Annotated in this window: 54 protein-coding genes, 1 tRNA gene, 1 rRNA gene, 1 pseudogene and 1 riboswitch; of the genes and pseudogenes, 38 read left to right on the top strand and 19 right to left on the bottom strand. The window is 46.4% G+C overall.

Features of this window, described 5'->3' with window-relative positions; genetic code table 11:
• The first annotated feature begins 50 nt into the window (after positions 1-50).
• Positions 51-166, top strand: a 5S ribosomal RNA gene (gene rrf / locus ACF8OV_RS11450).
• Positions 167-235: 69 nt separating this feature from the next.
• Positions 236-326 (top strand) — tRNA-Ser (locus ACF8OV_RS11445).
• Between the two features lie 961 nt (positions 327-1,287).
• On the opposite strand, the gene ACF8OV_RS11440 is transcribed toward ACF8OV_RS11445, so the two are convergent.
• Genes ACF8OV_RS11440 through hemC form a run of 4 tightly spaced genes read right to left on the bottom strand, consistent with a single transcriptional unit; the run spans position 1,288 to position 5,367 of the window.
• Entirely contained in the window at positions 1,288-2,469 is a 1,182-nt protein-coding gene (locus tag ACF8OV_RS11440; protein WP_203505225.1) for a heme biosynthesis protein HemY, read from the bottom strand.
• Positions 2,469-3,680, bottom strand: a complete 1,212-nt coding sequence (locus tag ACF8OV_RS11435; protein WP_005496369.1) for a uroporphyrinogen-III C-methyltransferase — start codon at positions 3,678-3,680, stop codon at positions 2,469-2,471. The genes ACF8OV_RS11440 and ACF8OV_RS11435 overlap by 1 nt, the downstream gene beginning before the upstream one ends.
• Positions 3,681-3,697: 17 nt before the next feature.
• Entirely contained in the window at positions 3,698-4,426 is a 729-nt protein-coding gene (locus tag ACF8OV_RS11430; protein WP_025518357.1) for a uroporphyrinogen-III synthase, read from the bottom strand.
• Between the two features lie 2 nt (positions 4,427-4,428).
• Positions 4,429-5,367, bottom strand: coding sequence for a hydroxymethylbilane synthase (hemC, locus tag ACF8OV_RS11425; protein WP_025540979.1), 939 nt, complete (start codon positions 5,365-5,367; stop codon positions 4,429-4,431).
• 347 nt (positions 5,368-5,714) lie between these two features.
• On the opposite strand from hemC, the gene ACF8OV_RS11420 reads away from it, so the two are divergent.
• Positions 5,715-8,243, top strand: a complete 2,529-nt coding sequence (locus tag ACF8OV_RS11420) for a class I adenylate cyclase (protein WP_005496375.1) — start codon at positions 5,715-5,717, stop codon at positions 8,241-8,243.
• A 63-nt stretch (positions 8,244-8,306) separates the two neighbouring features.
• On the opposite strand, the gene cyaY is transcribed toward ACF8OV_RS11420, so the two are convergent.
• A complete protein-coding gene (gene cyaY / locus ACF8OV_RS11415; protein WP_005459084.1) occupies positions 8,307-8,621 on the bottom strand; it encodes an iron donor protein CyaY in 315 nt (104 codons plus the stop codon).
• Between cyaY and ACF8OV_RS11410 the strand changes: the two are divergent.
• From ACF8OV_RS11410 to ACF8OV_RS11380, 7 genes and pseudogenes are all read left to right on the top strand, one after another.
• A pseudogene (locus ACF8OV_RS11410) lies at positions 8,601-8,812 on the top strand (lipoprotein). The gene cyaY and the pseudogene ACF8OV_RS11410 sit on opposite strands and share 21 nt — an antisense overlap.
• Positions 8,813-8,873: 61 nt before the next feature.
• Positions 8,874-10,127: a diaminopimelate decarboxylase gene (gene lysA / locus ACF8OV_RS11405; RefSeq protein WP_005459130.1), complete on the top strand. Its 1,254-nt coding sequence runs from the start codon at positions 8,874-8,876 to the stop codon at positions 10,125-10,127.
• 10 nt (positions 10,128-10,137) lie between these two features.
• A complete protein-coding gene (gene dapF, locus ACF8OV_RS11400) occupies positions 10,138-10,968 on the top strand; it encodes a diaminopimelate epimerase (RefSeq protein ID WP_005459097.1) in 831 nt (276 codons plus the stop codon).
• Positions 10,962-11,693, top strand: coding sequence for a DUF484 family protein (locus ACF8OV_RS11395; RefSeq protein WP_025442364.1), 732 nt, complete (start codon positions 10,962-10,964; stop codon positions 11,691-11,693). Before dapF ends, ACF8OV_RS11395 begins: the two co-directional genes overlap by 7 nt.
• Positions 11,659-12,591, top strand: coding sequence for a tyrosine recombinase XerC (gene xerC, locus ACF8OV_RS11390; protein ID WP_005459099.1), 933 nt, complete (start codon positions 11,659-11,661; stop codon positions 12,589-12,591). The genes ACF8OV_RS11395 and xerC overlap by 35 nt, the downstream gene beginning before the upstream one ends.
• Before the next feature lie 8 nt (positions 12,592-12,599).
• On the top strand, positions 12,600-13,316 hold the full coding sequence (gene yigB / locus ACF8OV_RS11385; protein WP_021448426.1) for a 5-amino-6-(5-phospho-D-ribitylamino)uracil phosphatase YigB: 717 nt from the start codon (positions 12,600-12,602) through the stop codon (positions 13,314-13,316).
• A gap of 139 nt (positions 13,317-13,455) precedes the next feature.
• On the top strand, positions 13,456-15,942 hold the full coding sequence (locus ACF8OV_RS11380) for an EAL domain-containing protein (RefSeq protein ID WP_203505223.1): 2,487 nt from the start codon (positions 13,456-13,458) through the stop codon (positions 15,940-15,942).
• 72 nt (positions 15,943-16,014) lie between these two features.
• Here ACF8OV_RS11380 and ACF8OV_RS11375 read toward each other — a convergent pair whose 3' ends face one another.
• Together ACF8OV_RS11375 and ACF8OV_RS11370 are read right to left on the bottom strand one after the other, a co-directional pair.
• The gene (locus ACF8OV_RS11375; protein ID WP_203505221.1) at positions 16,015-16,629 is read right to left on the bottom strand and encodes a tRNA-uridine aminocarboxypropyltransferase; all 615 of its coding nucleotides are present in this window, start codon (positions 16,627-16,629) and stop codon (positions 16,015-16,017) included.
• Positions 16,629-18,179 carry a COG3650 family protein gene (locus ACF8OV_RS11370; protein ID WP_203505219.1) on the bottom strand — a complete coding sequence of 517 codons (1,551 nt, stop codon included), beginning with the start codon at positions 18,177-18,179 and terminating at the stop codon, positions 16,629-16,631. The genes ACF8OV_RS11375 and ACF8OV_RS11370 overlap by 1 nt, the downstream gene beginning before the upstream one ends.
• Before the next feature lie 47 nt (positions 18,180-18,226).
• Between ACF8OV_RS11370 and ACF8OV_RS11365 the strand changes: the two genes are divergently transcribed.
• Complete coding sequence (locus ACF8OV_RS11365; RefSeq protein WP_392404359.1) at positions 18,227-18,697, top strand: EVE domain-containing protein; 471 nt, start codon at positions 18,227-18,229, stop codon at positions 18,695-18,697.
• 50 nt (positions 18,698-18,747) lie between these two features.
• On the opposite strand, the gene ACF8OV_RS11360 is transcribed toward ACF8OV_RS11365, so the two are convergent.
• Together ACF8OV_RS11360 and ACF8OV_RS11355 are read right to left on the bottom strand one after the other, a co-directional pair.
• Complete coding sequence (locus ACF8OV_RS11360) at positions 18,748-19,572, bottom strand: Cof-type HAD-IIB family hydrolase (protein ID WP_005478981.1); 825 nt, start codon at positions 19,570-19,572, stop codon at positions 18,748-18,750.
• 245 nt (positions 19,573-19,817) lie between these two features.
• On the bottom strand, positions 19,818-20,828 hold the full coding sequence (locus tag ACF8OV_RS11355; protein WP_005459120.1) for an alpha/beta fold hydrolase: 1,011 nt from the start codon (positions 20,826-20,828) through the stop codon (positions 19,818-19,820).
• A gap of 65 nt (positions 20,829-20,893) precedes the next feature.
• Between ACF8OV_RS11355 and rhtB the strand changes: the two genes are divergently transcribed.
• The 6 genes from rhtB (at position 20,894) to arsJ (ending at position 26,226) form a co-directional block, all read left to right on the top strand.
• Complete coding sequence (rhtB, locus tag ACF8OV_RS11350) at positions 20,894-21,511, top strand: homoserine/homoserine lactone efflux protein (RefSeq protein WP_005459098.1); 618 nt, start codon at positions 20,894-20,896, stop codon at positions 21,509-21,511.
• A gap of 24 nt (positions 21,512-21,535) precedes the next feature.
• Positions 21,536-22,759 carry an EAL and HDOD domain-containing protein gene (locus ACF8OV_RS11345; RefSeq protein ID WP_005459079.1) on the top strand — a complete coding sequence of 408 codons (1,224 nt, stop codon included), beginning with the start codon at positions 21,536-21,538 and terminating at the stop codon, positions 22,757-22,759.
• Positions 22,760-22,865: 106 nt separating this feature from the next.
• Positions 22,866-23,201, top strand: a complete 336-nt coding sequence (locus ACF8OV_RS11340) for a metalloregulator ArsR/SmtB family transcription factor (RefSeq protein WP_005478993.1) — start codon at positions 22,866-22,868, stop codon at positions 23,199-23,201.
• Positions 23,202-23,243: 42 nt separating this feature from the next.
• Complete coding sequence (locus ACF8OV_RS11335; RefSeq protein WP_020839829.1) at positions 23,244-24,245, top strand: ArsJ-associated glyceraldehyde-3-phosphate dehydrogenase; 1,002 nt, start codon at positions 23,244-23,246, stop codon at positions 24,243-24,245.
• A gap of 12 nt (positions 24,246-24,257) precedes the next feature.
• Positions 24,258-24,752: a cyclin-dependent kinase inhibitor 3 family protein gene (locus ACF8OV_RS11330; protein ID WP_025541219.1), complete on the top strand. Its 495-nt coding sequence runs from the start codon at positions 24,258-24,260 to the stop codon at positions 24,750-24,752.
• A 256-nt stretch (positions 24,753-25,008) separates the two neighbouring features.
• The gene (gene arsJ / locus ACF8OV_RS11325) at positions 25,009-26,226 is read left to right on the top strand and encodes an organoarsenical effux MFS transporter ArsJ (protein WP_317676094.1); all 1,218 of its coding nucleotides are present in this window, start codon (positions 25,009-25,011) and stop codon (positions 26,224-26,226) included.
• Positions 26,227-26,306: 80 nt separating this feature from the next.
• Here the strand turns inward: arsJ and ACF8OV_RS11320 are convergent, their stop codons facing one another.
• Positions 26,307-26,687, bottom strand: coding sequence for a cystatin domain-containing protein (locus ACF8OV_RS11320; RefSeq protein WP_020839828.1), 381 nt, complete (start codon positions 26,685-26,687; stop codon positions 26,307-26,309).
• Positions 26,688-26,938: 251 nt separating this feature from the next.
• Between ACF8OV_RS11320 and ACF8OV_RS11315 the strand changes: the two genes are divergently transcribed.
• Complete coding sequence (locus ACF8OV_RS11315; RefSeq protein ID WP_021449828.1) at positions 26,939-27,952, top strand: acyltransferase; 1,014 nt, start codon at positions 26,939-26,941, stop codon at positions 27,950-27,952.
• A gap of 1 nt (position 27,953) precedes the next feature.
• On the opposite strand, the gene ACF8OV_RS11310 is transcribed toward ACF8OV_RS11315, so the two are convergent.
• Positions 27,954-28,283: a DUF2500 domain-containing protein gene (locus ACF8OV_RS11310; protein ID WP_015297474.1), complete on the bottom strand. Its 330-nt coding sequence runs from the start codon at positions 28,281-28,283 to the stop codon at positions 27,954-27,956.
• A 241-nt stretch (positions 28,284-28,524) separates the two neighbouring features.
• Here ACF8OV_RS11310 and ACF8OV_RS11305 point away from each other — a divergent pair, with 241 nt between their 5' ends.
• Positions 28,525-28,893, top strand: coding sequence for a hypothetical protein (locus ACF8OV_RS11305; RefSeq protein ID WP_005489749.1), 369 nt, complete (start codon positions 28,525-28,527; stop codon positions 28,891-28,893).
• 62 nt (positions 28,894-28,955) lie between these two features.
• Here ACF8OV_RS11305 and ACF8OV_RS11300 read toward each other — a convergent pair whose 3' ends face one another.
• Positions 28,956-29,135 (bottom strand): hypothetical protein, encoded by a 180-nt coding sequence (locus tag ACF8OV_RS11300; protein WP_005458791.1) that lies wholly within the window; start codon positions 29,133-29,135, stop codon positions 28,956-28,958.
• A 734-nt stretch (positions 29,136-29,869) separates the two neighbouring features.
• Here ACF8OV_RS11300 and ACF8OV_RS11295 point away from each other — a divergent pair.
• From ACF8OV_RS11295 to ACF8OV_RS11285, 3 genes are all read left to right on the top strand, one after another.
• Positions 29,870-30,490, top strand: a complete 621-nt coding sequence (locus ACF8OV_RS11295; RefSeq protein WP_005481960.1) for a lysoplasmalogenase — start codon at positions 29,870-29,872, stop codon at positions 30,488-30,490.
• A gap of 69 nt (positions 30,491-30,559) precedes the next feature.
• Positions 30,560-30,781: a YecH family metal-binding protein gene (locus ACF8OV_RS11290; RefSeq protein WP_015297472.1), complete on the top strand. Its 222-nt coding sequence runs from the start codon at positions 30,560-30,562 to the stop codon at positions 30,779-30,781.
• 119 nt (positions 30,782-30,900) lie between these two features.
• Positions 30,901-31,485 carry a YhgN family NAAT transporter gene (locus ACF8OV_RS11285; protein WP_005455144.1) on the top strand — a complete coding sequence of 195 codons (585 nt, stop codon included), beginning with the start codon at positions 30,901-30,903 and terminating at the stop codon, positions 31,483-31,485.
• A gap of 52 nt (positions 31,486-31,537) precedes the next feature.
• Here ACF8OV_RS11285 and ACF8OV_RS11280 read toward each other — a convergent pair whose 3' ends face one another.
• Together ACF8OV_RS11280 and rsmD are read right to left on the bottom strand one after the other, a co-directional pair.
• Positions 31,538-31,804 (bottom strand): DUF1145 domain-containing protein, encoded by a 267-nt coding sequence (locus ACF8OV_RS11280; protein WP_005496405.1) that lies wholly within the window; start codon positions 31,802-31,804, stop codon positions 31,538-31,540.
• A 25-nt stretch (positions 31,805-31,829) separates the two neighbouring features.
• On the bottom strand, positions 31,830-32,429 hold the full coding sequence (gene rsmD / locus ACF8OV_RS11275; protein WP_005455148.1) for a 16S rRNA (guanine(966)-N(2))-methyltransferase RsmD: 600 nt from the start codon (positions 32,427-32,429) through the stop codon (positions 31,830-31,832).
• A 223-nt stretch (positions 32,430-32,652) separates the two neighbouring features.
• Here rsmD and ftsY point away from each other — a divergent pair, with 223 nt between their 5' ends.
• The 6 genes from ftsY to glpG all read left to right on the top strand — a co-directional run bounded on the left by ftsY (position 32,653) and on the right by glpG (position 38,221).
• Positions 32,653-33,876, top strand: coding sequence for a signal recognition particle-docking protein FtsY (ftsY, locus tag ACF8OV_RS11270; protein WP_005491145.1), 1,224 nt, complete (start codon positions 32,653-32,655; stop codon positions 33,874-33,876).
• A 22-nt stretch (positions 33,877-33,898) separates the two neighbouring features.
• Complete coding sequence (gene ftsE / locus ACF8OV_RS11265; RefSeq protein ID WP_005481953.1) at positions 33,899-34,573, top strand: cell division ATP-binding protein FtsE; 675 nt, start codon at positions 33,899-33,901, stop codon at positions 34,571-34,573.
• Positions 34,563-35,531 carry a permease-like cell division protein FtsX gene (gene ftsX, locus ACF8OV_RS11260; protein ID WP_203505213.1) on the top strand — a complete coding sequence of 323 codons (969 nt, stop codon included), beginning with the start codon at positions 34,563-34,565 and terminating at the stop codon, positions 35,529-35,531. Before ftsE ends, ftsX begins: the two co-directional genes overlap by 11 nt.
• Positions 35,532-35,706: 175 nt before the next feature.
• Positions 35,707-36,567, top strand: a complete 861-nt coding sequence (rpoH, locus tag ACF8OV_RS11255) for an RNA polymerase sigma factor RpoH (RefSeq protein WP_005490420.1) — start codon at positions 35,707-35,709, stop codon at positions 36,565-36,567.
• 491 nt (positions 36,568-37,058) lie between these two features.
• Positions 37,059-37,379 (top strand): thiosulfate sulfurtransferase GlpE, encoded by a 321-nt coding sequence (glpE, locus tag ACF8OV_RS11250; protein ID WP_005460380.1) that lies wholly within the window; start codon positions 37,059-37,061, stop codon positions 37,377-37,379.
• The gene (glpG, locus tag ACF8OV_RS11245; protein WP_203505211.1) at positions 37,379-38,221 is read left to right on the top strand and encodes a rhomboid family intramembrane serine protease GlpG; all 843 of its coding nucleotides are present in this window, start codon (positions 37,379-37,381) and stop codon (positions 38,219-38,221) included. Before glpE ends, glpG begins: the two co-directional genes overlap by 1 nt.
• 59 nt (positions 38,222-38,280) lie before the next feature.
• On the opposite strand, the gene ACF8OV_RS11240 is transcribed toward glpG, so the two are convergent.
• Positions 38,281-38,691 carry a flagellar basal body-associated protein FliL gene (locus tag ACF8OV_RS11240; RefSeq protein ID WP_005460376.1) on the bottom strand — a complete coding sequence of 137 codons (411 nt, stop codon included), beginning with the start codon at positions 38,689-38,691 and terminating at the stop codon, positions 38,281-38,283.
• A 153-nt stretch (positions 38,692-38,844) separates the two neighbouring features.
• Here ACF8OV_RS11240 and ACF8OV_RS11235 point away from each other — a divergent pair, with 153 nt between their 5' ends.
• Both ACF8OV_RS11235 and ubiA read left to right on the top strand, forming a co-directional pair.
• Positions 38,845-39,384, top strand: a complete 540-nt coding sequence (locus ACF8OV_RS11235; protein ID WP_005460374.1) for a chorismate lyase — start codon at positions 38,845-38,847, stop codon at positions 39,382-39,384.
• On the top strand, positions 39,385-40,239 hold the full coding sequence (ubiA, locus tag ACF8OV_RS11230) for a 4-hydroxybenzoate octaprenyltransferase (RefSeq protein ID WP_031852953.1): 855 nt from the start codon (positions 39,385-39,387) through the stop codon (positions 40,237-40,239).
• A gap of 58 nt (positions 40,240-40,297) precedes the next feature.
• On the opposite strand, the gene plsB is transcribed toward ubiA, so the two are convergent.
• A complete protein-coding gene (gene plsB, locus ACF8OV_RS11225; RefSeq protein WP_392404358.1) occupies positions 40,298-42,724 on the bottom strand; it encodes a glycerol-3-phosphate 1-O-acyltransferase PlsB in 2,427 nt (808 codons plus the stop codon).
• A gap of 367 nt (positions 42,725-43,091) precedes the next feature.
• Between plsB and lexA the strand changes: the two genes are divergently transcribed.
• The 3 genes from lexA (at position 43,092) to dinF (ending at position 46,101) form a co-directional block, all read left to right on the top strand.
• Positions 43,092-43,712: a transcriptional repressor LexA gene (gene lexA / locus ACF8OV_RS11220; protein ID WP_005480871.1), complete on the top strand. Its 621-nt coding sequence runs from the start codon at positions 43,092-43,094 to the stop codon at positions 43,710-43,712.
• A 195-nt stretch (positions 43,713-43,907) separates the two neighbouring features.
• Positions 43,908-44,702 carry a class I SAM-dependent methyltransferase gene (locus tag ACF8OV_RS11215; RefSeq protein WP_025509589.1) on the top strand — a complete coding sequence of 265 codons (795 nt, stop codon included), beginning with the start codon at positions 43,908-43,910 and terminating at the stop codon, positions 44,700-44,702.
• Between the two features lie 55 nt (positions 44,703-44,757).
• Positions 44,758-46,101, top strand: a complete 1,344-nt coding sequence (gene dinF, locus ACF8OV_RS11210; RefSeq protein WP_025509591.1) for an MATE family efflux transporter DinF — start codon at positions 44,758-44,760, stop codon at positions 46,099-46,101.
• Positions 46,102-46,196: 95 nt separating this feature from the next.
• Here dinF and sthA read toward each other — a convergent pair whose 3' ends face one another.
• The gene (sthA, locus tag ACF8OV_RS11205) at positions 46,197-47,627 is read right to left on the bottom strand and encodes a Si-specific NAD(P)(+) transhydrogenase (protein ID WP_071652463.1); all 1,431 of its coding nucleotides are present in this window, start codon (positions 47,625-47,627) and stop codon (positions 46,197-46,199) included.
• Positions 47,628-47,889: 262 nt separating this feature from the next.
• Here sthA and fabR point away from each other — a divergent pair, with 262 nt between their 5' ends.
• Together fabR and ACF8OV_RS11195 are read left to right on the top strand one after the other, a co-directional pair.
• Positions 47,890-48,531: an HTH-type transcriptional repressor FabR gene (fabR, locus tag ACF8OV_RS11200; protein ID WP_005480868.1), complete on the top strand. Its 642-nt coding sequence runs from the start codon at positions 47,890-47,892 to the stop codon at positions 48,529-48,531.
• A complete protein-coding gene (locus tag ACF8OV_RS11195) occupies positions 48,531-48,896 on the top strand; it encodes a YijD family membrane protein (protein ID WP_005460363.1) in 366 nt (121 codons plus the stop codon). The genes fabR and ACF8OV_RS11195 overlap by 1 nt, the downstream gene beginning before the upstream one ends.
• Positions 48,897-48,961: 65 nt before the next feature.
• On the opposite strand, the gene trmA is transcribed toward ACF8OV_RS11195, so the two are convergent.
• Positions 48,962-50,071: a tRNA (uridine(54)-C5)-methyltransferase TrmA gene (gene trmA, locus ACF8OV_RS11190; RefSeq protein ID WP_203505207.1), complete on the bottom strand. Its 1,110-nt coding sequence runs from the start codon at positions 50,069-50,071 to the stop codon at positions 48,962-48,964.
• Between the two features lie 184 nt (positions 50,072-50,255).
• A riboswitch (cobalamin riboswitch) is annotated at positions 50,256-50,458 on the top strand.
• Positions 50,459-50,514: 56 nt separating this feature from the next.
• On the opposite strand from trmA, the gene ACF8OV_RS11185 reads away from it, so the two are divergent.
• The 3 genes from ACF8OV_RS11185 (at position 50,515) to murI (ending at position 54,004) form a co-directional block, all read left to right on the top strand.
• A complete protein-coding gene (locus tag ACF8OV_RS11185) occupies positions 50,515-52,389 on the top strand; it encodes a TonB-dependent receptor domain-containing protein (protein ID WP_203505205.1) in 1,875 nt (624 codons plus the stop codon).
• Positions 52,390-52,467: 78 nt separating this feature from the next.
• Complete coding sequence (locus ACF8OV_RS11180; protein WP_047506554.1) at positions 52,468-53,151, top strand: ATPase; 684 nt, start codon at positions 52,468-52,470, stop codon at positions 53,149-53,151.
• Between the two features lie 40 nt (positions 53,152-53,191).
• Complete coding sequence (murI, locus tag ACF8OV_RS11175) at positions 53,192-54,004, top strand: glutamate racemase (RefSeq protein WP_203505203.1); 813 nt, start codon at positions 53,192-53,194, stop codon at positions 54,002-54,004.
• Here murI and ACF8OV_RS11170 read toward each other — a convergent pair.
• Positions 53,958-54,413, bottom strand: a complete 456-nt coding sequence (locus ACF8OV_RS11170) for an RNA-binding protein (protein WP_005480876.1) — start codon at positions 54,411-54,413, stop codon at positions 53,958-53,960. The two genes, murI and ACF8OV_RS11170, sit on opposite strands and share 47 nt — an antisense overlap.
• Between the last annotated feature and the right edge of the window lie 388 nt (positions 54,414-54,801).

Here is a 54,801-nt window from a genome sequence, read left to right as displayed (position 1 = left end):
AATTGAATGTGTAGAGAACACAGAAACAGCTTTCCGAATTAAAGAATTTGCTTGGCGACCATAGCGTTTTGGACCCACCTGATCCCATTCCGAACTCAGAAGTGAAACGAAATAGCGCCGATGGTAGTGTGGGGTTTCCCCATGTGAGAGTAGGACATCGCCAGGCTTTAAATATCGTTACTCGTACTACGTGTAACAACATCTTCAGTGTACTAATCTGATGATGACAATTTGTGGAGAGATGGCTGAGTGGTTGAAAGCACCGGTCTTGAAAACCGGCATACGTTAATAGCGTATCTAGGGTTCAAATCCCTATCTCTCCGCCACTATACAGAAAGCCTGCAAAGAAATTTGCAGGCTTTCGTCATGTTTGACGTTTGAGAATTAGATGGGGTTTGTATTTAATCCCAAGTCGGTCGCGGCCCAGACTCTCTGTACAATTAAGAAGCCTCGCTAGAAATAGCGAGGCTTTTTTTATTTCAGCGCAAGCTGGAAATGAGAGGGGGTTGTCCCAATCTGGAAAACTAACTGGTCAGGACTATCCATCTTTTCGAAGACATTTTGGTGACTCTTTTGGAGCTATCCAAAAACCGATTCCATGCATCACAGACTTTGGAGATGATGTCGTCGTAACCCGTAAAAGATTGGTTGGCTAAATAGCGTTGCCTCAACCAAAGCCATACTTGCTCGCTAGGGTTTAGTTTTGGGAATAGGGTGGAAGTTTGATGACACTGACATTTTAAAGTCATTGGCTTTATCTTTTATGTATTGGCTCAATAGCTCTCTTTGCTCAGAAGTTAAGAATGGTGGTCTTCCTATTCTTGGCTTTTCTTACCGTCCTTCCAGCCCTTCTTCAAGAAAGGTTTAAACCTACTTATTGACACTGGTTCGGCTTACCTTGAGAAACTTGACGATTTGTGTGCGCTAGTGTCCATCTTTGAAATGAGCAAGGGTCAGTGGCCTCATTTTCATCTGAATGGATTTTTGCTGACTTGCGAGTTTTTAAAGTCGATATTATTGAGGCTGTCCATAGCGAATCAGTTCTGTTGTTGGACAGCCTCAATTGGATCATGTTTTTACTTAGATTGGTATTACTTGTCTGTTGAGTGGTGCTCATTGGCGTGGGTGGAGAAAAGCCAAAAAACGATAAGGGTCAAACTGTAGCGAGTGGTTTAAGAGAGAGGGGCTGGGTTTCTAGTTAATTGAATACGTGTTGATGGTTATGGATAAATGGCAGGCAATAAAAAAGCCGACAGTAAACTGTCGGCTTGATAATGTTGTTACTGGTTAGTCGTGCTGAACCAGCATCAGAGCTTTACGAGAGACTTCATGAGCTGCTTTGGTTAGATTTTGCTTCTCTAGTGTGTCTGCTAGGAAAGCATAATCAGATACGTCTGAGCGAAGTTTTAGAGCTATTTCAAAGTGCTCCTGAGCTTGTTGCCATTTCTCTTGGCGGAAGTAGAAGTGTGCTAGAGCGCTGTGTGCCACTGCGTTGTCAGCTTCTTTCTTTACTACGCCTTCTAGGAAGACTACTACAGGATGGATATCTGGTAGGTTTAAGTCTGGCAGTAGTTGGTAAAGTTCTGGTTCAGGCTGCTTTTTCAGTGCTTCTTTTAGTACGGTAAAGGCTTCGGTATCGGCTTTACGAGCGATAAGCTCACGTGCAAAACAAGCAATAAGATGCGTGTCTTGCTTCACTTTACGAGCCAGACTGTTCCAATGAGAAATTAGTCCTTCGCTACCTTGTTGTTGCGCGACTTCATGCAGTAAACCACATTGTGCTTTCTGAATCAGTTCTGCTTGCTCTTCTTCCGTTACTAGCTTTGCTTTTGCCAGTTGTGGCATTAGGTCAATCAATGGCTGCCACAATTTAAGCTGCATGTAAGTTGTTTTGAGTAAGTTCAAGACAATCGAGTTATTTGGGTATTGGCCTTTTAGCGATTGCAGGGTATCGAAAGCGGCTTCGAACTCATTATCACGAATAAATTGCTTGGCTCGAGTCAGTTCGACAGCGAGATGAGCATTCTCCTGTTGGCTAGCTAATGCAAGATAATGATCGCGTTTTGCTTTATCACCTTGACCTTGAGCAGCTTCAGAAGCAACGAGATAGCACAGTAGTGGCATATCATGGTGATTTGCCCAACGAGTGACTTTCTTCTCTGCACCTTTCCAATCACCTTCAAGGAGCTTGATAATGCCTTCATTGGTGTAGCGACGAGAACGACGCATTTTACGTACGCTGAAGTAGTTCCAAGTGCTTGAGCTTGCGTAAACCAACTTTTTAATCAGGTATTCAAGGAGGAAAAGACCAGCTAGCGCAGCGATAACGAAGATCACCAAAGTGGTCACGCTCATTTCGATGGTCTTGTTTGCTATTGAGATCAGTACATATCCTTGTTGACCAGAAAACTGAGTACCGGCAAATAGACCTGCACCTAGAACGACAAATAGGAAAATAAGGCGAATCATTATTTATCCCCCGTACCTGTCATTGTTGTGACTTCACGACGTAGTCGCTCACGAATCACATCCGATAGCTGAGATTGGCTTTCCAGTTTTGCAGGGTACTCAACTTGAATATTTTGTTGGCTTAATTGGTTGAGTGCTTTGTTGAATTCTTTCACCGCATTGTCGTCTTGATTGAAGAAAGCCATCGCCCACTTGTCAGCTGTCGTTAACGAAGTGGTGTAGATTTCGCCTTGTTCTTGGTAAACCGCTTTGATTGCTGTTTCAAGTTTGGCCTTGATGTTTTCTTTTAAATAGAAATGCTGCTCTGGAGACAATAATGGGATGACGTTGCCATCGCGAGTACGGAAAGTAATAAAGTTCTCAGAGAAGTCTTTCAGAGAGGTCATTAAATTATCTTGCCAGTTTGAAATGTCTTCTGATACTTCATGTTGAGCAACGACTTGGGCTTCCGGCAGTAGTGCATTTGCTAGAGGCAACTTATCTACTTGCTGCTGTAGAGCGGTTAAACGCAGAACAAGACCGTCACGGTCAATCAATGGGACAGTGCGCAGTTTGGTGATGTCGTTTGCCATCGCTTTACGCAGTTTAACTAAGCTTGGATCGTTTAGCGCGGCAATACGTTGGTCTGCGCTTTCCATTAGTTGAGTTGCGCTTTCTACGTCATGCTCTAAGAACAGTTTACGACCAGCCAACTTCACAAGGTAATCGGCCTCTGCCAATAGCCAGTCGTTTGGACGTCGGCCTTTCACATCTGCGACGGCGAGTTGTAAACTTTCAATGCTCTTTTGTTGTTGACCAAGCACCACTTCTGCTTTGTGCGTTACTGTGGTCGCTTTCTCGATGGTTTCTTCTTTAACTTGGTTTAGCTCTTGCTTCATCGAAGCTTGCGCTTTTTCTAGTTGGTTTTGTAGCTGAGCGATTTGAGTTTGGTAATCGGCTTGTTGCTCATGAAGTTTATAAGCGAGACCGCCACCGAAGATGATTGAAAGAATGATCGCTACGGTGCCGAGTTTGACACCACGTTTGCCTTGCTTCTCTTCAAATTCAACCTTTGTTGGTTCTGCTGGTTTTGCTGGCTCAACCGGTTTAGAGGCTTCCTTTTTAGATTCAGCATCCTTTTTCGGTGCGTCTTTTTCTGCTAGCGGTGCCGATGAGGTTTCTTCGGAAAGGTTTTTATCGTTATTTTTTTGGTCGTTATTTTTACTTGTCATGCCTATATCCTGTGTAGCTAGGGCTGGAGAGCAGCCAGTAATTCTTGGTTGGATGCGCTTCCTGTGCACCTCACCTGAGTGAACCCCCTTTGAATTGCAATGTCAGCGATGCGCTGGCTGGGGATATACAACTCTTGTTGATTAAGCCAAGTCAATTGCTCTGACGTCAATTGGCTGCACAAATAATCCAGTTGTTCACCACTGGTGACGACGATCTGGTCAATTTGTAGGGTTTTCCATAGTGAGACACAGCTTACTGGATCGAATGGGATGAATTCTCTCTTGTAAGTCTCACTATAGTGAACTTTTGCTCCGCGTCTCACCAATGCATCTTTGATCAGCTCTCTTCCTCCGTTACCACGAAGGATAAGAACCTGCTGCTGCTCTACATTCTGTAACGCTGGAAGTCGCAATAAGTGTTCACTATCACTGACTTCGGGATAGTGTACTTTCTGTTGGGTGCATTTGCTTAAATAGTGTGCTGTTTTTTGACCAACGGCAAGGTATACCGCTTGTTTCGGCCATGATGCGCCATTGCTGGTTAGGATTTGCTGGGCGCATTGCACGGCGTGTCGGCTAACGGCGATAACTATTTGAGCTTGATGGAGATGAGTCGTGAGGTGCGTGTCCGTGAGATCGGCAACAATGTCGATCAGCGGATGGTGGTGTGCGGAAATGCCGTGCCTTTCGAGCAGAGAGCAAAGCGCGCTGCCTTGCTCTCCCGGCCGAGTGACCAACACTGCCATGATTAATCGTGGGCTGCGTACAGCTTGGTTAGAATGTCGCGGGCACCGTTATCAAGTAGCTCGTTAGCCAACTGGATACCGAGCGCTTCTCCATCTTTACGGTGACCACGCACTTCGCCACGCACAATTTCGCTGCCATCTGGCTCACCGACTAGCGCGCGAAGCCAAATTTCATCACCTTCAAGTAGCGCGTAGCTACCGATTGGCACCTGACAGCCACCTTCAAGAGTTAGGTTCATGGCACGTTCGCACAACACGCGATCGGCGGTGTCTTTATGGTTGAGTGGCTCCAGAAGTTTGAGTAAGCGTTCGTCGTCTACGCGGCATTCAATACCTACTGCGCCTTGGCCAACCGCTGGCAGTGATTGTTCTGGTTCGATAAAGCTGCGAATTCGGTCTTCCAATTTCAAGCGCTTTAGACCTGCGGCTGCAAGAATGATAGCGTCGTACTCACCTGCATCCAGTTTGCCAAGTCGAGTCCCCACGTTGCCACGCAGTTCTTTGATAATGATGTCTGGGCGGTATTCTTTCAGTTGGCATTGGCGACGCAAACTGCAAGTACCGACGACCGCACCTTGAGGGAGTTCATCAATGCTGCTATAGGTATTAGAAACGAAGGCGTCGCGAGGGTCTTCGCGCTCGCAAATGGTCACGAGGCCAAGGCCTTCTGGGAAGTCGACAGGTACGTCTTTCATTGAGTGCACGGCTAGATCGGCGCGGCCTTCAAGCATGGCAACTTCAAGTTCTTTAACGAACAAGCCTTTGCCACCAACTTTAGCCAGCGGTGTATCCAAAATCACGTCACCTTTGGTCACCATGGTTACCAACTCGACTTCCAAGCCAGGATGAGCGGCTTGAAGAGCGTCTTTAACAAAATGAGCTTGCCATAGTGCAAGTGGGCTTTTTCGAGTTGCAATGCGAATTGGTGTGGATTGGGTCATGATCTTCTCAATGCTGTTTGGATTTGGCTTTATCCTACCATTCTCATAAAGAAATGCTTACTGTTAGTTAGTTATCTCGTGGGGCTAAGGAAGGATTTACATAAGGTTGTGAAAATAGTGTGACTGGATTCTCAATTAGACTAAGGACTATTATTAGTTAGAGGCGATTACAAGCGACACTACCGCGTCTTCATTTTTGTGACTAAAGTATGGTTTTACGTCCGGTGCGAATTACGGGTGGAAAACTTTACCAACTCCAATGAAAGTGTTAAATTGATCACGTTTTTAGGCCGTTTTGGTTTAAAACATCAGCAGATGTCCGTGATTGTTCAACCAAGGAATTACCCTTGCAGGCTTACACCTATACCATCATTCAGCGATTAGACAATTTGAACCAGCAGCGTATCGATCGCGCGCTGGCGCTTATGGATTCGCAAAGCCAGCAAGTTTTCCACTTGATTCCTGCCTTACTGAACTACAATCACCCAGTCATTCCGGGTTACTACGACGCTGACGTTCCGTACGGCGTACACGGGCTTGAACTCAATCCTATCCAACAGCAATTCATCGACGACATACAACTCGCTATTGGTCAGCCACTCAAGACGGCAGAAAAGCCAGCGATCTTGGGCTTATATACCATGGGTAGTACGTCATCGATTGGTCAAAGCACTTCCAGCGATTTAGACATTTGGGTATGTATTTCGCCAGAGATGGATTGCGACGAACGTGAACTGCTCACCAACAAATGTTTGCTGATCACCGATTGGGCGCAAAGCCAAGGGGTGGAAGCGAACTTTTTCTTGATGGATGAAGAGCGTTTTAGAAGTAACCATTCTGAAGAGATGACGGGTGACAACTGCGGCTCCTCACAGCATTTGCTTTTGCTTGATGAGTTCTATCGCAGTGCAGTGCGTATCGCTGGCCAGCGCCTGTTATGGCAAATTGTGCCACCAGAAATGGAAGAGTGTTACGACGAGTACGTTTCTCAATTGTGCAGCGATGGCTACATCGACTGTAGCGAGTGGATCGATTTTGGTAAGTTGAACCGCATTCCTGCCGAAGAATACTTTGGTTCGAACTTGTGGCAACTGTACAAAAGTATCGATTCGCCATACAAATCGGTATTAAAAGCCATTCTGCTAGAAGCTTACTCGTGGGAATACCCGCACACACAACTGTTAAGTATTGATACCAAGCGTCGATTCTTTGCCCATGAGCCAGATCTCTATGGCATGGACGCATACTACTTAATGTTGGAAAAAGTTACGCGCTATTTAGAGCGAATCCAAGACGATACACGTTTGGATTTGGTGCGTCGTTGTTTTTATCTCAAAACTCATGAAAAGCTGTCGCGTGAACCCGATGTCGGTTCGGTGGCTTGGCGTCGTGAAGCGCTGAGTGACATGATTGCGAAATGGAATTGGGATGACAGCGTGGTTGCCGAGCTCGATGATCGCCGCAACTGGAAAGTTGAACAGGTGAAAGTCGTGCATCATGCGTTGCTTGATGCGTTGATGCAGAGCTACCGTAACTTGATTCAGTTTGCGCGTCGCAACGACATCACATCCGCGATCAGCCCGCAAGACATCAGCATTCTTGCGCGTAAGTTGTACGCTGCGTTTGAAGTGTTGCCGGGTAAAGTGACGTTGCTGAACCCACAAATTTCCCCTGATTTACATGAACCAGATTTGAGCTTCATCGAAGTTAAAGAAGGCGGGGTGAACAAGTCGGGTTGGTATCTCTACAAGCAACCATTGATCGCACATCGCATTCTTGGTCAGCCATGTCTTGAGCATCACGAGTACTTGAGCAAACTGGTCTCGTGGGCTTTCTTTAATGGCCTAATCACCGAATCCACGCGTTTGCATGCCGTGGTGCGTGAAGCACAGCTAGATATCGATAAGTTCTACCAAATGGTGAGTGACTTACGAAATACCTTTGCACTGCGTAAACGTCGTCCGACGATGCAAGCGTTAGCGAGCCCGTGTGAAATCAGCCAGTTGGCGATGTTCATCAACTTCGAAAATGACCCTACGTCGGAGCTGTCGGGGCGTTCACTGAAAGTGGATGTGAAAAATACCGATATCTTCAGTTTTGGCCCTGAGCATAAGAACTTAGTCGGCAGTGTCGATTTGGTTTACCGCAACTCCTGGCATGAAGTGCGTACACTGCATTTCAAAGGTGAAACGGCGATGTTGGATGCGCTAAAAACCATTTTGGGCAAAATGCACCAAGATGCGTTGCCACCAGAATCGGTCGACGTGTTCTGCTACGCGAAAAACATGCGTGGTGTGATGCGTAATATGGTGTATCAGCTTCTTGCGGAATGCATCGACTTGCGTTTGAAGCCGGTGGAGCAAGAAAAACGCCGCCGCTTTAAAGCGATGCGTCTTGGTAACCAAACCTACGGATTGTTCTTTGAACGCCGCGGAGTGTCGGTGCAGAAGTTAGAAAACTCCATCGATTTCTACCGCAGCATTTCTACCAACAAGCTAAAAGGCTCGCCGTTGTTAATGCTCGACCGTGAGCAAGAATACCAATTACCAGAAGCGGTGGATGGTTTTGCCAGTGAAGGTTTGGTGCAATTCTTCTTTGAAGATAACGAAGACGGTTTCAACATCTATGTATTGGATGAGTCGAACCAAGTGGAAGTGTATCACCAGTTCAGTGGCTCAAAAGATGAGATGATCGCCTCGGTTAACAGCTTCTACACTTCGGTTAAAGACGACAGCCGCGTGGCGTCTAAGTTTATTAACTTCAACTTACCGCAGTACTATCAGATCATTCACCCTGAAGAGGGTAACGCTTACATCATTCCTTATCGCAATGATGGGTGCTCACCGCATCGTCCCACTAAAGCGGTAAACGCGTAACCATATCCATAAACAAAAAGAGCACCGAGGTGCTCTTTTTGTTTTGGTGTTCATCGAGAGGATTTACGCCCAATCAATCTCTTCGCCAGCGTGTTTTTCACACTCTTGCTTCACCATTTCAAACAGCTCCATGCCCGTTTTTGAGCAGGTCCATTTGTCTTCCACTAACTTGAAGTGGAAACCACCCGATTTTGAGGCCAACCAAATCTCATGCATTGGCTCTTGGCGGTTGATGATGATCTGGCTGCGGTCTTCAAACTCTAATGTCATTACGTTGCCAGACACCTCGTAATCAATGTCTGCGCCTGAATCATCGATGGATTCTTCGATGATTTGCATCTGCGCATCCACCAGTTGATGAAATTCAGTATCGTTCATCCGTCTATCCTATTGCTTTTCCTGAGTGTGGTGCGATTATAGGGGGCATTGATTCAATAATCACGATATGCCAAATGAAAAAATTAGTAACAGTGTTGTTTGTGATGGCTGCCGCGATGCTGGCAGGGTGTGGCCAATCTGGCTCGCTGTACATCCCAGATGACGCACAACAAAACGAGCAATCACAATAAATAACCGCACCTTAGGGTGAAATTAGGGTTCAGCAGTCGAATTAAATAAGGGAAGCGAATTTTGGATTACTTCAACTATCAGGATGATGGCCAACTTTGGGCCGAAGACGTCCCACTTCAAGCTCTTGCCGAGCAATATGGCACTCCTCTTTACGTATATTCTCGAGCCACGCTAGAGCGCCACTGGAAGGCGTTTGATAGTGCTGTGGGTCAACATCCTCATCTTGTGTGCTACGCAGTAAAAGCCAACTCAAACTTGGGCGTACTGAACGCGCTGGCTCGTTTGGGTTCGGGTTTTGATATCGTATCTGGTGGTGAACTAGAGCGTGTGATTGCAGCGGGCGGTGATGCGAAGAAAGTCGTGTTTTCTGGTGTGGGTAAAACGCCAGCAGAAATGAAGCGCGCACTAGAGCTTGGCATCAAGTGCTTCAACGTTGAATCAGAGCCGGAACTCGAACGCTTGAATAAGGTGGCGGGCGAGCTTGGTGTGATTGCGCCTATTTCGCTACGTATTAACCCAGATGTTGACGCGAAAACTCACCCTTATATTTCGACTGGTCTTCGTGACAACAAATTTGGCATTGCGTTTGACCGCGCGCCAGAAGTGTATCAATTCGCCCAGAGCCTACCTAATCTGAATGTGCAAGGTATCGACTGCCATATTGGTTCTCAGTTAACGAGCATTGACCCATTTATTGATGCAACCGACCGTTTGCTGGCTTTGATTGATGACCTGAAAGCACAAGGCATCAACATTCGTCACCTCGACGTTGGTGGTGGTTTAGGCGTGGTATATCGTGATGAATTACCGCCTCAACCTTCTGATTACGCGAAAGCGTTGTTGGGGCGTCTTGAAAATCATCAAGACCTAGAACTGATTTTTGAACCAGGCCGTGCGATTGCAGCAAACGCCGGTATTTTGCTCACCCGTGTGGAATTCCTAAAACACACCGAGCATAAAAACTTTGCCATCATTGATGCGGCGATGAATGACTTGATGCGTCCAGCACTGTACCAAGCTTGGCAAGATATTGTGCCTGTTTCCCCTCGTAATGGTGAGCCACAAACTTACGATTTGGTTGGCCCGATTTGTGAAACTGGTGACTTCTTGGGTAAAGATCGCGCGCTCGTTTTGCAAGAAGGTGATCTACTCGCGGTTCGTTCAGCAGGTGCCTATGGTTTTGTGATGTCTTCGAACTACAATACTCGTACCCGAGCGGCAGAAGTAATGGTGGATGGTAATCAAAGCCACCTTGTTCGCCAGCGTGAAGAGCTGACCAGTTTGTGGCAGCTGGAACAGATTCTACCGGAGTAACACACAACAAATGCATTTCCACTTTTCCAAAATGCACGGTTTGGGCAACGACTTCATGGTCGTCGACTGCATTACCCAGAACGTGTTTTTCTCGCAAGACTTGATCCGTCGTTTGGCGGATCGTCACACTGGCGTCGGTTTTGACCAATTGCTTGTGGTAGAAGCACCTTATGATCCTGAAACCGACTTCCACTATCGCATTTTTAATGCCGATGGCAGTGAAGTGGAGCAATGCGGCAACGGCGCGCGCTGTTTCGCGCGTTTTGTTCGTTTGAAAGGGTTGACCAATAAATACAGCATCAGCGTGAGCACCAAGAAAGGTAAGATGATTCTTGATGTGGAAGACGACGGTGAAGTGACGGTCAACATGGGTGTGCCAGAGTTTGAACCGAACAAAATTCCGTTCAAAGCGAAGCAGAAAGAAAAAACCTACATCATGCGCGCGGGTGACAAGACGCTGTTTTGTGGTGCCGTCAGCATGGGTAACCCGCATGTGGTGACAGTAGTGGATGACGTGGATACCGCAGATGTGGACACTCTAGGTCCGCTGCTTGAATCACACGAACGCTTCCCTGAACGTGTGAACGCTGGCTTTATGCAAGTGGTGAGTCGTGACCACATTCGTCTTCGAGTTTACGAGCGCGGCGCAGGTGAAACACAAGCTTGTGGTAGCGGTGCATGTGGCGCGGTGGCTGTGGGTATTTTGCAAGGACTTTTGGATGAGAGTGTGAAAGTATCGCTACCTGGTGGTGAGCTGCATATTTCTTGGCAAGGCCCGGGCAAACCACTCTTTATGACAGGCCCTGCTACTCACGTATTTGATGGTCAACTGTCGTGCTAGTCAAAGAAAAAGGAAACGGTTTGTCTCAAGTTGAAGCTGACGCATTAACTGCAGAAGTGGTGGCTGAATACCTAAAAGATCACCCTGATTTTTTTGTTGAGCGTCCTGAGCTGGTGGATCGTCTGTCTTTTCCACATTCGGATTTAGGTACGGTTTCGTTGGTGCATATTCAAATGAATCGCCAGCGTCAGCGTATTGAAGAGCTTGAAGAAGAGATCACCACGTTAATGTCGCTTGCGGCAAACAACGATCGTACCTTCTACGAGTTCATGGATTTGCAGGGCTCGATTCTAAAGTGCGGTGACTTCAAGCAAGTTATTAGCGCGATAGAGCTAAAAGCCAAAGATCTCGGACTGCGTGCGTATGTTCGCTTGTTTAGCCAATGCGATGCATCGACGCAACTTAGCAAAGAGCATTACCAGCGTTTTGCGACCAACCACCTAAATGGCAAAGAGGCTTATTTGGGCCGCTTGCGTAAAGTGGATCGTGAAGCGTTGTTTGGCAATATGGATGTGCCAGAAATGGGTTCCTATGTGGTACTGCCGCTGGTGAAGAAGCAGACGCTTGGCGTTCTTGCGTTTTCTAGCGAAGATGGCGGTCATTTCCAACCAGATATGGATACCTTGTTTTTGCGTCACCTATCCTTAGTAGTGGCACATCTTGCTCAAACATTGGTATGGCAAAGTTACGATGACGACAACACCCAACACTCCTCTGCCAAATAGTCTTCAAAAGCCTCTTGAACGCTTCTACGAATTCTTGCGAAGCGAAAAGGGGCTCAGCTTGCACACTCAACGCAATTACAAGCAACAGTTGGAAACCATGGCGCAGCATCTTGCCGAAATGGGACTGAAAGATTGGTCTCAAGTTGATGCTGGCTGGGTTCGACAACTTGCGGGTAAAGGCATGCGAGAAGGCATGAAGGCCAGCAGCTTAGCTACGCGCTTGTCTTCGCTGCGTAGCTTTTTCGATTTCTTGATTTTGCGTGGTGAGATGTCAGCCAACCCTGCCAAAGGGGTGTCTGCACCTCGTAAAAAGCGCCCGCTGCCAAAAAACCTCGATGTGGATGAAGTGAATCAACTGCTCGAAGTGAATGAAGATGACCCATTGGCGATCCGCGATCGCGCAATGATGGAGCTGATGTACGGTGCCGGCCTGCGTTTAGCCGAGTTGGTCAGTGTGGATGTGCGAGATGTGCAGCTTCGCAGTGGCGAGCTTCGTGTTATCGGTAAAGGTGACAAAGAGCGTAAAGTGCCTTTTTCGGGGATGGCAACGGAATGGGTAGGTAAGTGGCTGCGCGTTCGTGGTGACTTAGCAGCGCCAGGTGAACCTGCATTGTTTGTGTCTAAACTCGGAACCCGTATTTCGCACCGTAGCGTGCAAAAACGCATGGCCGAGTGGGGACAAAAACAGTCTGTAGCCAGTCACATTAGCCCACATAAGTTGCGCCACTCATTTGCCACGCACATGCTGGAGTCGAGCAACAACTTACGTGCGGTGCAAGAGCTTTTAGGTCACGAGAACATATCGACGACCCAAATCTACACACACTTGGATTTCCAGCATCTAGCGCAAGCGTATGACCAAGCCCACCCACGCGCCCGCAAAAAGAACGGGGAGTGAGCCAAAGCATGAAATTTTACCGCCGTATCGAGCCGATTAAGGCCATGACATTCGATCTGGATGACACGCTGTATGACAACCATCCAGTGATTGTTCGTATGGAGCGCGAGTTACTGACCTGGTTGCAACAAACGCATCCTGCAGTGGCGCACATGGAAAAGGCCGACTGGTTGCAGGTAAAAAAACATGTGCTCCAGCAACGTCCAGATCTCAAAAGCGATGTGACGCTTTGGCGCCTAGTGCAGCTAAAGCATGCTTTTCTATCCGTTGGCTATGATGAAGCGCAAGCTCAAGTCGCAGCGGAAGAGGGCGTGCAACTGGCGTTGGAATGGCGCAGTCAGTTTGACGTGCCGCAGCAAAGTCTCGATGTATTGGCGGAGTTGGGAGAACGCATTCCTCTGGTGGCGATCACCAATGGTAATGTCGACTTAGATAAAATCGGTTTGACGCCATACTTCCAACTCGTATTAAAAGCGGGCCCTGACGGTCTCGCCAAGCCTGCTGCCGATTTGTTTGTCAAAGCGCAGCAGTTCCTCGATTTACCTGCCGAAAACATTTTGCATGTTGGTGACCACCTCACGACGGATGTGTATGGTGCAAAGTTAGCGGGTTTTGCCGCATGTTGGTTTAATGATATGAATAAAAATGTCATTAATCATTCAAGAACACGTACGTTACCTGACATTGAAATCAATAGTTTGCAGCCGTTACTCACACTTTTTTAATTGCTTTCGCATTAATCCATTCTAAAGTCATTTTGTGCCTAGAAAAGCATCAAAAAGAAACGTAAATTACTAAGCCTAAAGTAAAAATAACGACGCCACTCATCGTGGTGAAAACAGTGTTACGGCAGTAGTAGGGTACATGCGAGCTTTTTCCAAACGGGTCCACGATGTAAGTCAGCTTAATGACTTTTTAGTCACTTCTCAGTTGCACCCAGATAAACAGTATTTGGTGCAAATTTTGTCTACGCAATCGCGAGAATGTGCGGTTGCGCTCGCCAAAGCGGTTTTGTCGATGTTGCCCAATGCTCATGTCATCGGTCACAGTACTCGCAATATAATTTTGGATGGCGACATTTTTACCTCTGGCTACCTCATCAACCTGATTGAGTTTGACCAAACCACGCTAACGTCTGCCGTCCAAGCGTATTCTTTCTCTCCCGATATAGACGGTGGCGAGCTCAAACGTTCGCTGCAGTTACAAAGCAACTCTCAAGTCATCATCAGTTTTGCCGTGCAAATCGAACGTCGTGATTATCCTTTGTATCAAACTTTTGCGACCGAAAACGTGCGAGTGTCTGGTGGATTAGCGCAGACCATAGAAGACGGCTGTTGGGTGCTCTATCAAAACCAGACATACGACAACGCCGTAGTGGCAGTGGCTTTGCACAGTGCTACTTTGAAAACTTGGACAGACGCGTATTCCGAGTGGAACCCAATCGGCATGCCGCACAAAGTGACGCATGCGAAAGGCACGCGCTTGTATTGCTTAGGAGAGCGTAAAGCCCTCGATGTTTACAAGCATTATCTTGCCGACGGGCACGACGTGACGATTAACCAATTACTCAGTTTCCCGTTGTATCGAGAAACGTTGGGGCGCAAGGAAGTTTGTACCGTCACAGAACTTCACGCTGATGGAAGCATGAGTTTCGATAGGCCGTGGTGCCTCGGTGATGAGGTTCAGTTTTGCTATAACCATCCTTCTCTGACGTTAGAACAAGTGCGTCATGGGGTGGTGGAACTTGCTATGCATCAGCCAGAAGTAGTGATGATTTACAACTGTGCCTCACGGCTGGATTTTATTGATAGCAGCGATGAAGTGCAGGCGTTTATGGATATTGCCGCGACCTTTGGCAGCTACTGCATGGGTGAAATACATGGTGACATTGGCCAGCCAGAAATTCTTCACCACAGTTTGACGTACCTTGCGATGCGCGAAGGCGATGAGGTGCAATCGCTGAATTTGCCTAAACCGCAAGTGAGCGCTTCGATTTCACCGCTGTTTAGCTTAATACGCAATGCGATTGGCGATTTGAATCATATGAACGCTCACATGGGTTATCAACTTGATCGTCAAACTCGCAAGTTACAAGAAAGCTACCGTCGTGACAGTCGCACGGGGCTGCAAAATCGCGTGGCGCTGCAAGAGCGCTTAAGTCACATCGATTGTGACGAGCATTTGTTAACGCTTAAGCTACTCAATTTCAGCCACATCAACGAAAAGTACGGGTATCGAGTCGGAGACCAGCTGCTCAAAGATCTGTCGATGCATTTTACCAATCGATTGAGAAAGCGGTTAGGCATGCCAGCGGCGCTGCAACTGTACAGCATTGGTGTAGGTGAGTGGGCTTTTGTGTTTAAGGCTGAACAAAGTAGCGAGACTATCAAACAGCACTTTACTCGTTTTGCTGATGCGGTTGAGCAAACTAACTTTGAGCCGCTCGGCCTGCGCGAAATTGATTACCTGTCTATTTCCTTGTGTGGTGGCTTGGTTAGCCGTCGTGATTTTCCTTCGGCTTCTCCTGATGAGCTCTTATTAAAAGGCATAGAAGCGCGTCGTTCTGGCGTTCGCAGCAACACGCATATCTGCAACGCTAAAGACATCGAAGTCAGTGAAGATGTACGTAAAGAGCAACTAGGGTGGTTGAGTTGCGTCAGTCGCGCGATTCTTAAGCAGAACATCATTACGTATAGCCAACCGATTGTGCACGCTTACAGTCATCTTCCTGCCAGCCAAGAATGTCTGGTGCGGATTTTAGAAGAAGATGGAACAGTGATTGCGCCGGGGCGATTTTTACCGATCATCTCAGGCACGCATTTGTACACCAGATTGAGTCGTCACATGATCCGCTCGACGCTGCATTACATGCGAGATAAGAAAGGAGATTTCTCGATTAACCTGTCTCCGCAAGATTTGTTGAGCGACAAAACGTTGATGTTGCTGGAGCATGAAATCAGCCAGTTGAATGACCCGACGCGGATAGGGCTGGAAGTACTGGAGTCTGAACAGATTAAAGATTACGGTCGTATGATAGAAGTGTGCAGCCATTTCAGAAAACTGGGTGCGCGCATTATCGTGGACGATTTTGGTTCTGGATACTCCAATATTGATGAGATCTTAAAGCTAGAGCCGGAAGTGATAAAGCTGGATGGCAGCTTGATTAGAGACATCGATAAGGATTTAAAGCAGCGCAAAATAGCTTCTCAGTTGGTGCGTTTGTGCCAGGTGTTTAATGCAGAAACGGTCGCGGAGTTTGTGCACAATCGAGAGGTGTGCAAAATCGCGCAGGATATGGGCGTCGATTATCTGCAAGGCTACTACTTAGGTGAGCCTACGCGTCTGTTTTAGTCGTGTTTCACGTGAAACAATGCCAATAAAAAAACGCAGCCTTGGCTGCGTTTTTTGTTTCGTCGATTGGGTTTACTCGAGAGAGTGTGGTGACGGTTTGAGAGCATGGCCACTTTTCTCGGCTTGGAACAGCGCAAGGTAGTGAGCAAAAAACGTATGCATTTGTTGTTGGTTATCTTGTTCACCAAGTTGACCTAATAAGTGGGCTGCAATCTCAAAGGTGCACAAATTGCCTTGTTGCTGATTACGTCGCAGTTGATATTGAGAATCGGCGAGTGCGGAAAGTCCCATGGTAGGGATACCTTCTAACCAGCGACTCTTATTGATCATCTTGCGTGCTTCTTGCCAGGTGGCATCCAAAACAACGTACAGCGGCATTTTGGCTTGTTGCTGGCTTTGCATTTCCACATGTTCGAGTGTGATGCTTTCTTCGCTTGGGAATAGAATCACCGGGTACAGTGAAGGATCAGCCAAGCGAGTGAGCAACTCTGCTGGTGGTTGTTTGCGATCCCAGATTGCTTGCTCGACGTTGAGTTGGCAATGCTGTAATAGCTGGCCCGTATTGGTGTCACGAGTTAGCTCATTTGGGTGCATCAATAGCAGTATTTCGTGCTTGCTGGTGAGTTTAGGCACCAGCGAGCAAATACAGTTGAACAGAAAACCGCAATGGGGACACGGTTGTGACATTACAGTCGAACCCCTTCACGCACTGGGCTAATACCATCCGAGAACAGACGAACACCACTGATTTGTTCAGGTGTGGCTGTTGGTGCCATACTCGGGTTCAGAGGGTAGCTTACGCCAGTGTACTGCATGACATGTTTTGCTGGTGTTGCGCCACCGCCACTAACATCGAAAATCAGGTCACGCCAACCGTGCGACGTTTGTTGGCCGAGCATCATTGGGCTTCGTACCAGTGTAATTCGACTGTTGAAGCGCCATTCTTTTTCATGGTTTTCGAACACCAAGAGCGTACAACCGCCTGAGCCGCACCAATCCAATTGAACCAGCAGTTCTTCATTGCCATCACCATTGAGATCGTACGTTAACCAGCGGTATTGGTTATTGCTTGGGTCGGTTTGATGAATGAAGAAGTAGTTACGTACCGCAGCATCGACTTTGGAATCGAAATCGGCACTGGATGGGACGTCAGCACTGCCGATAGGTTGGTTTGCACGCTTCGCCGCCGGTTGTTGAACGCCTGCGTCACGAGCGGTTGCTGGGTAAAGCACTAAGCCACCATCGGCGATCGGATACACCATGCTGCCCACTTTTTCTTTGGTGGCTTTGAGTTGATTGCCTTCGCGTGTAAAGAGTCGCTCAGACATCAAACGTTGTTGCTGGTGGTGGGTCATCACAACTTGAACTTGCGACGGGCTCAACTGTTGCCAGAAGCCGCGTTCCACTAATGGGTCTTGACCGTTTGAGTAGCTGTATTTCGTCGTGGCGCTGTGGTCAGGGTTTAAGGTCATTTGCACCTCAAAGCCTTGTGATTGCGTTGAGGTGGCTACATAGGTATTTGCCCAGCTAAGCGTTGCATCAACGTTCGCTGCCATGCCACACCCTTGGTAAGTGTTTCCATCGTGTTTGAGAGTTGCTTTCCAGCCATACAAAGAGTCGCTCATGGTGTCTGAACAGAGGTTTTCTGTCATATGCAGTTCACCATCATCAAGCCTATAGGTGCGTTGGCGCGGCTGCAGTTGACTGCTTTGAATAGACAGCATTTCGGTGGTTTTACCCATCTGTTGGAACTTAAGCGTATTGGCTTCAAAACTGGCTGACCAAGACGGCTCGTTGCCAAATACACGCGTCGGCTTTTGCGGTTGGCTGCAACGATTTGGGTTTTCGGTGGTGAGGAAGTTCACTTGCTCAACCACAAAGTTGGCGTCGAAATCCGCAGAGAAACCATCAATGCCCGGAGGATTAAGATGACCGATGACTTCGCCATACATGGTTTGGTACGGTTCATTGCCGAGCTTAATGGCGCGTTGAATTTGTTGTGGTGACAGTTGCAACCAATATTGTTTGTCGCTGCCGCAAGGCATGATGTATTGGCTTTCATGGCCGATGATTACTTTGCCGCGCAACATAAAAGTTTGAGGTTGAATGGTTTCAGGCTTATCTAATGATGCTGGTGGAGAGGTTGGTGTTTCCGCGCCAGATTGTGGCGGTTGCGAACTACATGCTTGCAGAACCAACAGAGTGGCGAGTGCCACTGGGTTTTTCAAAGCCTTCATGTTATATCTTCCTCATTATTGTTACTCAATCGGCATCGGATGGCATTATGGCATATTGGTTATTTAAAACAGAACCAGATACCTTTTCTATTGACACGCTTAGAACCCAAAAGGTTTCATGTTGGGAGGGAGTTCGTAATTATCAGGCGCGCAATATGATGCGTGACCAAGTAAAGGTGGGCGATTTCATCCTGATTTACCACTCTTCCTGTAAAAATGTTGGCGTGGCGGGGATTGCCAAAGTCGTGCGAGAAGCCTATCCCGACCATTTTCAGTTCGACCTAGAAAGTGATTATTACGCCCCAAAATCGGACCTAGATAACCCTCGTTGGATCATGGCCGATATTGAGTTTGTGCGTAAAACCGCGCGGGTGATCCCTCTGTCGGTCATGAAAGCGATGCCTGAACTTGAGAACATGCCGCTGGTGAAACGCGGAAATCGTCTTTCGATCATGCCTGTGACCGAAGATGAGTGGGAAGCGATTCTTGGCAAAGAGAAGTTACCAAGCCAGAGATAAAAAAGGGCTGCAAATTGCAGCCCTTCGTGATTTTGTTGTTAACCCAAGGGTTAGAGCAGGTGATCTTGCAGGTAATGCGCCACGGCATCGTCTGCGTTGCTGCCAATCACTTCATTGTTTGGCAGCGCTTTCATCACTTTCTCGTGCGATGTGCCCATTACTAAGCCTTTGCCTGCCATTGATAGCATTTCGACATCATTCATGCCGTCGCCAAATGCAATGCAGTTTTCGAGCGTTAAACCCAGAGTTTCCGCGACTGCTTGTAGCGCGTGGCCTTTCGAAACGCCCGCACTCATTACTTCTAAGCACCAAGGAGTAGAGAACGCGATATTCAATTTATCGCCAAACTGTTCACGCAGTTTGTTTTCAAACACCACCAAACGTTCATGATCTTGCGCTGGATGGGTGAAGAAAATTTTCGCAATGCCGTCGGTTGGCGCTTGGTCTTCATCGAATAAGACGTATGTGAATTCGTCATGGAAATCACGCAGTGTTTCGTCGTCTTTGTTCATCAGCCAACTGTCGTTTTGATACATGTGGATAAGTATTTCGTGATCATGTTTGATCGTGTCGATCACGCCTTGAACCAAATCCGCAGGCACGTTTTCACTGTACATCAGTTGATCGTTTTGGTCATGAACACGCGCACCGTTCGAGGTGATCATGTAAGCCGGAATGCCCACTTGGCGACGAATGCTTGCAACGTCTACGTGGTGGCGACCCGTTGCAAAGACAAAGGTGTAACCCTTTTCATGCAGCGCTTTTAGCGTCTCTTTTGAGTAAGCACTTAGCTGATGGTTTGGTGCCAGTAACGTGCCATCCAGATCTGAGGCAACGATTTTAGTGATCTCTTTGCAAGGTAGCGATGTGCTCATGAAGCCCTCGTAAACGGTTTGGATAGAGTGGAACGGGTTGATTGCAAACGGAGTACAGTAGACTGACTAGATCATACTGCTCCGAATGCGGGGGAACTTAATGCTGCCTGCTTTCCTCGTTAAACGTGCGAGGTGGGCGAAACAGACGCAAGCAGTGTACGCCAAAATAAGGATGAAAAAGAGGGTAAATCGTTTGAGAGACATTTCCTCTTTAATTATTGCGGTGAAGTGGTCGCCTACAACTCTTATTGCATTTTTTCGTCTGACGACGAAGTAGGGTCATCCATAAAGCGGAAGATTGCATCGAGCGCTTGATTGCGGTACTGGTCTGTTTCGAACAAGATTTCATGCTGTGCGCCTTCAATAGAAAGCAATGCCGCATGAGGATTGGTTTTACGCAGCTTCTCGATAAAGCGTTTTTGTGCGAGATTGCTGACGATACGATCATTGCCTGCTTGAACCAGTAGCACAGGCACTTTTACTTGGCGAGTTAACAAAAAGCACTGTTTCGCTGCCATGAGTCCTTGCCATACCCAGCGCGTGCTTGGTCCGCCGACTTGCAGTTCCGGTTTTTCTGTATAGAGATTGCGAAACCACTGGTAGCGGCCTGCGCTTTGGCTGAGAGGATTGTCCTCAAAAGGCTTGGGAAAGTACGGCTTGTGGCCCGGCGCATAACGCGGCAGTGGTGACACGGCAGAAAGAATTTGCGTCACTGGGATAGCGATGGGTGATAAGTACCACGGCAAGTTAATGCCAAACATGGGTGCGCTTAAAATCAAACCTGTGAATGGGTGCTCTGGGTGGGTTTGCAGGTAGCGCGTCGCGATGGCACCGCCCATGGAGTGCGCGATGATAAAGCACTGCTGATATTGTTTAAGGTCGTGTTGTTTGATCACCACGTCCATATCATCAATATAGTCAGTAAAGTCATAGACGTGACCCATATCAGAGTCAGATAATAGGCGATCTGATAAACCTTGTCCTCGGTGGTCAAAGGAATACACATCGTAACCTTGGCGGTAGAGATCGTAAAACAGCTCTTGGTACTTCCAGGAAGATTCGATGCGGCCATTGACGATCAGCACGGCTTTTTTGTGTTCAGGGTTGGTGAGTTTGCACCAGTAGATTTTCTTTTTCTCTGTCCCTTTAACAAAGCCCTCTTGGCGAGTTTGCCAAAGTGCTGCGATCGGACCACCAATTGCTTGCTCAAATAAAGTCTCTTGAGTATAAGTCAAAGGTGAATGGTTAGTAGCCATTAGTCGATTACCTGAAGATACATTGTAGACGCGATGTATCATCGAAGAATTAGTGAGGAAATGCAATGGATACCCACGTTTGGTTGGCCTATGTGGTAACTGCAATCGTTTTTAGTTTGGCTCCGGGTTCTGGCACGGTTAACTCAATCAGCAATGGCTTGAGTTACGGCACGCGTAAATCGCTTGGCGCGATTGTTGGTCTGCAAATCGGACTCGCGATTCACATCGCCTTGGTTGGCGCTGGCATCGGTGCGCTGGTGGCGCAATCGGCAACTGCGTTTACTATCATTAAATGGGTAGGCGCGGCTTACCTTGTATGGTTGGGTATTCAGAAATGGCGTGACACTTCAGGCTTGATTGCCAATGAGAGTCACAAAGAGATGTCAGGTAGCGCATTATTGTATAAAGCCGTTTTAATTAACCTGACTAACCCTAAATCGATCGTCTTTTTGGTGGCGTTGTTCCCACAGTTTATCGACCCTGCAAAAGACCAACTGACGCAATTGTTGGCGCTAGGGGTGACGACAGTGGTAATTGATGCGTGTGTAATGTTGGGTTACACCACGTTAGCGGCGCAGATGGGACGCTTTATCCGTTCAGACAAGATCATGGGTAAAATTAACAAAGTATTCGGTTCAATGTTTATGGGTTGTGGCGCATTATTAGCGGCTGCAAAATCCTAAGCCATTTATAGGTAGTTCTATCGCATGAATACAACGTATGTCGCTCGTCAGCCGATTTTTAACCGTAAAAGACAGACGCTGGGTTATGAATTGTTATTTAGAGATGGAGAAAGCAACGCCTATCCCGCTCATATCGAATCAAACCGAGCGACATACCGATTAATCGTCGAGAACTTTCTATCACTGGGTACTAACCCAGTGATTGCGTCTTCGCGATGCTTCATCAACTTTCCTCATCAGAGCTTGGTACGCCGTTTGCCTCGCAGCTTGCCAAAAAACAAAATCGTCGTAGAAGTCTTAGAGACTTGCCAACCTACCGATGATCTTCTCGATGCAATTCGCGAGTTATATCGAGAAGGTTATTTGATCGCGCTGGATGATTTCACCTTAACGCCGGAGTGGCGTCGCTTCTTACCTTATGTGCACATCGTTAAACTCGATATCATGGCGATGGGGCTAGAAAAAGCGTGTGAACTGGTTAAAACCCACCTCGCCAAGCGCGTCAAATATCACTTTTTAGCGGAACGCGTCGAAACCGCAGAAGAGTTTGAGCAAGCCAAAGCGGCGGGTTTTAAATTCTTTCAAGGCTACTTTTTTAGCAAGCCATTGGTGTCGCAAACCAAATACGTCAGTCCGGAGCAGGTGTTAGCGTTACAACTGTTTCGGGAAGTCTGCGCGCCAGAGCCGGATTTTGACCGCATTGAAAGCATCATTACGCAAGATGTGGCCTTGTCGTACAAGTTACTGCGTTTTGTAAATACCCAGATCACCACATTAGAAGTGGAAATCAGCTCGTTCCGTCAGGCGCTGATTTACCTTGGTCAAGACAAGCTGAAGCAATTTGTCTCTTTGGTGGTGGCGTCTTACATCTCAAGCAACAAACCGCGTGAGTTGTACAACCTCTCTTTGCAACGTGCCCAGTTCTGTGAGCTGATGTCGCGTTACCAACCTTTTTCTCATCTTAATGAGCAAGGCTTTATGGTCGGCTTATTGTCGATCTTAGATGCCATGCTCGACTTATCGATCGAAGCCTTGGTGAAGCAACTGCCGTTGAGTGATTCTGTGCAGCAAGCGTTACTGCATCGCAAGGGTGAATACGGCGTGCTGATCTCGCTAGAAGAATGCTACGAGCGAGCAGATTGGCATGGCGTCGAAAAGCTCTCGGGTCAGTTGGGTTTGTCATTCGATGAAGTCAAAGCCTCGTTAAGTGAAGCGGTTCGCTGGAGCCAAAGCGTCGTCACGGTCTAATTCTCTTTATTAGTATGAAACTTTTATGAAGGCAAGGGCGTGGCTCTTGACGCCTTGGCACAATTAAATAAACATATACGCATATCCATATATAGGTATGTTAACTATGCTTCCACATCAGTTTTTCAAGCTTTTATCTGACGAGACTCGTGTGCGCTGCTTAATGCTGGTGGCCCGCGAAGGAGAAATTTGCGTAGGTGATTTGGCGTTTGCATTGCAAGAGAGTCAGCCGAAAGTTTCTCGTCATCTTGCTCAGTTAAGATCGAGTGGCATTTTAGTCGATAAGCGTCAGGGACAATGGGTGTACTACGAGTTATCGCAGCAATTGCCAGGATGGATGCGCAAGTTGATTGAAGACTTAGTAGCATCGAATTGCTTGAAGCAAGAATACCAAGACGACATTACACGCTTGCACGATAAAAGTCGTGAGGCTTGCTGTTAACAGCGAACAAAGATTCAAGGTTGAAGATTAAAGGGTAAGACTATGACGATTAAAGTAGGGATTAACGGGTTTGGGCGCATTGGGCGTTTGGCGCTGCGCGCGGCATTCGATTGGCCAGAATTGGAATTTGTGCAAATCAATGATGTTGCGGGCGATGCAGCAACGTTGGGCCACTTATTGGAGTTCGACTCTGTTCAAGGCCGTTGGCACCATGAAGTGCAGGCTGAGGGAAATGAACTCGTCATCAATGGCAAGCGCATCGCGACGACACAGCATCGCGACATCGATGCAGTGAATTGGTCTGGTTGTGATGTCGTGATTGAAGCGACAGGCGTGCACCGCAAAACTTCGTACCTTGACCAATATCTCGATCAGGGCGTGAAGCGAGTGGTGGTTAGCGCACCAGTGAAAGAAGAAGGCATTGCGAACATCGTTGTTGGCGTGAACGACCACATTTTCGATCCTGACAAACATCGTATCGTGACAGCGGCTTCGTGCACGACTAACTGCATCGCACCAGTAGTAAAAGTCATTCATGAGAAATTGGGCATTGAGCAATCCTCTTTCACGACGATTCATGATTTGACCAATACGCAAACCATTTTGGATGCACCGCACAAAGATCTGCGTCGTGCTCGTGCGTGTGGCATGAGTCTTATCCCGACCACCACGGGCAGTGCGACTGCGATTGTGGAAATTTTCCCTGATTTAAAAGGCAAGATTAACGGCCACGCAGTGCGTGTCCCGTTGGCGAATGCGTCACTGACAGACATCATCTTCGATGTGAAACGCGATACCACCGCAGAAGAAGTGAATGCTTTGCTGAAAGAAGCGTCAGAAGGTGAGCTAAAAGGCATTCTTGGCTTTGAAGAGCGTCCGTTGGTGTCGATCGATTACAAAGGCGATCAACGCTCAACCATCGTTGATGCACTCTCAACAATGGTCGTTGGCTCTCGCATGGTGAAGATTTACGCGTGGTACGACAATGAAATGGGTTACGCAACGCGTACCGCAGAATTGGTTCGTAACGTTGGTTTGGCTTAATAGGAGTTCACAATGTCTCATCCTACATGGCAATTAGATTTGGATTCTGGTGCATTAGTCCTAACACCGTGCCCGGGTACGAAAGGCGTCGATTTGCAAACGTCTTTACAGCAATTAAAAGAGCAGGGTGTTCAAGCGGTGGTTACGGCATTGGACAATGCTGAGCTAGCATCGAAAGACGTCGCGGATTTGGGTGAAGTTACCCAACAACTGGGCATGAAATGGTTCCAGATCGAGATTGAAGATGATTGCGCACCCAGTGAGGATTTCGCGATGAAGTGGCAACAAGCTAGCCCTGAACTGCATGTGATTCTTGCTCAAGATGGCAAAGTCGCGATGCACTGTATGGGCGGCTCGGGTCGCACTGGTTTGTTCGCAGCTCACTTGCTGCTAGAAAAAGAATGGACGCTGGACGATATCGTGCGAGAAGTTCAGGCACTGCGCCCAGGCGCGTTTACCAAACCAGTGCAGCTTGAGTACATCGAACGGGTGGCAAAAGATGCGTGATCAGCTTAAATAGCTTTTGGAACATCATGATCCAAAAGCTATTGTCTGGCTTTTATAATGGAATATAGCTCAGCGATAAAACGGAAGGTGGTGATTTAACCTTTTGTTTTTATTGATTATTAATTTTAAATTATAAATGCCAGCGTGTTTGTAAACTTGAACTAAGGTTGTATCGCCTTATGGCTGGTGTACAGGTTAAACAGTATTTAGAACATGATGATCTAAATGCGTCTATCGCTGTACATAAGAGGTCAATATGATTTCTCAATTGAGCAAAAGTATTCGTCAGTACATGTTAGTGACGTTTAACTATTGGAACTTTACCGTAACCGACGGAGCGCTGCGTATGCTGGTGGTGCTCTATTTTCACGACTTGGGTTATTCCACGTTAGCCATTGCCTCGCTCTTTCTTTTCTATGAATTTTTTGGCGTGGTGACCAATCTGATTGGTGGTTGGTTAGGGGCCCGGTTAGGCCTGAACAAAACCATGAATATTGGCCTAGCGATGCAAGTGTTTGCGTTGTTAATGTTGGCAGTGCCCAACGCTTGGCTGACGATTCCTTGGGTGATGGCTGCGCAAGCTTTGTCTGGTATCGCTAAAGATCTCAACAAGATGAGTGCAAAGAGTGCGATTAAGACGCTAGTACCAGATGAGCAGCAAGGCGCACTTTACAAATGGGTGGCGATTTTGACGGGCTCGAAGAACGCACTCAAAGGGGCGGGTTTCTTTGTCGGTGGCTTGTTGTTGTCTTGGGTGGGTTTCCAAAACTCGATGCTTATTATGGCGAGTGTGCTCGCGGTAGTGTTCATTTGCAGCATGATCTGGCTAGAAGCCGACATGGGCAAAGCGAAAAATAAGCCTAAGTTTAGCCACATTTTTTCTAAGTCTGAATCGGTCAACATCTTGTCCGCAGCGCGCATGTTCCTGTTTGGTGCGCGGGATGTCTGGTTTGTGGTGGCTTTGCCGGTTTATCTCGGCAGCGTATTTGGCTGGGATCACTTGTGGGTTGGTGGCTTTATAGCATCATGGGTGATCGCGTATGGCTTTGTGCAAGGTTTTGCGCCGCGCATTACGGGTAAAGCGCAGGGTCGCGTGCCTGATGGAAGTGCGGCATTGGTGTGGGCGGGGGTTCTTGCCTTAATCACGGGCGGGATTGCTTACGGAGTACAAATTGGTTGGCAGCCGGAAATCGTGATTGTGGTTGGGCTGATGATTTTTGGTGCGGTCTTTGCCATTAACTCTTCGCTGCATTCGTATCTGATTGTGAGCTATGCCAAAGGCGACGGCGTGTCGTTGGATGTCGGTTTTTACTACATGGCCAACGCCATGGGACGTTTGATTGGCACGGTATTGTCGGGGTGGATTTACCAAGAAGCAGGACTAGCGGCGTGTTTGTGGGTCTCTTTCGCTTTCTTGGCGCTGACAACGTTGATTTCGATTAAGTTACCCAAAGCTAATATCGCCACGGCTTAGTTCTGATGAATGTGATGGGTTGAACAGAACATCGTGAATAAAAATGGCTCCAATCGGGAGCCATTTTTTATGTCTGCATATTATGAGCAGAAGCGTCCAAGCTTTGCAGGTTGCGTCATTTTGATTTCGTCGTCTAACGAGCGGTAGACAATCGTATTCCAGATTTCGCCATTATCCATTTCAAATTCAATCGCATAATTCATGCCGCTTACCACCTGAGTGCGAACACTGAGGATTTGCTTTAACTTAGCGGAAGTGTTCATTTGCGCGAGTACCACATCAAGCAATGGTTGCGCTTCATCGGTCATGTCACTTTGTGACCATCCGCCGGGCAGTTTTTCTAAGTTACAGATTGGGTTCGCTTCCGGTTGCGATTGGGCTGGTGCCTCGGTCTCTTCCTTTTGATTACATCCAGCTAAAGCCACTACACATACGAGTGACGCCAATAATGTTTTCTTCATAACAAGACCTTTCTTTGTAATGTGCTCAGTATCCTAGGGGGTTCTGTGAATTATATCTGTTTCATATTCAAGAAAGTGTTGGTCACATATCGCTTCGTTTCAATTGATTCTGTTCAGCAGTATTTATCGGTTAAATACAATTAACAGGTCATTGTTGGGTTAAAAATAAGCAAAAACAGATTGTTAACTATTTAATTGAGTGAAAATTGCCCTATGCTATAAACGATAAGCGATCCAAGGTAGGAAAGGATATGAGAGAAAGGGTTCTGTTTTTTGATTTATTGCGCTGCGTCGCCGCAGTGGCTGTGATCGCTATTCATGTCTTGGCGCCTTATCGAAACGAGTTGGGCGTGATCCCAATGGACCAATGGCTCACCGCCGTTGGAGTGAACAGCGTGACCCGATGGGCGGTGCCGGTATTTATTTTGATTACGGGCGCTCTGATGCTCAGTGATACACGTCCTTTTGATGGCAAGTATTACGTGAAGCGGCGTTTGGGGAAGGTGTTGGTGCCTTTTCTAATTTGGTCGACGTTCTACGCGTATCTATCGGGTTGGACGGCACAAGGATTCGATTTTGAAACCGTCAAAGAAGTGCTGAGTAATAGTCCGTTTCATGCCACCTATTACCATTTAGGCTTCTTCTATTACTTTATTCCACTGTATTTCGTGATTCCTCTATTCCAATGGATGGCACGTAATGTCGATGACAATGTCCTCTATACCTATCTGGCTTTTTGGATGTTCACTAGCACGTTATTCCTGTTCAAGATTGATGGGCCATGGAGTAACCAAATGTGGCTCTATATGGGCTATCTGCCTTTGGGTTATGTTCTGTTTCAAAAAGTGCCACTAAATCGTTCTATGGTGACGTTGTTCACTGGGTTTGGATTGGTGGCGTTAGCCGTGACATTCACCATGGTGGTGACCAACAGTTTGGAAGCGGAGAAATACACCGTGGGGCGTTGGTTGTCATACAAAACATTGAACGTGATTTTGGCGGCATCGATGATTTTTATGCTGTGTCGGTATTTTGGGGAAGGGTTGCCGAAGAACGTGCAGAAAGTGGTGAGTTTTATCAGCCAGCACAGCTTGGGCATTTACTTACTTCACCCAATCTTCTTATGGCCGATGAAAGAGTTCGGTTGGTATACCGGTCATCCGGTATGGGTGATCCCTGTGTGGATTGTGTTAAGTGGGGCGGGAGCCTTGGCGATGAGTTATCTGTTCTCGAAATCAGCCAAGACTCGTTGGTTACTGCCGTAAATTAGCGTTTGATTGCGAAATGTAGGAATTTGTCGCCGCAGTAGGTCAGGGTGCCTTTATCACCTGGATTAAGCGCGTGGTAATAGTGCACACCAATTTGGAATTCTCGTTTCGGGCCGATTGGGCCACGTTGCACATAAATCCAATATTCTTGGTCGTCCTGTCCCGGCTGCGCATCCGGCACATCGATCGCTTGTTTGTCTAAAATAGTGACTTGAACACTTTGTTCTGGCGCATCTTCACCAACGTAATGTTTGCTGTAGAAACGAAAGAACACCCAAGCGCCAAGGGCGATGAGGGCAAAAATGGCCAAGATAAGTGAGATTGGCATGATAACCTCCAATGTTTCATTGGGCCCTATTCTACAGAACTCCCTGATTAAACTATGAGTTGAGATAAACTATTCGTGATCTAATAAAAGGGGTGTAGATTTTATTCGGCGGACTTCACAGTTTATATGCGTGCAAGGGCACAATTTGAAAGGAAAATTGCACTTAACCGCTCGAAAAAGCTCTAAATTTATAGAAGAATGAAATGACTAACGAAGGGAAGGTCAGTAAAGGAGGGTTACGATGTCAGATATCGAAAAAGTAGTCATGCGTACCCGAACGATCGAAAAGCTTTTGCGTACTCAATATCACGCAGAAGGGAAAGGGTTGCACCAACTTATCAGCAGTTGTGAAGAGCGCTTACCTCATGATGTGATCGCGAAATTGCGTTTTATCGCCACTGTGCGTAATAAAGTTGTGCATGAGGACAACTATAAGCTGGATGATCGAAAAGGTTTCATGGCAGCGTGTGATGACTGTGAAAAAGAGTTAACGCCAAGAAGTTCCCGTTTTATTTGGCGAACCGCTATTTTGCTAATGGCGCTAATCACACTCGCTGCACTCGGTTTTTACTACATGCATTGGGACATCTTGTCAGAGCACATACAGTAAACCTAAAAATTGAGAAATAAAAAAGGACGCGAAAGCGTCCTTTTTTATTTTTAATCAGTGACTTAGTACATCATTGGCAGTGTCATTAAACCCACAACCACTGCAATCATAACCAGCCCTTGTTTTTGAGAAGATGAAATCATAACACTACCTCTTAAATCTTTGATGAACTCGATGGAGTAAATATAGCACTGTTTTTGGCTGTTGATCAACGTATCTGTAGAAAACTTTTCAAAACTCATACTTAACTTGGCTGTTTTTACTTTAAATTGACCAATAAAACAGTGTTTTTTGGGCTGTATTTAAAGTGTTCGCTTTGAGTCTTAATTATGCTTTTGTATTTTAAGTTGTTGATTTTAATGTGTTATAAATGGTTAATAAGTGGCTGTTATATTGTTTTTTGTCTCAGTTTGGTGGTTGATTTGGTATTTTGTCTGTATTTCTCAAAAGTTGAGAAAAGTGAGTGTTGTGCTATGGCGGTGGTTAATGAAGGCACTAGGATGGTGCAAGAATTTCTTATCTGATGAGAAAATCTGGCAAGGAAGTATAATTGGTGGGTCGTGGAGCGGCTAATGGTGTTTTTGCCCTCATTAACGTTAATGTGTTTTTATTTATCATTGGGTTACGTTGTTTTAATGATATTTTTAATACAAACAAATCTACTTGGAGAGTGATGTTTAGATGGGCTTATCATGGCATTCTTTCCCATATCAGGATGAATAGGGGTAACTAGACTTTTTGTGGTTGATGTCTGTCCGTGTTGATGGTCATGCACACAAGTTGGCTTTTTTACACACACTATGAAATCTTGTGAACACTAACCACGAATTCCAATCCACATCATTTTTGCTAGCGCTAGAGAGGGTTACAAAATGTTTCGAATCGCTAGCGAGATCCAACTTTCGTAGATTGTGTCTTTACATCAAAACTGGTCTACCTAGACTAGCGGCGAGTTTAAGTAAAAGGTATGTACGGCATGTGGAGTTGGCTGGCGATAGGGTTATCAGGTATGTATTCCGTGTTGGGTGCAAAGCAAGCTAACCCGACACAATCCTTAGTGTTTAAAATCTTTACGCTATTACTTCTTCTTATTTTGGTGCTAACCCAAGGGCCGTCGGCCGATCACAGCTACTGGATTGCTGGTGGGTTGGTGGTTTCTATGTTCGCCGATACGCTGCATTCGTTTAAAACACGTAAGCTGATCTATTTTGCTGCCTATCTCGCAGCGCAAGTGTGCTACAGCAAATCTTTTTGGGTTCAGCTCAATGGCGATATTGTGTGGTGGTTGTTGGCTTTGTTGCTTGCCGCCAGTATCGTGGCGTTTTTCCTTCTTTTACCGCAGTTAGATTCGCTCGTTTTTCCCGTAGTGACTATGGGCATAATGCTAGTGCAGCTCGCTTGGGCAGCCGGTGAGGTTTGGCTACAAACGCCTAGCTACGCGAATGCCATTGGCTTTAGTGGCACCGTCATCATGACGTATTCCGCGCTCGCTTACGCCATACACGGATTCCGTAAACCAATGAAGCGCGCGTATGTTTGGGTAAGTGGAAGCTACTTTCTTGCTCATGCACTCATTGTTGCTTCTATCATTTACTAACGTAAGTCAAAGCAGTGCTCGACGATTTCAGTACACTGGTCGGGTTCTATTTGCTAACTGGAGTTAACGATGAGTGACATTCATGCTCACAACTTACTAAACCTACTACGTGAAACCCCAATGAGCCGCGACGAGCTCGCACAACATTTTGGCGCAGACGTACGCTTTCATACCTGTAAGTTGAATGATCTAGACTTAGATGCATTGCTAACCTTTTTATTACAGCGCGATAAGGTTCGCGAACTCGAAGGCAAGTTCGTCGTCAACATGGCGCGTATTTGCAACCATTAAGCGGCGTCTGAGGTTGTTTCGGTAATCGAGGGCGAATTATCTGATTTCGCCCTTAGCCGTATACTCGCACAATCTCCTTACTATACACTGGTCGCCATTTTTTTCGTCGAGGCCAGAACATGGATATTCTTTCTGCAGCGACCATGCTGTTTCTTATCATGGACCCTCTTGGCAATTTGCCCATTGTGTTGTCCATTCTTAAACACATCGATCCCAAACGTCGTCGTAAGGTGCTCATCCGCGAGCTGATTTTTGCCTTATTGATTTTGATGTTGTTCTTGTTCGCCGGACAAAGCATCCTGAGTTTTTTGCACGTACAGCCGGAAACCTTGAGTATCTCTGGTGGCATCATCTTATTTATCATCGCAATTAAGATGATTTTCCCAAGTGCAGGGAGCATCACCGGGTTAGCGGCGGGTGAAGAGCCGTTTATTGTGCCAATGGCAATTCCAATGATTGCTGGTCCATCAGTGATTGCCGCGTTGCTTCTGCTTTCTTCCCAGCATCCCGACAAACTGGTCGAACTCTCAGCGTCGGTGGTGATTGCGTGGGGCGCGACCTTCTTTATTTTGATGTTCTATGGCTTTTTCAATCGTCTGTTGGGCGAACGCGGTCTGAAAGCGGTGGAACGCTTAATGGGCTTGTTATTGGTGATGATTTCCACCCAGATGTTCCTAGATGGTGTGAAAAGCTATTTGGGATAAATCAAAGACAACAAAAAGCCGCTCCAGTGAGCGGCTTTCTTTATGGCGATGTTTACATCATGTGTTTACGACGAATGTCGAGCAGGGCAAAAATACCAAAAATCAAGATGGAATACTTTTCCCAACTGCTCATCTGAATCTTATCGCCAAATGCACCAATGAAGATTGCCATTTGCAAACCGTGCATGATGAACAAGAAGGCTGTCATGATGTACAACGCAATCGCAGCATTACCTGGAAATGGCATCACAATATTCAGAATCAAAACCAGCCAAACAAAGGCAATCGCCGCTTTAGCTAGGATAAGTAGTGCTTTCATTTAAGTGTCCTTTTAAATCGAGGCGTTAGGCTGAGGTACGTTCATACAGACGGTAACTGACTTGGCCTGCGGTTTTTTCTCTGTGCAGGTGCCAATTTTCCGGAAGCCCAGCAATGCTCAGCTCTTTTTCCGTTTCAATATAAATCATTGCGTCTTCTGCAAGCCAACCGTTTTGCTCTAGCAAGGTCACGGTTTCATCCAATAGTCCCTTACGGAAAGGTGGATCGATGAAAACCACATGATGTGGTGTGCCTGGTTGTTTCAGAAAGCTCAAGGCATCGGTGTTCACCACTTGGATATTAGTGGCTTTCAATGATGCGACGTTTTTTTGTAACTGCTGAAAAGCTTGCGGGTTGAGCTCAATCATGGTCACGAGTTCTGCTTGGCGTGAAGCCGATTCAAAACCTAAACCACCAGAGCCAGCAAATAAATCGAGGCATTTTGCTTGCGGCACATCTTGTGCTAACCAGTTAAACAGGGTTTCTTTCACGCGGTCAGTGGTTGGACGCAAACCTTCAGCGTCATGGACAGGGAGTTTTCTGCCTCTCCATAAACCACTAATAATGCGAACAAAGCCCGTTGTTGGCTTTTTTTGTGATGTGTTTTGCTGGCGACGTCTTACCATAGATTTTTTGACCGCTAATAAAGTGATACTATACCCAATCGCCCAAGCTTTGAGCTTGGATACAGCCCAGAAAATTCAAGATGACAGAGTGTAACACTAATAAGATTAGAATCACCTAATTGGAAAGTTTTCACAACTTTGTCATTAGCCTTTTTTAGACAGATAATAATCTTGTCAAAAAAGAGTCATTAATAGATAAAAAGACAATCTAGGATAGCCCCAGATGACGGAAAAAAAGAAGCGCGGATTACTTTCGTGGCTAGGTTTTGGTGACGAAGAACAAAGCCCAAAACCAAAAACTGAAGAAACAGTAACAGAAGAAGCAGTGGAAGCGCCTTCTGAAGAGCAGCAAACCGAAGAGGTTGCTGAGCAAGCTCAACAAACTCAAGAGCTTGAACAAGAGCCAGAAAAAGCTGAGGCTGCCCCAGCAGAAGCAGAAGCAGAAGCAGAAGCAGAAGCAGAAGCAGAAGCAGAAGAGCCACAAGTACCGGTTGCGCCTCGTATTCAAGAGCAAGAAAAGCCGACAGAAAGCTTCTTCGCTCGCCTTAAACGCAGCCTTAGCCGTACGAAAGCAAACATCGGTGCTGGTTTCTTTGGCCTGTTCAGCGGTAAAAAAATCGATGACGACCTATTTGAAGAGCTAGAAGAGCAACTGCTCATTGCCGATGTGGGCATGGACACCACCACAAAAATCATCAACAACCTGACAGAAAAAGCCTCTCGTGGTGATCTGAAAGATGGCGAAGCCCTTTATGGCCTGCTGAAAGAAGAAATGGCGGAGATTTTATCTAAAGTAGAACAGCCTCTAGAGATCGACAGCAGCAAAACACCTTATGTCATCTTGATGGTTGGTGTGAATGGTGTGGGTAAAACCACCACTATCGGTAAACTTGCGAAGCAGTTCCAAAGCCAAGGCAAGAAAGTAATGTTAGCGGCTGGCGATACTTTCCGAGCGGCTGCAGTTGAGCAGCTGCAAGTGTGGGGCGAGCGTAACAATGTTCCTGTGATCGCGCAGCATACTGGCGCAGACAGCGCATCGGTTATCTACGATGCGATTGAAGCGGCAAAAGCGCGTGGCGTCGATGTGGTTATCGCCGATACGGCGGGTCGTCTACAAAACAAAGCCAACCTGATGGAAGAGCTACGCAAGATTGTACGTGTGATGAAGAAAATTGATGATTCTGCACCACATGAAATCATGCTGACGCTGGATGCGGGTACTGGCCAAAATGCGATTAGCCAAGCGAAACTTTTCAGTGATGTAGCTCCTCTAACCGGGATTACATTGACTAAGCTGGATGGTACAGCGAAAGGCGGCGTTATTTTCGCTATCGCTGATCAGTTTAGTATTCCAATTCGCTACATTGGTGTTGGCGAAGGCATTGAAGACTTGCGTCCTTTTGAAACTCAAGAGTTTATCGACGCTTTGTTTAGCCGTGAAGAGTAATTGAAGTTAGAGGAAATCAACGGTGATCAAATTTCAACAAGTGAGTAAAGCTTACCGAGGTGGTCGACAAGCACTACAAAAAGTCGATTTTCACCTGAGGCGCGGAGAAATGGCGTTTTTAGGCGGGCACTCCGGCGCCGGTAAAAGTACCTTGTTGAAATTGATATGTGCGATAGAGCGTCCGACCGATGGCAAAATCCATTTCAATGGTCACGACATCACGCGCATTCCAAGCAAAGACATTCCATTTTTGCGCCGCAATATTGGGATTGTCTTTCAAGACCACCGTCTCTTGATGGATCGCAGTGTGTACGACAACGTCGCACTGCCGATGCGTATTGAATCGATTTCCGAAACTGAAATTAAGCGTCGCGTTTCTGCGGCGTTAGACAAAACGGGCTTACTCGATAAAGCCCGTTGTTTGCCGAGCCAGCTCTCTGGTGGTGAACAACAACGCGTTGGTATTGCCCGTGCAGTGGTAAACCGACCAACGTTATTAGTGGCAGATGAGCCAACGGGTAACCTTGACCCAGAATTATCCAACCGTGTGTTGCGTTTATTCGAAGAATTTAACCGTGCGGGCGTGACCATCCTACTTGCCACGCACGATGTTGGGTTAGTAAACACTCGCCCACAATATCGTCATTTTGAATTGAACCAAGGCTTCCTAAGTGAGGTAGAAGACTATGGCAGGTAACAAGCACTCCGAAAAGAAAGGGAAAGGCCGCAGTGCCAAGCGTGCAAATACCGATGGTTTTTTCTCTGTCCATGCAAAACAAGCAAAATCCTCTTTTAGCGCCTTATGGCAACGACCACTAGGCAACATTCTGACTCTAGCGGTGATCTCCATGGCACTTGCCATGCCAGCTTGTTTGTATCTATTGGGCAAAAACGTGGCAGGCGCTGCCGAAGATGTGGCATCTCCCTCGCAAGTTAGTGCTTACTTAGTGGAAGGTATGCCGGATGCGCGTGTAATGGTTCTCAAAGATCAAATTGAAACTTGGCCTCTTGTAAAAGAAGTGGAATATATTTCTCCACAGCAAGGTTTGGCCGATTTAAGCCAGTACGCGGGTTTTGACCAAGCACTGAGCTTGCTAAGCGGTTATGCGTTACCGGGCGTGTTGGTGATTACGCCAGAATCTGATATCAAAACAGACATTCAAGCCCTAGCAAAAGAAGTAGGCCAACAACAAGATGTGACCGATGTTAGGCTAGATGAAGACTGGCTTGCGCGCTTAAATGCCATCAAAACACTAGCTGGCATTATTGTCGTGACTCTGACAATCCTGATGTTGGGTGCGGTATTTTTAATCGTTGGTAACACATTACGTTTTAATGTATTGGCGAATAAAGAAGAGATTCAAACCATGAAGCTTATCGGTGCGACCGACAGCTTCATTTTGCGTCCGTACCTATACACAGGTATGTGGTTTGGTGTATTAGGTGCAGTCATTGCGTGGTTTGTCACGGCGTTAGTGACTATTGTGATGAACAGCGCCGTAGAAGATCTTGCCGCGTTGTACGACAGCCAATTCCGTTTAATTGGCCTAAGTTGGGATGAATCTTTGCTGCTGATTATCACCGGTAGCCTTTTAGGTTGTATTGCCGCGCGCGTTTCAGCGCAGCGCCACTTAAAAGAAATTGAACCAGTTTAAGTGATGAAGGTCTTATACTTGGAATTTATTAGCACAAGCTAATTTTTACCTCTTGTTTAGACCAATTGTTTATGGATAATTGCTCGCCCTTCTTGAAACTTGTTCATTTTGAGTTCAAGATATCGAAGCTAAATTGCAATGTAATGCTCCAGATCAGAGATTGATGAGGAATTGAATGACAAAAGAAGCGTATCCGATGGCTCTAGTCACGCAAGATAGCCTTGATAGCTATATTCGCTCTGTAAACAGCTACCCAATGCTGACAGCAGATGAAGAGCGTGAACTGGCAGAACGATTACACTACAAAGGTGAGATTGAGGCTGCGAAAGGCCTGATCCTGTCACACCTAAGATTCGTTGTTCACGTTGCTCGAGGTTACTCAGGCTACGGTTTGCCAATGGCAGATCTAGTGCAAGAGGGCAATATCGGTCTAATGAAAGCCGTTAAACGTTTTAACCCAGAAGTGGGCGTACGTTTGGTGTCTTTTGCTGTTCACTGGATCAAAGCAGAGATCCATGAGTACGTACTACGTAACTGGCGTATCGTTAAAATTGCAACAACTAAGGCGCAGCGTAAATTGTTCTTCAATCTACGCAAATCGAAAAAACGCTTAGGTTGGTTTAACAATGGCGAAGTCGAAACCGTAGCTCGTGAGTTGGGCGTAGAACCTTCCGAAGTTCGTGAAATGGAATCACGTCTTGCGGCGGTCGATTCAACGTTTGATATGCCAACTGACGATGATGACAGTGCGACTAGCTCATACACTGCACCGATGCTGTACCTAGAAGACAAATCGTCGGACGTGGCTGACAACATCGAAGCTGCAAACTGGGAAATGCACACCAATAATCGTCTTGGTCACGCACTAGCAAGCCTAGATGAGCGTAGCCAACGCATTGTGCGCTCTCGTTGGTTAGACGATGAGAAAGCAACATTGCAAGACTTGGCTGATGAGTTTGGCGTTTCTGCAGAGCGTATTCGTCAGTTAGAAAAGAATGCGATGAAGAAGCTGAAATTGGCCGTTGGTGAGTTCTAACTTCAGTCTCTAATATAAAGTAAGATTTTCATAGAAAGCCGAGATCATGTGATCTCGGCTTTTTTATTTTCGATCGAAAATAGATAGCGTTTGCGATCTAAATTTTCTGTGCTACCTGTGCATAACTCTGTGAAGTAATTATTTATCAACTGTTCGAAACCCAGACAAAATAAGGGTGATAGCAGTTTTGTCGCTTGGGGATAGTTATAAATATACACACAGCTAGATCAGGATCATCACTACATCTTGTGGATCAAAAGATCCAAATATACTTTATCAACGCAATTCACAGCTTTATCCACAAATGGTTGGAATGTGTGCAATTTTAAAAGCCCTGATTATCCTTGTGTCTAAGTTTGCCACTGGATAGGTTACAATGGCGGCAGTATACCCAAATGACTTTTTCCGACTTAATACACCGAGCAGCTGAGTGTTTAGTTCGGGTGCCAAGGTTATTTGGGTATATTCATAACGACAAAATGAGAAAGTAAATGGACCAGTTTCAGCATATCGATGTACAAGGTGCACAGGCTTTGCTTGAGCAGGGCGAGGCAAAGCTTGTAGATATTCGTGATCCTCAATCGTTTGCCGTGGCACATGCTGAGTCGGCTTATCATCTAACCAACGATACGATTGTGGCGTTTATGGAAGATGTAGAGTTTGAACAGCCGATCCTTGTGATGTGTTATCACGGAATTAGCAGCCAAGGCGCAGCGCAATATTTAGTTAACCAAGGCTTCGAACAGGTGTACAGTGTAGACGGTGGCTTTGAAGCCTGGCAGCGAGCACAACTACCGATAGTGAGAAGTTAATGAAGAGATTGGTAACGTTAAATAATCCACGCATGGCGCAAGCCTTTATCGATTATATGGCCTCTCGTCAGATAGATATTGAGATGATGCCCGAAGGTGAAGGACAATTTGCACTTTGGCTTACGGACAGCCAGCATGAAGTTGAGGCAGAGGCCGAACTGAAGCAATTTTTGGCGAATCCATCCGCTAGCAAATACAGCGCCGCTTCCTGGGACGTTGCCGATACTCGTAAGAGCCAATTTCATTACGCTAGGCCAAGTATCATGGGAATGATCAAAGCCAAAGCCGGTCCAGTGACCTTATTGATCATGACCGTATGCGCCGTGATTTATGGTTTGCAGATGTTAGGCTTTGGAAATGGGGTATTTGCTCTGTTGCACTTTCCCGCGTTTGAAGGCCAGCAATGGCAATTGTGGCGTTGGGTGAGTCATGCATTGCTACATTTCTCGGTAACACACATCATCTTTAACTTGTTGTGGTGGTGGCAACTTGGTGGCGATATTGAACGTCGACTTGGTTCTGGCAAGTTACTGCAAATCTTTGTGGTATCTGCGGCACTCTCTGGTGCTGGCCAGTTCTATGTTGAAGGTGCGAACTTCGGCGGGTTATCTGGTGTTGTGTACGCGCTACTCGGCTATTTGTGGGTTTTGGGTTACCGTTTACCTCATTTAGGTTTAACGCTGCCGAAATCCATCATTGGTTTTATGTTGGTGTGGTTGGTACTTGGTTTTGTGCAACCGTTTATGGCCATTGCCAATACGGCTCACTTAGCTGGCTTGTTAGCCGGGATGGCGATTGCGCTGTTCGACTCGGGCAAGCAGAAATACCAACAACAAGCGTGATAGCAAAAACAAAAAAAGACCGCTCGAAAGCGGTCTTTTTGTATCTAAAGCAGCGTTCCTTACTGATAGAGGTATTTGGTAAACAGCAAATCAGCAATGACGGTTTTCCCTGTCTCTGGCAGTAAGGTTTCGTTTAGCTCTTTTACCAACGTTTTGCGTAGGTCTTCTCGGCCAGAAAGCGACTTGATCGTATCTTCGGTTTGTTTGCCTAGGAGCTCGATGACCGCATCGCGAATCAAGGGTTGATGGTGCTCAACAATCGCTAGGTCTTGTTGGCTCATCACCATGATGTCGATACGCACTTGTACATAGCCTAATTTTTTACCTTTGGTGTAAAAGTTAGTGGTTAAATCTGGCTCTAGGGTGAAGTACGCTAATTTTGGTCCAGTCTCTTCCGTTTCAGCCCAACTTGGTGCGGAGATCAGGATTGTTAACGCAAAAATAATTTGGGCTACATAACGTTTGTACATATTTCTAACTTTTCTTTCTCTGGATCGCGATATTCGAATCGCTTCAGTCTTGATACAATAGGCCGTCTATAACAAATAACGGAACTTACGGTTTCAATAAGACGGTAAGTTGTTGCTTTATTGTACGCATAAAGCCTCCAATTGAATACTAGTATGAATCAGCCAACATCACTCTATCTTGCTTCTTTATTGGAAGTAGAGTGGCAAAAGCCCGAAGAATTTGAATTTCCAAACGAATTTGCCAAGCATTGGCTGGAAGAACAAGGGTCTTTGTCACGTCGTTTAAAGCAGCACTGTCAAGAATTGACGGTAGAACTGCTGCAAAATCATATCGTCACAGCGAAGACACTGAAATCGGACGAAAGTCAGTTACTGTCTGAGCAAGATTGCCTCCTAAGAGAGGTCGTCCTGTGTGGAGACGACTGCCCTTGGGTTGTTGGTCGTACTTTGATCCCACGTACTACGTTGGTCGATCAGCAATACGACTTAGCGCAGCAAGGTGATATCCCACTAGGGCTCACCGTCTTTAGCGCCGATAATGTCGAGCGCGACTCGCTCCAAATGGGTTGGGTTCACTTGCCTCAAGGTCGTTTTCTCGCACGACGCTCAAGGTTGTGGATGAATCACAAACCTATGTTAGTCGCTGAGTTATTCTTATCGAATTCACCTATTTACGCCAAGGAGAGAGTGTAAATGTCCGCAGAAAAAGCCAAAGCATATTGGCAGCTGATGCGAATGGATCGCCCAATTGGTTCACTATTATTGTTGTGGCCAACGGTTTGGGCTCTGGTCATTGCAGCCCAAGGCATACCGAGTTGGGATGTGCTCATTGTATTTGTGCTGGGTGTATTTTTAATGCGTAGCGCTGGCTGTGTCATTAACGATTTTGCAGACCGCAAAGTCGATGGTCATGTGAAGCGTACTAAACAGCGTCCATTGCCTTCGGGTAAGGTCACGGCGAAAGAGGCGATTGGCTTATTTTTGGTTTTGGCCGTGAGCTCATTCTTACTTGTTTTGACTATGAACCCCTTAACGATTCAGCTCTCTTTTGCGGGCCTTGTCTTAGCCTTTATCTACCCTTTTATGAAGCGTTACACGCATATCCCGCAGCTGTTTTTGGGATTAGCGTTTAGCTGGGCGATTCCTATGGCATGGGCGGCACAAACCGGTGAGCTACCAGTGATGGTTTGGTTTGTGTTTGTGATTAATGCATTGTGGACGATTGCCTACGACACTCAGTATGCAATGGTGGATCGCGATGACGATTTAAAAATCGGTATCAAATCGACAGCGATTCTGTTCGGTCGCCACGACAAGTTAATTATTGGAGTGTTACAGTTAGTGACGTTGGCGATGTTGGTGGGGCTAGGGCAGTTTTATCAATTAGGCCAAAGTTACTACTGGACGGTTCTGATTGCCGCATCATTGTTTGTTTATCAGCAGCACTTGATCCGCCACCGCGAGCGCGATTTGTGTTTCAGAGCTTTCCTTAACAACAACTACGTTGGCATGGTGATAGCGATAGGTTTATTCGTCGCGTTCTGGTAATCAATCCGAAGATCAAAAAAGGCATCCAATTGGATGCCTTTTGTTTTTTGTGTGTTTGTTATGCCTGAAGTTGGTGGATACTTTCTTCGATGGTCAACTTCACTTCTGGGTACAGCAGCGTAAACAGTAGCCTGGCAAATTTCTGCGTTTTCTTCTTATCGCAGTTACCGTCGCTATCGAGGTACTCTTGCTGTTTGAGCGTATTGAACATGGCGGTAAACACACCTTTGTCGAAGAACTCCGGCGCGTTGATACCGTGCAGGCGACCTAAACGTTGCGCGATGTCTTGGCTCTTCTGTTCCAGATCCGATTTACCCAACTCAGGGTACGCAACCAATAGGTTCATGGCGATTGAGTAACGCTGCAGCGTCTCAGTAATCGTGCGACCAAGTAGAACCAGCGGTTGGTTGTTTGATTGGTTGATTTCCAATTTGTTGCCATCAAGACAGATCATTTTCTGCTCGGCAAACTCATTCAACGTTTTCACCACAAGGTCGTTTAAATCTTTCTCTTGGTAGCTTAGGAACAGCTCTTTCTTCAAGAATGGGTAGATTTGCGCGACGTTCTCTTGGATTTTCTCCACAGTGAGATTGCGCTGACGAATAATCATCTGGGCAATCAATGATGGCAGCGCAAACAAGTGAATGATGTTGTTGCGATAGTAAGTCATCAGAATCGATTGGCTACGATCAAGAGAAATGATGTCGCCCATGCTGTCTGTTTCAATCACAAACTTATCTAACGAGATAGCGTGATCAACCAACTCTTCAGCACTTTCCGTTGGGATGGTTGAAGTGCTTGAGTATGGGTTGTTTTTCAGTAGCTTCAAGTAGCACTCAATCTGATTGATCAGAGAATCACGAGACAGTGCACGTTGGCGAGAAGCCAACAATGCTGTTGCACAAAGCGTTAAGGCGTTTGCCGCTGCCGCATCGTTAATGTGCGTCATCATCTTGTTTGCTAGCTCATTGACCACAGGGTTCATCCACTGTGGTTTGCTACCGCCCATGCTATCGATGTCTTTTGTCCACTCTGGTGCGTGCTCGTTAAGGTATTGGTTGAGCTGAATTGGCTCACCGAAGTTCACGTAGCCCAAACCAAAGTTACGCAGTTTACGTAGAGTACGCAGAACAAGACCTGCGTTCTCTTTCTCTTTACGTTTACCGCGCAGTTCTTTGGCGTAAGTGCCCACTTCCATTACGTGCTCGTAACCGATGTAAACCGGTACCAGCGTTACCGGACGGTTTAGACCGCGCAGCATCGCTTGAATCGTCATGGCCAACATACCCGTTTTCGCTTGCAGTAAACGACCGGTACGTGAGCGACCACCTTCGCTGAAGTACTCTACCGAGTAACCTTTTGCAAACAGCTCGGCTAGATACTCACGGAAAATCGTGGAGTACAGTTTGTTGCCTTTAAAGCTACGACGAATAAAGAACGCGCCGCCACGACGGAAAATCGGACCCGCAGGGAAGAAGTTCAGGTTGATACCCGCAGCAATGTGCGGTGGCACCATACCTTCATGGTACAGAACGTAAGATAGCAGCAGGTAGTCCATGTGACTACGGTGACACGGCACGTACACGATCTCATGGCCATCTTGCGCCAAGCGACGCACTGTCGAAGCGTTGTTGATGTGCAGACCTTGATACAGTTTGGTCCATAGCCAGCTCAGGATGCGATCGCCGTTTTTCACCAGACCGTATGAGAAGTCGGCCGCGATTTCATCCATGATGTCATGGGCTTCTTTGCGCGCTTTCTCAATCGAAATGTCTTTGCTTTTTGCCTCGTCTTCAATCGCTTGTTCAATTGCAGGTGACTTTAACAGGCGAGCAAATAGCACTTGGCGTTGCGGTAGGTTTGGACCTGATGCCGCCAATTTTTGACGAGAAAAGTGGATACGTGCCACGCGCGCTAATTTATGCGCAATAGCACTGTCTGTACCGTGAGAATCCGCCATATAACGCAGTGAAACCACCGGGCTAAAGCGCACCAAACAGTCACGACCTGCTGCCATTACCGCTTTCGCTTTTTGTGGCCCATTCATTGGTTGCAGGTACGGGCGATGGTTCTCTTCTTTACCTGGTTTGCGTCCCCAAAGTACGGTCGCTGGGATCATCTGCACATCAAGCTCGCTATCAAGCTTGTGCAGTTCCAGCAGCTCAGTAAATAGAGAAACAGAATCTGTCGGGATGTCGTTGTCATTACCCATCACGGTTGGACGTGAGGCAATAAAGACGAAACGATTAAGCGTTTTGCCATTGATTTCCAGCGGACTGAGCGGGTCTGGTAGCCCAAGGCTCATGGCTTGTTTTTGCAGTGTCAGCAAATCCACGTTCGAACGGAACGGCAAGGCATACACAATCGGCTTAGTTAGGTCGATGTTGAGATCGTCAATCGGATTCGATGGGATTGTGGTGCCCTTTACCATTACCGATAAAGGTAGTTTTAGTAATGAACGTGAAAATGATTGTCCAGAAGACATAAAGTTCACAGCCTCAATAGGTATTCAAACAGGCCCAACCTTAGTTCTGTGTCCGCGTGGCTCAACTTCTTGGCAAAGAAATGAGTACGGCAATAGAAATAAGCCTAGGCAATAAATTTTAAGCGCAGCAAGGATACCAGAAACTGGTCAAACCTTTTAATTTTATTGAGTGGAAATTAGTCGAACTCCTAAGTTGTTGCTTTACTTTGATTAACTTCAGACACGGTGTTTTAAACGCGCTTTGCGCCACAGTTTGTGGGCAAGTTCAGAAAGCGAAGCAAATAAATTAAAAAACAACCAATTGGGTTTCCATTTGACCATTTACTGGATATACTCACAGTTAACTGTATAAAAAGACAGGTGAGACATGAAGCCGTTAACGCCACGCCAACAACAAGTCTTCGATTTGATTAAAAGCAAAATCGATGACACCGGAATGCCACCAACTCGTGCAGAGATTGCGCGTGAGCTTGGCTTCCGCTCTGCGAATGCCGCAGAGGAACACCTAAAAGCGCTTGCTCGTAAGCAAGCCATTGAAATTATTCCGGGCGCATCGCGTGGGATCAGAATCCTGCTTGAAGATGCGGCCAATGACGAACAGGGCTTGCCTCTGATTGGTCAAGTCGCTGCGGGTGAGCCGATTCTGGCTCAAGAGCACGTAGAAGCGCACTACCAAGTTGACCCTGCGATGTTCAAGCCGCAAGCGGATTTCTTACTTCGTGTAAACGGCGAAAGTATGAAAGACATCGGTATTATGGACGGTGATTTGCTTGCTGTGCACAAAACACAAGATGTTCGCGATGGTCAGGTTGTCGTTGCTCGTGTTGATGACGATGTGACCGTCAAGCGCTTGGAACGTAAAGGTTCAACCGTTTTACTGCATGCAGAGAATGAAGAGTTCGCACCGATTCAAGTGGACTTAACGTCTCAGCATCTGACTATTGAAGGCTTAGCCGTTGGTATTATTCGCAATACCGATTGGATGTAAGTTTATCGCAACAGCCCAGCCTCGCTGGGCTGTTGCCTATTTGTCTTAGCTCTTTTTTTTCTCATCCGCTTTGATTTCCTGCTCGCAGTTTATTTCTCATATTCTTGTCGGCTCTCTCTGTGCTTGATAATGTAATTGATATTCATTATCATCTTTTCCAGTGTCCACTCTTTCTCACTGGCGCAGGAAATGCCCATGTCTAAGTCAAAACATCAAGTTCCTAATCATCTATTGAAGCCTTTGCTATTACGCAGCCGTGAAAGCATGGTCGACAATGGTTTGGTGTATGACCCCATTGCGGCGAAAGCTTGTCTAAGCTGCAAGATGGCACCTGATTGTTTAAGTGGTGATGTCGCGCAAAAGCAGCTGCTACACGTGACGTTGACTCAACTGTGCGACCAACAGGTAACGCAGTTTTTGCAGCAAAATCCGGACGCTTGGATCATCAATGTTGGAGCTGGACTCGATACCCGTTTTTACCGTTTGGATAACGGCCGCTGTCACTGGATTGAATTGGATGTTACGGAGAATCTAGTTTGGCGTCAGCGTCTATTCCATAAAAACGAACGCTACGAACATCGCAGTGGGAGTGTGGAAGACATGTCGTGGCTCGAATCTCTGACCATTCCAGATAAATCACCCGTATTGATTCTGTGCGAAATGGCATTGTTGGATTGCTCTGAGCGACATGTTGCGCGGTTTATTCAAAACTTAGGTCGCCATTTTGTCTCGGCTGAGGTCTGTATGGTACTCGCTGGAGACTTAACAGAAAGCAAGTGGGGGCAAAAGCTTGGCTCGGATTGCTATGCCCATGGATTTGAGGCACCGGCGGAACAAGTTCTGAGATGGTTGCCGTGGGCACAATGGGTGAAAGCGTTCTCGCCATTCGACCGATTCTGTTCACGATGGAAAGCTTGGCAACGCTGGCTCAATAAAATTCCAATGCTAAAGCACCGTCTCACGCCAGTGCTTGTTCACATCAAGTGGTAATTGGCTAGTCATTAAGCACTCAGGTACACTCGTCGATCTAAACAACGAGGTGCCTGTGACAAACTCTATTTTCTCTCCTTTATCGAATCCTCAAGTGCATCGTCAAGTGTTAGCGCTCGCGATCCCGATGGTGTTGTCTAATATTACCGTCCCACTATTAGGCTTAGTCGATGCGGCGGTGATTGGTCACCTAGAGCACGCGTGGTATTTGGGCGGCGTTGCGTTGGGCAGCACTATGATCAGCGTAACGTTCTGGCTGCTCGGCTTCTTACGCATGTCGACGACTGGCCTAGCGGCGCAGTCCTATGGCGGTGAAGACCGAAAGCAACTTGCCTTGGTGTTCATGCAGGGCTCATTCATGGCTTTGCTGTTTGCTTTGGTGTTCCTCATAGCCCATAACCCACTTGCTGATCTGATTTTTGGCTGGAGTGATGCCAGTGCTGAAGTGAAGCACTACGGCATGCAATATTTCTCTATCCGAGTGTGGAGTGCGCCGGCGGCATTGACGAATTTTGTGTTGTTGGGCTGGTTGCTCGGCACGCAAAACTCCAAAGCGCCTATGTGGATGGTGATTATCACCAATGTCACCAATATCGCTCTCGATTTGTTATTTGTGATGGGCTTAGGTTGGAAAGTTGAAGGTGCTGCGCTTGCATCCGTGATTGCTGATTACTCAGGCATGGCGTTTGGTTTGGTCTGCGTGTGGAAGACATGGCAAGCACGTCAGTTGCCGTCACCCAAGCAATTACTTGCTGACACTCAGCATGGGCTAGGGCGATTTGTGAAACTCAATCGCGATATCTTTCTTCGTTCATTATGTTTGCAAGCTGCGTTTAGCTTTATGACGTTTCAGGGCGCGAGCTTTGGTGATGATGTTGTCGCGGCAAACGCTGTGTTGATGAGCTTCTTGATGATGATTTCCTACGGCATGGATGGTTTTGCCTACGCGATGGAAGCGATGGTGGGGAAAGCGATTGGCGCGAAAGACCGAGCTCAGCTTAGTGATTCTCTGATCGGGACATTCTTTTGGAGTCTGATCATCTGCTTAGGGCTTACTGCGGTATTTGGCTTAGCGGGATCGAATTTGATCGCCATGATCACTTCTATTGCGATTGTGCAGCAGCAAGCAGCGATCTATCTACCTTGGCTGGTGGTGATGCCGTTGACATCTATGTGGTGTTTCTTATTCGATGGCATTTTTGTTGGTGCCACCAAAGGTAAAGATATGCGGAACAGTATGTTCGTGGCGACTTGCTGTTTCTTCGTAATCTTCTTTTTGTTCTCTGGCTGGCAAAACCATGCACTGTGGTTTGCGATGACCAGCTTTATGGCAATGCGAGGGATTGGTCTTGGAGTAATATTCTTCTATCAATGGCGTAAAGGAACGTTCCTCGCGTAAATAAACACAGCAGGTCGAAAACCTGCTGTTTTTGCATTTGGATCATGGCAACCCAAATACTCATTTAACCTCATTATCTCAGCATTGTATGGCTACTAGAACAATCGGTTCAGCCCATTCAATGCCGCTACACGATAGGCTTCAGCCATGGTCGGGTAGTTGAAGGTAGTATTCACGAAATATTCAATCGTATTGGCTTGGCCTTTCTGTTCCATGATGGCTTGACCAATGTGGATGATTTCCGCTGCACGTTCACCAAAGCAGTGAATGCCGAGAATTTCCTTGGTTTCACGATGGAACAAAATTTTTAAACTGCCGACATCTTTGCCTGCAATTTGCGCACGGGCCAGATGTTTGAATGAAGAGCGGCCAACTTCATAAGGCACTTTCGCTGCCGTCAGTTCTTGTTCTGTTTTACCAACAGAGCTGATTTCTGGAATGGTGTAGATGCCTGTTGGGATGTCTTCAATCAGATAGTTTTCAGCCTGACCTTTGGTGATCGCTTGTGCGACAAAGCGTCCTTGGTCGTAGGCTGCGCTTGCAAGGCTAGGGTAACCAATCACATCACCTACTGCGTAAATGTGCTCAACCGCCGTTTGGTAGTTGCGGTTCACTTTAAGCTGGCCGCGAGAATCCGATTCTAGACCGACGACATCCAAACTGAGTTTGTCGGTGTTACCGGTTCTGCCGTTCGCATACAGCAAACAATCGGCGCGCATTTTCTTGCCTGACTGCAGGTGAATTATGACGCCATCTTCTGTGCCTTCGATTTTCTCGTAGGTTTCGTCGTTACGAATGACAACGCCGCTGTTCCAGAAGTGGTAAGACAGTGCATCAGACACTTCGTTATCCAAGAACTCCAACAAACGATCTCGGGTATTGATCAGGTCGGTTTTCACACCAAGTCCACGGAAGATAGAGGCGTACTCACAACCGATAACGCCTGCACCATAAATGATGATATGACGAGGGTCGTGTTTCAGGCTCAGGATAGAGTCACTGTCGTAGATTCGTTCATGCAAGAAGTCGACATCGTTTGGTCGGTAAGGACGAGAGCCCGTCGCGATGACAAATTTATCGGCCGAGTAGGTTTCTTCCGTACCGTCATTTTGCATTACCGCGATAGAGTGCGTATCGATAAAACGTGCAGTACCGAACAGCAGCGTGCAGTCATTGCGGTCGTAAAACCCCTGACGAAGGCGAGTCTGTTTATCGATAACCGTTTTCGCATGGCCTAAAATGTCAGAAAATGTTGCATGAAGGCTGGTGTTGTTTCTGCAAAATAGTGGGTTGCTATTGAATTCGATGATACGGCTTACTGCATGGCGCAGCGCTTTCGATGGAATGGTTCCCCAGTGCGTACAGCCACCGCCCACACTGCTTTCTTTCTCGACGATGGCAACATTCAGTCCCGCTTTGGTTAACCCCATTGCAGCCCCTTCTCCGCCAGGGCCACTACCAATTACGATCACGTCATAGTGATTAACATGCGCCATGATGCCTTCCTTGTTATATTTGCTTAACATTGCTTTAGCGCGATTTTAACTCATTTGCTCTATACGTACACGCAATGGCTGCGAGAGAGTGGAAGTGATCACGCAGAATCGAACAAAAGGATGAATTGGTATGTTGTATGTCTATAAATTGACTCGAGAACATTGCAATTAGATGCATGCCAATAGTAACGTTCTCGCCGCTTGCCTCGGGTGAGGCAACATATCTTTCTCCGTAGGGGTGAATTGCGTTATATTGAAGCTCTTGTACCCTACAGAAAAGAGCAAGTTAAGAATGAAATCGATGGGAATCCGCGCGCAACAAAAAGAGAAGACACGTCGATCACTGATCGATGCGGCATTTAGTCAATTAAGTGCGGATCGCAGCTTTTCCAGTCTCAGCTTGCGAGAAGTTGCCCGAGAGGCAGGAATTGCACCCACTTCTTTTTATCGTCACTTCAAAGACATGGATGAGCTAGGCTTAACAATGGTTGATGAAGGCGGTTTACTATTACGTCAACTGATGCGTCAGGCACGTCAACGTATTGTCAAAGAAGGCAGTGTGATTCGAACTTCGGTTGAAACCTTTATGGAATTCATTGAAAGTAGCCCTAACGTATTCCGCTTATTATTGCGTGAGCGCTCTGGCACTTCTTCTGAATTTCGTACTGCCGTCGCTCGAGAAATCCAGCATTTTGCGGCAGAATTAACCGAGTATTTAATGAGCACCGGTATGACCAGAGAAGAGGCGTATACTCAAGCAGAGGCGTCGGTGACTTTGGTCTTTAGTTCGGGTGCTGAAGCTTTAGATTTAGATCGACGTGAGCGCGATGAACTCGCCGAGCGATTGATCATGCAATTGCGAATGATAGCCAAAGGGGCCTATTGGTATCGCAAAGAACGTGAACGTAACCGATTAAAAGGCGGGATAGAATAATGTCGAATGGAAATAAATCTGAAAAGAAAACGCTGATTTTGGCACTGGTTGCAGGTATGTGTGGTGATGCTTTATTGTCATGGTTGACCATGAGTGAAGTGTCTTTCTCAATCTTCCCATTGATTGCACTCGTACTGGCTGTACAAGCTCTTTACCAAGAGTACTTAAACAACCCGGTATCGGAAGATATTCCGTTAGTGGGCTTAGCGTGTTTCTTTGTTGGTGCCTTTGGTCACTCTGCGTTTATCAAAGCGCAATACCCAGAAGCAGGCTCAAATTTCTTCGCAATCATGGTGTCGATGATCCTATTGGCATGGATTGGTAAAAAGCTGGGTTTCATGGAAAAGAAAACTTCTGCTGAATAATTGAAAAAATTCCAACAAAAAAGCGAGCTATTAAGCTCGCTTTTTTTATGTCTTTCGCTGGTGGCTTACGCTTTACGTTCTAGTAAAACGCCGGCTTCCATGTGGTGGGTGTAAGGGAATTGGTCGAACAGAGCAAAGCGCGTCACATTGTGAGTTTCGCTTAGAATGTCCAAGTTCTCTTTTAGTGTCTCTGGATTACAAGATATGTACATGATGCGCTCGTAACCTTGCACCATTTTGCACGTATCCACATCCATACCTGCACGTGGTGGATCGACAAAAATCGTGTTGCAGTTGTAGCTCTTCAGATCGACACCATTGTCTTTTAAACGACGGAATTCGCGCTTACCTTCCATTGCTTCTGTAAATTCTTCTGCCGACATACGGATGATTTGTACGTTGTCGATTTTGTTCGCTGCTATGTTGTATTGTGCTGATTCTACCGAAGGCTTAGCAAGCTCAGTAGCAAGTACACGGTCGAAGTTTTGCGCTAATGCTAACGAGAAGTTGCCGTTACCACAGTAAAGCTCTAGTAGGTCGCCAGTGCTCTCTTGAGTACAGTCAACCGCCCATTCCAACATCTTCTCTGCTACTTTGCCATTCGGTTGGGTGAAGCTGTTTTCGACTTGCTGGTAGATGTAGCTTTGGCCATTTACGTCCAGTTTTTCGATCACGTAGTCACGGTCTAGGATGATTTTCATCTTACGTGCGCGACCAATGATGTTTAGGTTAAAGCCTTCATCATTTAAACGCTGTTTAAGGGCTTTCGCGTTTTTAATCCACTCTTCATCAAGTTGGCGATGGTAAAGCAGTGAAACCAGAATCTCACCGCTTAGCGTCGATAGGAAATCGACTTGGAATAGTTTACGGCGTAGGGATTCGTTGTCTTTCATCGCTTCAACCAATAGCGGCATCAAATCGTTGATCAGACGGCTGGCTGCTGGGAATTGGTCTACGCGGTATTTCTCACGAGTCTCTTGGTTGAACATGATGTAGTACAGGTCTTCACCTTCATGCCAAACACGGAACTCAGCACGCATACGGTAATGCTGCTCTGGTGATTCAAACACTTCCAGTTCTGGCACGTTGTATGGCGCGAACATATCAGTGAGACGTTCGACTTTTTCAGCCAGTTGTTCTTGGTAGCGTTGTGGATTTACATCAAGAGTAGCCATGATCTTACCTTTTATGGTGCATTCAATTTAAGAGCGCAGATTTTATTCAATCTCAACAGTATGTCCAGTTTTGTACGGGAATTGATTTAAAGATAGTGCGTACAGGTTGAGGAGAAAGCAAAATTAATCAAAACGTTACAATTTCTATGGGCAATATTGGCTGGACAAATAATCAATAGCTGAATAATATTTGCCTCAAGCTGGTGGCATCTAGCAATCTAGATGGCTGAAATGGGAATCTGGTGAAAATCCAGAACTGACGCGCAGCGGTAAAAGAGAACGAACGCTCATCACGACACTGCATTAGTTTATGTGGGAAGTCGAGCAACTAGGTGGTGTAAACCTCGCTCTTCAGTCCGAATACCTGCCAGCAACTGAGCCACAGCATTGGACTGCCTAAGGAGGCAGGGCTCGGAAGGAATTACGCGATTTAGGACAATATAATGAAAAAATCCGCATTGGCGATCACCCTGGCATCGCTGCTTTCACCTGTCTCTTATCTACAGGCCCAAGAAACTTCTGTTGACGAAACCATCGTAGTTACTGCGAATCGATTCAAGCAAATCGATGGTGCTGTTCTAGCTCAAACCGTGACAGTAACGAAAGAAGATATTCGCCGTCAGCAAGCTGACAGTTTGTTTGATGTGTTCCGTACTTTGCCTAGTATTGAGGTTGCTCAATATGGTGGCCGTGGCCAAAGCGCATCGATTTTTGTTCGCGGTGGCAGTGCCACCCAAGTGTTGGTTTTGGTTGATGGCGTACGTATGCCTCGCGCAATCATGGGCGGTATCGATTTCAACCAATTTCCAATCAACTCTATTGAACGTATCGACTACATTCGCGGCGCACGCGCATCTATCTATGGCTCAGAGGCGATTTCCGGCGTAATCAACATTATTACTCGAGCAAGTATTGATGATGATGCAAGCCGAGTGTCGGCGGGTTATGGCTCCAACAATCATAAAAAAGGTACGTTTGCCGTATCTAAACCTGTAGGTGAAGGTAAGCACATCAAAGGGGTATTAGGTTACGAGAAAACGGATGGTTTCAACGTTAAACCTTTGCCGGGTTTGAATGATGGCGATGAGCACGGATTTGAAACGTTGAACCTTAAATTAGGTTACCAGCAAAACTTTTCTGATAATTTTTCTGGTTACGTTGGCTTTAGTACATACAGCAACGAATACGACTATGACAACAGCAGTTATGGCAATCCTGGGTGGGGAACAGTAGATAAGCACGAAAAGAAAACGGGTGAAGTGGAATACGTAGGTGCAGATTTGTCACTTGAGTATTCTAAAGATGTTTACACTTCTGAGTTGAAGTTAGCTTACGGTCAACAAGACAACTATGACCTTAAATCGGGCCAAAGTAAGTCGACCGGCGATCACGTGGCCATCGAACAGTTCAATGCAATTTGGCTAAACTCATACAGCATCAATGATGAACTGAGTATTGGAGGCGGCTTAGATTACCGTAATGAGAAGTTAGCAAAAGGCTACCTTGCACCAAGTGACTGGGGACCAGCGAAAGACTACAACCCAGAGAAGAATCCAAGAACAAACATTGGCATCAGCGCAATTGCTCAATATGCATTGAATGCATGGACCTTCGAAGCCAGCGTACGTAATGATGAAAACAACCAGTTTGGCAACAACACTACGTGGCAAACCGCAGCAGGTTGGAAAGTTTACGAAGGATACGAATTAACGCTGAGCCACGGCACTGCATTCCGTGCGCCTAGCTTTGTTGACTTGTATTACCCTGGCTATGAAATGCCGAACTTAAAGCCTGAAGAGTCAAAAAACACGGAACTATCGTTATCTGGTGTGGCATCGATCGTTGATTGGACTGTAACTGGGTATTACAACCAAATTGAAAACATGCTGATCTGGAAAGGTGCGGGCATGCAAAACATTGGTGAAGCTGAGATTAAAGGTATCGAACTAGAAGTTAAACTCGATACTGATATTGTCTCTCATGAGTTCTACCTAGATTACAAAGATCCTGTCGACAAGTCGGGTGCAGAAGATACCCAACTAGCATACCGCTCCAAGCGCGGTGCTAAGTGGAATGCTTATGCGACATTTGACCAATGGACGTTGGGCTCGCAGTATCTTTACCAAGGTGAGCGCTTTAATGGTAGTACAAGACTACCGAGCTACAGCCTATGGAACTTCACCGCTTCTTACGCTGTAAACTCAAGGTGGGACATCAACGCCAAACTAAGCAACGCTTTCGATAAAAACTACGAGATGTACTCAGGTTACGCAACTCCTGGGCGTCAGTACTTTGTATCCGCTGACTACCGATTCTAATTGCGTTTGATACAACAAAGGCCGCCTTATTGGCGGTCTTTATCATTATTGGTGTGCAGAAAATGGCTGGAAAACAAAATGACGAAACCAAAACGTGTCGTAATCAGTTGGTCGAGCGGTAAAGACTCTACACTAACGTTAGAGCGTTTAAACGAAAACCCGGACTATCAGGTGGTTGGTTTGTATACGACTTACGTAGGGAAAGAAGTGCCGTTCCAAGCAACGCCGCTTGAAGTTGTGCAGATGCAAGCGGACTTGCTTGGCCTACCACTTATTACCATCGAACTGCCTGACATTTTCCCGAGTAACGATATTTATCAATCGACCATCGTCAATGCATTAACTGAGAGTGACCTTGAGATAGAAGCTGTCGCATTTGGCGATATGTTCTGCAATGGTATTGCCGACTATCGACGTAGCTACATTGAGCCAGCAGGATGGGAATGTGTCTTTCCTCTCTTAGGGGAGAATAGTTTGAGCTTAGCGATGGAAGTCATAGAACGTGGAATTAAAACTATGTTGATTACCATTGATGGAAAGGCACTTGATCCAGAATGGTGTGGCCGTTGGTATGACCAAGTATTAATCGAGTCATTACCACGTCATATTGATCCATGTGGAGAAAATGGTGAGTTCCACACATTGGTGACATCAACCCCATCATTTCAAGGACATATAGAACTGATTAAGCTTGAAGTGGAAATAGGGGAGCGATTTAGCCATCAAAGATACCGCGCCAAAGCATTGCCAAAACAAATCTAACCAGTATGATCGCCGAGTCTCTATTCATCAGGTAAGACTCGTGCGAGCATCAAGTAAGAAAAAAGTTCTAGTGTTTGATTCCGGTGTCGGCGGACTGTCAGTTTTCCAAGAAATTCACCAACTCCTTCCACACTTAGACTACTTCTATCTGTTCGATAACGAAGCTTATCCTTACGGCGAACTCGATCAGAATGTGCTTATCTCGCGCGTCAATCAGCTGGTTTCCGCATTGGTAGCAGAGCATCACATCGATATCGTAGTCATTGCGTGCAATACTGCCAGTACAATCGTATTGCCGTCATTGCGTGACAACTTATTAGTGCCAGTTGTTGGTGTCGTGCCTGCCATCAAACCGGCCTCCTTACTAGCGACTCAGGGAGTAGGATTAATCGCAACGCCTGCGACCGTCACTCGTCAATACACTCATGAGCTGATCCGCGATTTTGCACAAGGTAAGCCAGTTGAATTGCTAGGTTCGACGCGTTTGGTTGATATGGCAGAAGAAAAGCTACGTGGTGAAAGTGTTCCTTTGGATGAACTGAAAAGTATCTTATCGCCGCTATGCAATAAAGTAGACGTCGCCGTACTTGGTTGTACACACTTCCCACTAATCAAAAGCGAAATTCAGCAAGTGCTGGGTAGCAACGTCGTTTTGATTGATTCTGGGGAGGCGATAGCGCGGCGGGTTAAAGCATTACTGTCTTGTGGTGAGCTTGAAGAGAAAGACGAAGGGGTAAAACTAATCTTTGCCAGTGCACCTCCTTGGCAAGAAGATGCACTGAACATTTGTCTGGCGAAATTAGGATTTAATCCAGTTCAGATTTATCGCCATCTGGGTGTTTCGGATCGTTAGCAATACGAACTTTAAGTGTTCGCTCCATATATTCCCTTTCATTTAACTTCGCGATAGCCGGTTCTGCATCAGCAGCGGCCATAACGACAAAACCAAACCCTCTTCTTTTACCTGTGCGTTTATCTTTCATTAAGCGCACAGCAAATACCTGCCCATACTCTGCAAATAAATCACGAACGTGACTCTCATTTGCTTTGTAAGGAAGGTTACCGACATACAGCGTTTTAGTTGAAGGATCAGATTCCGTTGGTTGAATAGATGGTGTTTGGCTAGAAAATGAAAATAGAAAAGCAGTAGCGGCAACACCGATAAGAAAGCTCAAAGCTGGTGGAATAGCGAATTGAGAGAATAGCACTCCCCCAATGACGGCCAGCCCGGCAGATAGGATCAGATTTTTTTTAGACGTCATTTTGATTACTACATATAGATAATAAAGAGATCGATTGTCTATTTAACAGAATAGACACATGAATCTTACGTATATGGTTGGTGTTTTTCCAACCAATTGCTGTGATATGTCTCAAATGTGACGAAGAAATATGCAAATTTCGGCGTTTTGATGGATTAATGAACGGTTGAAAGTTTTTTTGCAAAAAACGCTTGTACTAATTTCTCAACTCCCTATACTGCGCATCCACCGACACGGAGTGAGACGAAAGTCACACAGCGAGTCGGAATTGAGAGAAAAGAAATTTGAAAAAAATGCTTGACTCTCTCACGGTGTGAAGTAAGATACGCACCCCTAACGACGAGCAACTAAGTTGCTGAAAATGTTAGAAAAGCTCTTTAAAAATAAG

Origin of the sequence: Vibrio sp. GLN_1 (genome assembly GCF_043106015.1) — a bacterium.
GTDB lineage: Bacteria > Pseudomonadota > Gammaproteobacteria > Enterobacterales > Vibrionaceae > Vibrio > Vibrio parahaemolyticus.
This window is presented reverse-complemented; position numbering and strand designations above follow the sequence as displayed.

Excerpts from the sequence above, each read along its gene's own strand:
- ubiA (WP_031852953.1), top strand. The coding sequence starts at position 39,385 with ATGTCCGCAGAAAAAGCCAAAGCATATTGGCAGCTGATGCGAATGGAT.
- ACF8OV_RS11170 (WP_005480876.1), bottom strand. The coding sequence starts at position 54,413 with ATGACGTCTAAAAAAAATCTGATCCTATCTGCCGGGCTGGCCGTCATT.
- ACF8OV_RS11235 (WP_005460374.1), top strand. The coding sequence starts at position 38,845 with ATGAATCAGCCAACATCACTCTATCTTGCTTCTTTATTGGAAGTAGAG.
- arsJ (WP_317676094.1), top strand. The coding sequence starts at position 25,009 with ATGATTTCTCAATTGAGCAAAAGTATTCGTCAGTACATGTTAGTGACG.
- ACF8OV_RS11295 (WP_005481960.1), top strand. The coding sequence starts at position 29,870 with ATGTGGAGTTGGCTGGCGATAGGGTTATCAGGTATGTATTCCGTGTTG.
- ACF8OV_RS11310 (WP_015297474.1), bottom strand. The coding sequence starts at position 28,283 with ATGCCAATCTCACTTATCTTGGCCATTTTTGCCCTCATCGCCCTTGGC.
- ACF8OV_RS11375 (WP_203505221.1), bottom strand. The coding sequence starts at position 16,629 with ATGTCACAACCGTGTCCCCATTGCGGTTTTCTGTTCAACTGTATTTGC.
- hemC (WP_025540979.1), bottom strand. The coding sequence starts at position 5,367 with ATGACCCAATCCACACCAATTCGCATTGCAACTCGAAAAAGCCCACTT.
- ACF8OV_RS11345 (WP_005459079.1), top strand. The coding sequence starts at position 21,536 with ATGAATACAACGTATGTCGCTCGTCAGCCGATTTTTAACCGTAAAAGA.
- rpoH (WP_005490420.1), top strand. The coding sequence starts at position 35,707 with ATGACAAAAGAAGCGTATCCGATGGCTCTAGTCACGCAAGATAGCCTT.
- ACF8OV_RS11430 (WP_025518357.1), bottom strand. The coding sequence starts at position 4,426 with ATGGCAGTGTTGGTCACTCGGCCGGGAGAGCAAGGCAGCGCGCTTTGC.
- ACF8OV_RS11320 (WP_020839828.1), bottom strand. The coding sequence starts at position 26,687 with ATGAAGAAAACATTATTGGCGTCACTCGTATGTGTAGTGGCTTTAGCT.
- ACF8OV_RS11195 (WP_005460363.1), top strand. The coding sequence starts at position 48,531 with ATGTCGAATGGAAATAAATCTGAAAAGAAAACGCTGATTTTGGCACTG.
- ACF8OV_RS11440 (WP_203505225.1), bottom strand. The coding sequence starts at position 2,469 with ATGATTCGCCTTATTTTCCTATTTGTCGTTCTAGGTGCAGGTCTATTT.
- rsmD (WP_005455148.1), bottom strand. The coding sequence starts at position 32,429 with ATGGTAAGACGTCGCCAGCAAAACACATCACAAAAAAAGCCAACAACG.
- ACF8OV_RS11365 (WP_392404359.1), top strand. The coding sequence starts at position 18,227 with ATGGCATATTGGTTATTTAAAACAGAACCAGATACCTTTTCTATTGAC.
- sthA (WP_071652463.1), bottom strand. The coding sequence starts at position 47,627 with ATGTTAAGCAAATATAACAAGGAAGGCATCATGGCGCATGTTAATCAC.
- ACF8OV_RS11355 (WP_005459120.1), bottom strand. The coding sequence starts at position 20,828 with ATGGCTACTAACCATTCACCTTTGACTTATACTCAAGAGACTTTATTT.
- fabR (WP_005480868.1), top strand. The coding sequence starts at position 47,890 with ATGAAATCGATGGGAATCCGCGCGCAACAAAAAGAGAAGACACGTCGA.
- ACF8OV_RS11435 (WP_005496369.1), bottom strand. The coding sequence starts at position 3,680 with ATGACAAGTAAAAATAACGACCAAAAAAATAACGATAAAAACCTTTCC.
- ACF8OV_RS11215 (WP_025509589.1), top strand. The coding sequence starts at position 43,908 with ATGTCTAAGTCAAAACATCAAGTTCCTAATCATCTATTGAAGCCTTTG.
- ACF8OV_RS11185 (WP_203505205.1), top strand. The coding sequence starts at position 50,515 with ATGAAAAAATCCGCATTGGCGATCACCCTGGCATCGCTGCTTTCACCT.
- ACF8OV_RS11315 (WP_021449828.1), top strand. The coding sequence starts at position 26,939 with ATGAGAGAAAGGGTTCTGTTTTTTGATTTATTGCGCTGCGTCGCCGCA.
- ACF8OV_RS11180 (WP_047506554.1), top strand. The coding sequence starts at position 52,468 with ATGACGAAACCAAAACGTGTCGTAATCAGTTGGTCGAGCGGTAAAGAC.
- ACF8OV_RS11340 (WP_005478993.1), top strand. The coding sequence starts at position 22,866 with ATGCTTCCACATCAGTTTTTCAAGCTTTTATCTGACGAGACTCGTGTG.
- ftsX (WP_203505213.1), top strand. The coding sequence starts at position 34,563 with ATGGCAGGTAACAAGCACTCCGAAAAGAAAGGGAAAGGCCGCAGTGCC.
- yigB (WP_021448426.1), top strand. The coding sequence starts at position 12,600 with ATGAAATTTTACCGCCGTATCGAGCCGATTAAGGCCATGACATTCGAT.
- glpE (WP_005460380.1), top strand. The coding sequence starts at position 37,059 with ATGGACCAGTTTCAGCATATCGATGTACAAGGTGCACAGGCTTTGCTT.
- ACF8OV_RS11335 (WP_020839829.1), top strand. The coding sequence starts at position 23,244 with ATGACGATTAAAGTAGGGATTAACGGGTTTGGGCGCATTGGGCGTTTG.
- dapF (WP_005459097.1), top strand. The coding sequence starts at position 10,138 with ATGCATTTCCACTTTTCCAAAATGCACGGTTTGGGCAACGACTTCATG.
- ACF8OV_RS11370 (WP_203505219.1), bottom strand. The coding sequence starts at position 18,179 with ATGAAGGCTTTGAAAAACCCAGTGGCACTCGCCACTCTGTTGGTTCTG.
- ACF8OV_RS11285 (WP_005455144.1), top strand. The coding sequence starts at position 30,901 with ATGGATATTCTTTCTGCAGCGACCATGCTGTTTCTTATCATGGACCCT.
- trmA (WP_203505207.1), bottom strand. The coding sequence starts at position 50,071 with ATGGCTACTCTTGATGTAAATCCACAACGCTACCAAGAACAACTGGCT.
- ACF8OV_RS11290 (WP_015297472.1), top strand. The coding sequence starts at position 30,560 with ATGAGTGACATTCATGCTCACAACTTACTAAACCTACTACGTGAAACC.
- ACF8OV_RS11300 (WP_005458791.1), bottom strand. The coding sequence starts at position 29,135 with ATGAGTTTTGAAAAGTTTTCTACAGATACGTTGATCAACAGCCAAAAA.
- plsB (WP_392404358.1), bottom strand. The coding sequence starts at position 42,724 with ATGTCTTCTGGACAATCATTTTCACGTTCATTACTAAAACTACCTTTA.
- xerC (WP_005459099.1), top strand. The coding sequence starts at position 11,659 with ATGACGACAACACCCAACACTCCTCTGCCAAATAGTCTTCAAAAGCCT.
- lexA (WP_005480871.1), top strand. The coding sequence starts at position 43,092 with ATGAAGCCGTTAACGCCACGCCAACAACAAGTCTTCGATTTGATTAAA.
- rhtB (WP_005459098.1), top strand. The coding sequence starts at position 20,894 with ATGGATACCCACGTTTGGTTGGCCTATGTGGTAACTGCAATCGTTTTT.
- ACF8OV_RS11305 (WP_005489749.1), top strand. The coding sequence starts at position 28,525 with ATGTCAGATATCGAAAAAGTAGTCATGCGTACCCGAACGATCGAAAAG.
- ACF8OV_RS11240 (WP_005460376.1), bottom strand. The coding sequence starts at position 38,691 with ATGTACAAACGTTATGTAGCCCAAATTATTTTTGCGTTAACAATCCTG.
- glpG (WP_203505211.1), top strand. The coding sequence starts at position 37,379 with ATGAAGAGATTGGTAACGTTAAATAATCCACGCATGGCGCAAGCCTTT.
- ACF8OV_RS11330 (WP_025541219.1), top strand. The coding sequence starts at position 24,258 with ATGTCTCATCCTACATGGCAATTAGATTTGGATTCTGGTGCATTAGTC.
- ACF8OV_RS11360 (WP_005478981.1), bottom strand. The coding sequence starts at position 19,572 with ATGAGCACATCGCTACCTTGCAAAGAGATCACTAAAATCGTTGCCTCA.
- ACF8OV_RS11280 (WP_005496405.1), bottom strand. The coding sequence starts at position 31,804 with ATGAAAGCACTACTTATCCTAGCTAAAGCGGCGATTGCCTTTGTTTGG.
- ACF8OV_RS11380 (WP_203505223.1), top strand. The coding sequence starts at position 13,456 with ATGCGAGCTTTTTCCAAACGGGTCCACGATGTAAGTCAGCTTAATGAC.
- ftsY (WP_005491145.1), top strand. The coding sequence starts at position 32,653 with ATGACGGAAAAAAAGAAGCGCGGATTACTTTCGTGGCTAGGTTTTGGT.
- cyaY (WP_005459084.1), bottom strand. The coding sequence starts at position 8,621 with ATGAACGATACTGAATTTCATCAACTGGTGGATGCGCAGATGCAAATC.